The organism is Gemmatimonadaceae bacterium (assembly GCA_036273715.1).
Classification (GTDB): Bacteria; Gemmatimonadota; Gemmatimonadetes; order Gemmatimonadales; family Gemmatimonadaceae; genus JADGGM01.
Map to the genome: position 1 here is coordinate 115,343 of DASUHB010000064.1, position 56,820 is coordinate 172,162.

At 66.6% G+C, this 56,820-nt stretch carries 60 protein-coding genes (2 of these 60 only partly in view); 34 read left to right on the forward strand and 26 right to left on the reverse strand.

The window, feature by feature from the left end; genetic code table 11:
- From VFW04_14205 to VFW04_14230, 6 genes are all read left to right on the forward strand, one after another.
- A protein-coding gene (locus tag VFW04_14205) for an APC family permease (protein HEX5180485.1) crosses the window boundary here: on the forward strand, positions 1–645 show its 3' portion. Its footprint begins 708 nt before the window's first position; 645 of the gene's 1,353 nt are visible here — the last part of the coding sequence; the start codon falls outside the window, past its left edge; its stop codon occupies positions 643–645.
- 22 nt (positions 646–667) lie between these two features.
- Complete coding sequence (locus VFW04_14210; protein HEX5180486.1) at positions 668–1,516, forward strand: sialidase family protein; 849 nt, start codon at positions 668–670, stop codon at positions 1,514–1,516.
- Positions 1,517–1,532: 16 nt separating this feature from the next.
- On the forward strand, positions 1,533–2,210 hold the full coding sequence (locus VFW04_14215; protein HEX5180487.1) for a response regulator: 678 nt from the start codon (positions 1,533–1,535) through the stop codon (positions 2,208–2,210).
- Complete coding sequence (locus VFW04_14220) at positions 2,211–3,140, forward strand: deoxyribonuclease IV (protein ID HEX5180488.1); 930 nt, start codon at positions 2,211–2,213, stop codon at positions 3,138–3,140. It begins immediately after the preceding gene.
- A 185-nt stretch (positions 3,141–3,325) separates the two neighbouring features.
- Positions 3,326–5,056, forward strand: a complete 1,731-nt coding sequence (locus VFW04_14225) for a HAMP domain-containing sensor histidine kinase (protein HEX5180489.1) — start codon at positions 3,326–3,328, stop codon at positions 5,054–5,056.
- A gap of 37 nt (positions 5,057–5,093) precedes the next feature.
- Positions 5,094–5,792 carry a response regulator transcription factor gene (locus VFW04_14230; protein ID HEX5180490.1) on the forward strand — a complete coding sequence of 233 codons (699 nt, stop codon included), beginning with the start codon at positions 5,094–5,096 and terminating at the stop codon, positions 5,790–5,792.
- Positions 5,793–5,980: 188 nt separating this feature from the next.
- Here VFW04_14230 and VFW04_14235 read toward each other — a convergent pair whose 3' ends face one another.
- Positions 5,981–6,106 carry a hypothetical protein gene (locus VFW04_14235; GenBank protein HEX5180491.1) on the reverse strand — a complete coding sequence of 42 codons (126 nt, stop codon included), beginning with the start codon at positions 6,104–6,106 and terminating at the stop codon, positions 5,981–5,983.
- A 26-nt stretch (positions 6,107–6,132) separates the two neighbouring features.
- Here VFW04_14235 and VFW04_14240 point away from each other — a divergent pair, with 26 nt between their 5' ends.
- Together VFW04_14240 and lepB are read left to right on the forward strand one after the other, a co-directional pair.
- A complete protein-coding gene (locus VFW04_14240) occupies positions 6,133–6,732 on the forward strand; it encodes an SWIB/MDM2 domain-containing protein (GenBank protein HEX5180492.1) in 600 nt (199 codons plus the stop codon).
- Between the two features lie 144 nt (positions 6,733–6,876).
- Positions 6,877–7,722 (forward strand): signal peptidase I, encoded by an 846-nt coding sequence (gene lepB / locus VFW04_14245; protein ID HEX5180493.1) that lies wholly within the window; start codon positions 6,877–6,879, stop codon positions 7,720–7,722.
- Positions 7,723–7,783: 61 nt separating this feature from the next.
- Here lepB and VFW04_14250 read toward each other — a convergent pair whose 3' ends face one another.
- Entirely contained in the window at positions 7,784–7,999 is a 216-nt protein-coding gene (locus tag VFW04_14250; protein HEX5180494.1) for a hypothetical protein, read from the reverse strand.
- A gap of 225 nt (positions 8,000–8,224) precedes the next feature.
- Here VFW04_14250 and VFW04_14255 point away from each other — a divergent pair, with 225 nt between their 5' ends.
- From VFW04_14255 to pqqE, 9 genes are all read left to right on the forward strand, one after another.
- Positions 8,225–11,284 carry an ATP-binding protein gene (locus tag VFW04_14255; protein ID HEX5180495.1) on the forward strand — a complete coding sequence of 1,020 codons (3,060 nt, stop codon included), beginning with the start codon at positions 8,225–8,227 and terminating at the stop codon, positions 11,282–11,284.
- A gap of 21 nt (positions 11,285–11,305) precedes the next feature.
- Positions 11,306–11,578 carry a hypothetical protein gene (locus VFW04_14260; GenBank protein ID HEX5180496.1) on the forward strand — a complete coding sequence of 91 codons (273 nt, stop codon included), beginning with the start codon at positions 11,306–11,308 and terminating at the stop codon, positions 11,576–11,578.
- Between the two features lie 40 nt (positions 11,579–11,618).
- The gene (locus tag VFW04_14265; GenBank protein ID HEX5180497.1) at positions 11,619–12,122 is read left to right on the forward strand and encodes a hypothetical protein; all 504 of its coding nucleotides are present in this window, start codon (positions 11,619–11,621) and stop codon (positions 12,120–12,122) included.
- A gap of 81 nt (positions 12,123–12,203) precedes the next feature.
- On the forward strand, positions 12,204–12,590 hold the full coding sequence (locus VFW04_14270) for a co-chaperone GroES family protein (GenBank protein HEX5180498.1): 387 nt from the start codon (positions 12,204–12,206) through the stop codon (positions 12,588–12,590).
- A gap of 34 nt (positions 12,591–12,624) precedes the next feature.
- Positions 12,625–13,041 carry a BrxA/BrxB family bacilliredoxin gene (locus VFW04_14275; GenBank protein ID HEX5180499.1) on the forward strand — a complete coding sequence of 139 codons (417 nt, stop codon included), beginning with the start codon at positions 12,625–12,627 and terminating at the stop codon, positions 13,039–13,041.
- Positions 13,042–13,097: 56 nt separating this feature from the next.
- Positions 13,098–13,502 carry a hypothetical protein gene (locus VFW04_14280; GenBank protein HEX5180500.1) on the forward strand — a complete coding sequence of 135 codons (405 nt, stop codon included), beginning with the start codon at positions 13,098–13,100 and terminating at the stop codon, positions 13,500–13,502.
- 76 nt (positions 13,503–13,578) lie between these two features.
- Complete coding sequence (locus VFW04_14285) at positions 13,579–15,156, forward strand: ATP-binding protein (protein HEX5180501.1); 1,578 nt, start codon at positions 13,579–13,581, stop codon at positions 15,154–15,156.
- Positions 15,153–16,499 (forward strand): sigma-54 dependent transcriptional regulator, encoded by a 1,347-nt coding sequence (locus VFW04_14290; GenBank protein ID HEX5180502.1) that lies wholly within the window; start codon positions 15,153–15,155, stop codon positions 16,497–16,499. The genes VFW04_14285 and VFW04_14290 overlap by 4 nt, the downstream gene beginning before the upstream one ends.
- 343 nt (positions 16,500–16,842) lie before the next feature.
- Entirely contained in the window at positions 16,843–17,955 is a 1,113-nt protein-coding gene (pqqE, locus tag VFW04_14295; GenBank protein HEX5180503.1) for a pyrroloquinoline quinone biosynthesis protein PqqE, read from the forward strand.
- Between the two features lie 97 nt (positions 17,956–18,052).
- On the opposite strand, the gene VFW04_14300 is transcribed toward pqqE, so the two are convergent.
- On the reverse strand, positions 18,053–19,336 hold the full coding sequence (locus VFW04_14300) for an ABC transporter permease (GenBank protein HEX5180504.1): 1,284 nt from the start codon (positions 19,334–19,336) through the stop codon (positions 18,053–18,055).
- Entirely contained in the window at positions 19,329–20,297 is a 969-nt protein-coding gene (locus tag VFW04_14305; protein ID HEX5180505.1) for an ATP-binding cassette domain-containing protein, read from the reverse strand. The genes VFW04_14300 and VFW04_14305 overlap by 8 nt, the downstream gene beginning before the upstream one ends.
- A gap of 150 nt (positions 20,298–20,447) precedes the next feature.
- Here VFW04_14305 and VFW04_14310 point away from each other — a divergent pair, with 150 nt between their 5' ends.
- The 9 genes from VFW04_14310 to VFW04_14350 all read left to right on the forward strand — a co-directional run bounded on the left by VFW04_14310 (position 20,448) and on the right by VFW04_14350 (position 27,920).
- Entirely contained in the window at positions 20,448–21,491 is a 1,044-nt protein-coding gene (locus VFW04_14310; protein HEX5180506.1) for a porin, read from the forward strand.
- A gap of 61 nt (positions 21,492–21,552) precedes the next feature.
- A complete protein-coding gene (locus VFW04_14315) occupies positions 21,553–21,870 on the forward strand; it encodes a LysR family transcriptional regulator (protein ID HEX5180507.1) in 318 nt (105 codons plus the stop codon).
- Between the two features lie 40 nt (positions 21,871–21,910).
- On the forward strand, positions 21,911–22,855 hold the full coding sequence (locus tag VFW04_14320) for an extracellular solute-binding protein (GenBank protein HEX5180508.1): 945 nt from the start codon (positions 21,911–21,913) through the stop codon (positions 22,853–22,855).
- Positions 22,855–23,685 carry an ABC transporter permease gene (locus tag VFW04_14325; GenBank protein HEX5180509.1) on the forward strand — a complete coding sequence of 277 codons (831 nt, stop codon included), beginning with the start codon at positions 22,855–22,857 and terminating at the stop codon, positions 23,683–23,685. Before VFW04_14320 ends, VFW04_14325 begins: the two co-directional genes overlap by 1 nt.
- Entirely contained in the window at positions 23,682–24,764 is a 1,083-nt protein-coding gene (locus VFW04_14330; GenBank protein ID HEX5180510.1) for an ABC transporter ATP-binding protein, read from the forward strand. The genes VFW04_14325 and VFW04_14330 overlap by 4 nt, the downstream gene beginning before the upstream one ends.
- A 99-nt stretch (positions 24,765–24,863) precedes the next feature.
- The gene (locus tag VFW04_14335; GenBank protein HEX5180511.1) at positions 24,864–25,688 is read left to right on the forward strand and encodes an alpha/beta hydrolase; all 825 of its coding nucleotides are present in this window, start codon (positions 24,864–24,866) and stop codon (positions 25,686–25,688) included.
- 58 nt (positions 25,689–25,746) lie between these two features.
- Entirely contained in the window at positions 25,747–26,331 is a 585-nt protein-coding gene (locus tag VFW04_14340; GenBank protein ID HEX5180512.1) for an isoprenylcysteine carboxylmethyltransferase family protein, read from the forward strand.
- A gap of 704 nt (positions 26,332–27,035) precedes the next feature.
- The gene (locus tag VFW04_14345; GenBank protein HEX5180513.1) at positions 27,036–27,251 is read left to right on the forward strand and encodes a cold shock domain-containing protein; all 216 of its coding nucleotides are present in this window, start codon (positions 27,036–27,038) and stop codon (positions 27,249–27,251) included.
- Between the two features lie 123 nt (positions 27,252–27,374).
- Positions 27,375–27,920, forward strand: a complete 546-nt coding sequence (locus VFW04_14350; GenBank protein ID HEX5180514.1) for a hypothetical protein — start codon at positions 27,375–27,377, stop codon at positions 27,918–27,920.
- A 72-nt stretch (positions 27,921–27,992) separates the two neighbouring features.
- Here the strand turns inward: VFW04_14350 and VFW04_14355 are convergent, their stop codons facing one another.
- The 10 genes from VFW04_14355 to VFW04_14400 form a co-directional block, all read right to left on the reverse strand.
- Positions 27,993–28,469 (reverse strand): hypothetical protein, encoded by a 477-nt coding sequence (locus tag VFW04_14355; protein HEX5180515.1) that lies wholly within the window; start codon positions 28,467–28,469, stop codon positions 27,993–27,995.
- A gap of 103 nt (positions 28,470–28,572) precedes the next feature.
- Complete coding sequence (locus VFW04_14360) at positions 28,573–29,541, reverse strand: alpha/beta hydrolase family protein (GenBank protein HEX5180516.1); 969 nt, start codon at positions 29,539–29,541, stop codon at positions 28,573–28,575.
- A 5-nt stretch (positions 29,542–29,546) separates the two neighbouring features.
- Entirely contained in the window at positions 29,547–30,026 is a 480-nt protein-coding gene (locus tag VFW04_14365) for an SUF system NifU family Fe-S cluster assembly protein (GenBank protein ID HEX5180517.1), read from the reverse strand.
- Positions 30,013–31,230 (reverse strand): cysteine desulfurase, encoded by a 1,218-nt coding sequence (locus VFW04_14370; GenBank protein ID HEX5180518.1) that lies wholly within the window; start codon positions 31,228–31,230, stop codon positions 30,013–30,015. Before VFW04_14370 ends, VFW04_14365 begins: the two co-directional genes overlap by 14 nt.
- The gene (locus VFW04_14375) at positions 31,230–31,568 is read right to left on the reverse strand and encodes a non-heme iron oxygenase ferredoxin subunit (protein ID HEX5180519.1); all 339 of its coding nucleotides are present in this window, start codon (positions 31,566–31,568) and stop codon (positions 31,230–31,232) included. The genes VFW04_14370 and VFW04_14375 overlap by 1 nt, the downstream gene beginning before the upstream one ends.
- Positions 31,565–32,902 carry a Fe-S cluster assembly protein SufD gene (gene sufD, locus VFW04_14380; protein HEX5180520.1) on the reverse strand — a complete coding sequence of 446 codons (1,338 nt, stop codon included), beginning with the start codon at positions 32,900–32,902 and terminating at the stop codon, positions 31,565–31,567. The genes VFW04_14375 and sufD overlap by 4 nt, the downstream gene beginning before the upstream one ends.
- A complete protein-coding gene (sufC, locus tag VFW04_14385; GenBank protein ID HEX5180521.1) occupies positions 32,899–33,660 on the reverse strand; it encodes a Fe-S cluster assembly ATPase SufC in 762 nt (253 codons plus the stop codon). Before sufC ends, sufD begins: the two co-directional genes overlap by 4 nt.
- A gap of 41 nt (positions 33,661–33,701) precedes the next feature.
- The gene (sufB, locus tag VFW04_14390) at positions 33,702–35,138 is read right to left on the reverse strand and encodes a Fe-S cluster assembly protein SufB (protein ID HEX5180522.1); all 1,437 of its coding nucleotides are present in this window, start codon (positions 35,136–35,138) and stop codon (positions 33,702–33,704) included.
- Positions 35,138–35,842: a helix-turn-helix domain-containing protein gene (locus tag VFW04_14395; protein HEX5180523.1), complete on the reverse strand. Its 705-nt coding sequence runs from the start codon at positions 35,840–35,842 to the stop codon at positions 35,138–35,140. The genes sufB and VFW04_14395 overlap by 1 nt, the downstream gene beginning before the upstream one ends.
- A gap of 104 nt (positions 35,843–35,946) precedes the next feature.
- A complete protein-coding gene (locus VFW04_14400) occupies positions 35,947–36,768 on the reverse strand; it encodes an FHA domain-containing protein (GenBank protein ID HEX5180524.1) in 822 nt (273 codons plus the stop codon).
- 386 nt (positions 36,769–37,154) lie between these two features.
- Here VFW04_14400 and VFW04_14405 point away from each other — a divergent pair, with 386 nt between their 5' ends.
- The 3 genes from VFW04_14405 (at position 37,155) to VFW04_14415 (ending at position 40,046) form a co-directional block, all read left to right on the forward strand.
- Positions 37,155–38,258 (forward strand): hypothetical protein, encoded by a 1,104-nt coding sequence (locus VFW04_14405; protein ID HEX5180525.1) that lies wholly within the window; start codon positions 37,155–37,157, stop codon positions 38,256–38,258.
- An 88-nt stretch (positions 38,259–38,346) separates the two neighbouring features.
- Positions 38,347–39,726: a phosphomethylpyrimidine synthase ThiC gene (gene thiC / locus VFW04_14410; GenBank protein ID HEX5180526.1), complete on the forward strand. Its 1,380-nt coding sequence runs from the start codon at positions 38,347–38,349 to the stop codon at positions 39,724–39,726.
- A 5-nt stretch (positions 39,727–39,731) separates the two neighbouring features.
- The gene (locus tag VFW04_14415) at positions 39,732–40,046 is read left to right on the forward strand and encodes a YhbY family RNA-binding protein (GenBank protein ID HEX5180527.1); all 315 of its coding nucleotides are present in this window, start codon (positions 39,732–39,734) and stop codon (positions 40,044–40,046) included.
- Here the strand turns inward: VFW04_14415 and VFW04_14420 are convergent.
- Positions 40,040–43,204: a hypothetical protein gene (locus VFW04_14420; protein HEX5180528.1), complete on the reverse strand. Its 3,165-nt coding sequence runs from the start codon at positions 43,202–43,204 to the stop codon at positions 40,040–40,042. The genes VFW04_14415 and VFW04_14420 overlap by 7 nt on opposite strands.
- 130 nt (positions 43,205–43,334) lie before the next feature.
- Between VFW04_14420 and VFW04_14425 the strand changes: the two genes are divergently transcribed.
- Complete coding sequence (locus VFW04_14425) at positions 43,335–43,775, forward strand: GNAT family N-acetyltransferase (GenBank protein HEX5180529.1); 441 nt, start codon at positions 43,335–43,337, stop codon at positions 43,773–43,775.
- 134 nt (positions 43,776–43,909) lie between these two features.
- A complete protein-coding gene (locus VFW04_14430) occupies positions 43,910–44,299 on the forward strand; it encodes a PepSY domain-containing protein (protein HEX5180530.1) in 390 nt (129 codons plus the stop codon).
- Between the two features lie 42 nt (positions 44,300–44,341).
- Here VFW04_14430 and VFW04_14435 read toward each other — a convergent pair whose 3' ends face one another.
- From VFW04_14435 to VFW04_14455, 5 genes are all read right to left on the reverse strand, one after another.
- Positions 44,342–45,001, reverse strand: coding sequence for an alpha/beta fold hydrolase (locus tag VFW04_14435; GenBank protein ID HEX5180531.1), 660 nt, complete (start codon positions 44,999–45,001; stop codon positions 44,342–44,344).
- A 19-nt stretch (positions 45,002–45,020) separates the two neighbouring features.
- The gene (locus VFW04_14440; GenBank protein ID HEX5180532.1) at positions 45,021–45,275 is read right to left on the reverse strand and encodes a hypothetical protein; all 255 of its coding nucleotides are present in this window, start codon (positions 45,273–45,275) and stop codon (positions 45,021–45,023) included.
- Positions 45,272–47,014: a non-homologous end-joining DNA ligase gene (ligD, locus tag VFW04_14445; GenBank protein ID HEX5180533.1), complete on the reverse strand. Its 1,743-nt coding sequence runs from the start codon at positions 47,012–47,014 to the stop codon at positions 45,272–45,274. The genes VFW04_14440 and ligD overlap by 4 nt, the downstream gene beginning before the upstream one ends.
- A gap of 2 nt (positions 47,015–47,016) precedes the next feature.
- Positions 47,017–47,877 carry a Ku protein gene (locus tag VFW04_14450; GenBank protein ID HEX5180534.1) on the reverse strand — a complete coding sequence of 287 codons (861 nt, stop codon included), beginning with the start codon at positions 47,875–47,877 and terminating at the stop codon, positions 47,017–47,019.
- A gap of 78 nt (positions 47,878–47,955) precedes the next feature.
- Entirely contained in the window at positions 47,956–48,555 is a 600-nt protein-coding gene (locus tag VFW04_14455) for a DinB family protein (GenBank protein HEX5180535.1), read from the reverse strand.
- Between the two features lie 113 nt (positions 48,556–48,668).
- Here VFW04_14455 and VFW04_14460 point away from each other — a divergent pair, with 113 nt between their 5' ends.
- Entirely contained in the window at positions 48,669–48,968 is a 300-nt protein-coding gene (locus VFW04_14460) for a hypothetical protein (GenBank protein ID HEX5180536.1), read from the forward strand.
- Here the strand turns inward: VFW04_14460 and VFW04_14465 are convergent.
- The 6 genes from VFW04_14465 to VFW04_14490 form a co-directional block, all read right to left on the reverse strand.
- Complete coding sequence (locus tag VFW04_14465; GenBank protein ID HEX5180537.1) at positions 48,965–49,606, reverse strand: hypothetical protein; 642 nt, start codon at positions 49,604–49,606, stop codon at positions 48,965–48,967. The genes VFW04_14460 and VFW04_14465 overlap by 4 nt on opposite strands.
- A 22-nt stretch (positions 49,607–49,628) precedes the next feature.
- A complete protein-coding gene (locus VFW04_14470; GenBank protein ID HEX5180538.1) occupies positions 49,629–49,916 on the reverse strand; it encodes a hypothetical protein in 288 nt (95 codons plus the stop codon).
- 31 nt (positions 49,917–49,947) lie between these two features.
- Positions 49,948–50,193, reverse strand: coding sequence for a hypothetical protein (locus tag VFW04_14475; protein ID HEX5180539.1), 246 nt, complete (start codon positions 50,191–50,193; stop codon positions 49,948–49,950).
- Between the two features lie 292 nt (positions 50,194–50,485).
- A complete protein-coding gene (locus VFW04_14480) occupies positions 50,486–50,953 on the reverse strand; it encodes an HNH endonuclease (protein HEX5180540.1) in 468 nt (155 codons plus the stop codon).
- Between the two features lie 139 nt (positions 50,954–51,092).
- Positions 51,093–52,529, reverse strand: coding sequence for an amidohydrolase family protein (locus VFW04_14485; protein HEX5180541.1), 1,437 nt, complete (start codon positions 52,527–52,529; stop codon positions 51,093–51,095).
- A gap of 44 nt (positions 52,530–52,573) precedes the next feature.
- Positions 52,574–53,230: a YceI family protein gene (locus VFW04_14490; GenBank protein ID HEX5180542.1), complete on the reverse strand. Its 657-nt coding sequence runs from the start codon at positions 53,228–53,230 to the stop codon at positions 52,574–52,576.
- Positions 53,231–53,573: 343 nt separating this feature from the next.
- Between VFW04_14490 and VFW04_14495 the strand changes: the two genes are divergently transcribed.
- Complete coding sequence (locus tag VFW04_14495) at positions 53,574–54,515, forward strand: cyanophycinase (protein ID HEX5180543.1); 942 nt, start codon at positions 53,574–53,576, stop codon at positions 54,513–54,515.
- An 80-nt stretch (positions 54,516–54,595) separates the two neighbouring features.
- Positions 54,596–56,820, forward strand: the 5' portion of a protein-coding gene (locus VFW04_14500; GenBank protein HEX5180544.1) for a TonB-dependent receptor. It continues 832 nt past the right edge of the window; the window shows 2,225 of its 3,057 coding nt (coding positions 1–2,225); it begins with the start codon at positions 54,596–54,598; its stop codon lies off the right edge, out of view.

Genomic DNA, 56,820 nt, shown 5'->3' on the forward strand with positions numbered 1-56,820 from the left:
ATGCTCGGCGGCGTGGTGTCGGTAATCGCGGTCTACGTGCTTCTCAACCTCGGGTTTGCGTACGTGCTCTCGCTGTCCGGGATGGCGAACCAGTCGTTGGTTGCCTCGTCGGCGGCGCGGGCGCTCTTCGGGCCGGGCGGCTACACGGTAGTCAACTGCCTAACGGTGCTGTTGTTGATCAGCAGCGTGAACGCCCTGCTGCTGATGTCGTCGCGCGTGCCGGTCGCCATGAGCCAGGATGGACTGTTTCCGGCGGCCGCGTCGCGCGTGTCGAGAAGCGGAACTCCGACGGTGTCGCTCGCGGCGAGCGCGGCCGTATCCCTCGGGTTCATCGCGAGCGGAGTGTTCAAGACCGTGACCGCGATCGCCGCGTTCTACTTCGTGGCGAACTACATTGTCTCGTTCTCGGCGATGTTCCTGCTCAGGCGACGCGAGCCGGATCGGCCGCGGCCGTACCGCGCCTGGGGCTACCCATGGACCACCGGCTTGGCCCTGATTGGCTCGGCGGCCTTTCTCATCGGCGCCGTGGTGGGCGACACCACGTTGAGCCTCTACGCGTTGGCGTTGTTGGCGGTGAGTTATCCGATCTACCGGGTGGGGCTTCGCATGGGCGCGCCAATCGATGAGCCGTCCGCTGGCGCATAGCTGCGCCGGTTAGATTGTCGGCGTGCGCCCGCAATCGAGACTGTCCCGCATTCGCATCGACGGACTGCGCCGAGCCGCGCTGCTGGGCGTGTCGGCAGTGCTGGTCGGTTCGTGCGATCGTCCGCCGCTCACGTGGCGTGAGACCATGCGGAAGCCTAACGCGCCGAGCGCGGGTTGGCGGCTGCTGGTCGACGGACGCGGGACGCCCGCGCTGGATGCGGCGCCGACCGCGCCGTTCGTGGCGCCCACGGGCGCGTGTCCGAACTCGATCGTGTTCGCATCGGCGGGCGGCGGCAACTGGTTCACCGCGTGGTGGCAGCCGCGCGCCGACAGCAGTGCGCGGCTCATGGTGTCGCGCTCGACGAACGCCGGGCAATCCTGGACCGCGCCCGTCGCCGCCGAGTCGCGCGACACGGCGCCGCTGGGCTGCGCCCGGCCTAACCCGGCGCTCGCCGCCGACTCGGCGGCCGGTGTGGTGCACCTCGCGTACTTCATCGCGCTCAGCCGCGGCTCGGGCGTCTGGTACGCGCAGTCGCGCGATCAGGGCGCGACGTGGCCCGATCCCGTGGGCGTGTTCTACGGCGACGATCCGGCGCACGCAGATGTCGCGGCGCGGCACGACACCGTGATCGTCGCGTACGAGTATCCGAACGACGATGACGGCCGGGTGGGCGTCGCGCTGTCGTACGACGCGGGGCACGAGTTCACCGTCCGCATGCCCGTGTCGCCGGGGACCGAGCGGGCGAGCGATCCGCGGGTGGCGTTAGGCGGCGGTGTGGTGGCGGTCGGTTGGACGTCGGGCGAGGTGACGGGCGGACGCAGCGCCGCGTTCACGGTGGTCGACGTCGCTCCGTTAGGCGGCGGCAAATGACGCACGGGAGGCGCTGATGCGCGTGGTCCTGGCCGACGACGATCTGGTGTTGCAACGGCTGCTGCGCACCGCGCTCGAGCGCCGCGGCCACGAGGTGACGGTCGCGTCCGACGGCGACACGGCGTGGCGCGCCATCGAGCGCGAGCCGCCGCCGCTGGCGGTGCTCGACTGGAACATGCCGGTGGTCGATGGGCTCGAGGTGTGCCGCCGCGCCCGCGCGGGCGAAGCGACCCGTGACACGTTCCTGCTCGTCGTCACCGGACGCGATGCGCCCGAAGATGTCGAAGCGGCGCTCGAAGCCGGCGCCGACGACTACCTGATGAAGCCCCTCGATCCGGCCGGACTCATGGCGCGGTTGGCCATCGCCGAGCGGCGCATCGTGCTCGATGGCGAGCGGCGCGACGCCGTGACGAAGCTCGCGCGCGCGCAATGGCTGGCCGGGATCGGCGAGACCGCGATCGCGGTGCAGCACGAAGTGAACAACCCCCTCACCGCGCTCATGATCGAAGCGCAGGCCATCGCGCACCTCGGCGGCGCCAACGCCGAGCTGCGCGCCCTCGGCGAATCGATCCACGCCCAGAGCGAGCGCATCGCGACCATCGTGCGGCGTCTCGGGCAGCTGCATGATCCGCGCAGCGTCGAGTATCTGCGCGGCGGGTCGCGGATGATCGATCTGTCGTCGGACGGTTCCTGAATGCCTAACGGAGCGGCCCGCGGCGCCGGGCGGCGCTACATCGTCGGCGCGCACGCGTCCGATGCCGGCGGCATCCACACCGCCGTGCTCCGGGCGGCCGCCGGCGGCATGGACGCGCTGCAGCTGTTCACCGCGATTCCCACGTATTACGGCGACAAGTCGTCCATTCGCGCCGAGCGCGTCGAACGGTTCCGTACCGCCCTCGCGTCGACCAGGATCGACCCGGGCAACATCGTCGTTCACGCCGCCTACGTACTCAACACGGCGACCGCCGACGAGCAGAAGTGGGGCCGATCCGCCGCCGGTCTCGCCAAGGAGCTGGAACGGTCCAGTGCGCTCGGCGTGGGCGCCGTATGCTTCCATCCCGGCGCTGCGTTGGGCGGCGACCCGGAGGCGGCCATGGCGCGCGTCGCCCGCGCGATGTCGCAGGCCCTCGAAAAAGTGTCGGGGTCGACGCGCCTGCTGGTCGAGAACACCGCGGGTGCAGGTCTCACGGTTGGACGGACGGCGCACGAGGTCGGATCCATTCTGGCGGACATTCCCGCCGTGCTGCGCAAGCGCGCGGGCTATGGACTCGACACATGCCATCTGTTTGCGGCCGGCCACGACATCGTGTCGTCCGCCGATGCGCTGCGGGCTACGCTGGATGCATTCGAAGACGCATGCGGCGAGCCGCCGTCGTTCTTTCACCTGAACGACAGCGAGGGCGCACAGGGATCGAATCGCGATCGGCATGCGCTGCTGGGCCAGGGCAAGATTGGGATCGAACCGTTTCGATGGCTGCTGGAGGATCGGCGCGCGAGGGGCGTCCCGCTCATCCTCGAGACCCCGCATCGCGAGGGCTCCGACGCCGATGACAATCTCGCACCGGATCCGAACGACGTCGAAATGTTGCAGCTCTTGCGCGGCATGATGCTGTCCAATGCCTGACGGGAGCGCGAAACTGCGTTTTATCGCTCGTCGTATGTAAACCAAGTGGGGCGCGCCGGCGTCCAAATGAAGTCCGGACCACGTCCGACCTTCGTCAGGCTGAACCCGGCCGTGCGTTGCGCTGTACATAGTCGAAGTTCCGCCGCTTCGAGACAGCGCGTGTGTTTCGTAACACGAGGGATAGCATGGCCAAGAGTTCGCCGCGCCCGCCGTCGAGTGCATCTGCGGCTCCGCTCGTTGCCGTCCTGCTGCTGACGCTTGGCGTCGCTGGCGCGATCACGTGGGTCGCCTGGCTCTCGACCAGCTCGCATCGCGCGGCGGCCCAGGACGCGATGCGCGACTACGCGGAATTTGCGGCTGCGAACTTCACCGACGCGGCGGGCAAGGCGCTCTACGGCGGCTCCATGGCCATCCTGTCGTCCGTCGGCGCCGGCTCGGCAACGATGGAAGCGGACCATGTGTATCCGCTCACGGTGCTCGAGCACGCCGCGGGCAAGATGCGCGATTGGGGTTGGATGTACGTCCCGACGCCGCGCTACGTGTTCAGCTACGACCTGTCCACGCACAAGGTGCAGGTGGGCGGCGAGAACGCGCCGGGACAAGTCGAGCAGGCGCGGTTGCTGGATTCGCTGTCGGCCAACTTCGACACCGTCAGCAACGTGACCAGCGGCGCCGACCCGCGTGCACGGTCGCTGTACGTGATGATCGACAGCACGACGAACGACACCGGCATCTACCTGATGGTGTTGATGCGCGGCGTGCACGGCGCGCCGAACATGGTCTACGGGTTTTCGACCATGTTCCGCAACTATGCGCAAACCGTTCTGCCCCAGCTCGCCAAGGCCACGCCGCTCGTCCCGCGGTCGCTGACGCACGGTCTGCCTAACGATTCACTGCTGACGATCACCGTGCGCGATGCCGGCGGTCGCACGGTCTATGAATCGTCGACGGCGGGTCTGACGGCGTTCGGCGCAACGCACCAGCTGTGGTCGTTTGCCGAAGGGCCGACGGTCCAGATTGCCGTTCGGAAGCAAGCCGCCGACAGGTTGTTGCGCGGCGGCATCCCGCGGAATCGGGTGCCGCTCCTGGTGGCGCTGCTCCTGTGCACGGGCGCACTGGTGGTCGTCGCGTTCCACCTCGCCCGGCGGGCCGAGGAACTCGCGCATCTCCGTGCGGATTTCACCTCGAGCATGTCCCACGAGCTGCGGACGCCACTCGCTCAGATCGTGTTGTTCGCCGAATCGCTGTCGTTCGGCCGGGTGACGACGGAGCACGGTCGCAGCGATGCGCTGCGGGTGATCCTCCGGGAGGCGCGGCGACTGGGGCATCTCGTCGACAACGTGCTGCTCTTCTCGCGGACGGAACGCCGCGCCACGCACGTGTCGGCGCAGGCGAGGCCGCTGGCGCCGTTGGTGCGCGAGATCGTCGAGTCGTTCGAGCCGTTGGCGAAAGTGCGTCAGTCGTCGCTGCGATTGTCGTTAGACGAGAACGTGGTGGCGCCGGTGGACGAGGGCGCGCTGCGTCAGATTCTGCTCAATCTGTTGGACAACGCCGTGAAGTACGGTCCGGACGGCCAGACGGTGGCCGTGAGCCTCAGCCTGGAGCGCGGGCGGGCGGTGCTGTGTGTGGATGACGAAGGTGACGGGGTGCCGGAGTCCGAGAGTAAACGAATCTGGGATCCGTTCGTACGGCTTCACAGTGGCGAGTATTCCGTGTCTACCGGGAGCGGCATCGGGCTCTCGGTCGTGCAACAGTTAGTCACGCTGCATGGAGGAACCTGTCGCGTCGATGAGGCGCCGACGGGCGGCGCGCGATTCGTCGTCGAGTTGCCCGGCGCCCGTATGGGAGGGGGAGGGGGAGGAGCAGGGAGCATACCGTCCGAAGGAGGAACGCATGATCTCGCTGCCGCACGATAGTACGGTCCAAGGAGTCGCTACGAGCCAGGGAGTTCGCATGCATCGCATCCTGATCGTGGAAGACAATGCCGATCTGGCCTCCGGTCTCCGTACCAATCTCGAGCTTGAAGGATACGACGTATCGATCGCCGGCGACGGAGTGAAAGGTTTGTCGCAAGCGCGCGCGGTACATCCCGATCTCATCATGCTCGACCTCATGCTGCCGAAGCTCGATGGGTATCGGCTGCTTCGCCTGCTGAGGCAGGATGGCTTTGGCGGGCCGGTGCTGGTGCTCACGGCGCGCGGCGATGAGGCCGACAAAGTGCGCGGTTTCCGCTGGGGCGCTGACGACTACGTCACGAAGCCGTTCAGCCTGATGGAGCTCTTGGCGCGCGTCGAGGCGCTGCTGCGCCGCAGCGCGGCGTCGCCGATGCCGGTCCCGACGAAGGTGCCGCCGCCGCCCGTTCGATTCGGCGAAGTGGAGGTGCGGCCGGCGACGCACGAAGTGCTGCGCTCCGGCGAGCCGGTGCCGCTCAGGCCCAAGGAGTTCGACCTGATCATGGCGCTGATTCAGCGCAACGGTCAGGTGGCGTCGCGGCTCGAGCTGCTGCACGAGGTGTGGGGATACGATGCGGAGATCGTGAGCCGCACCGTTGACACGCACATGGCGGAGCTGCGCCGGAAACTGGAGCGCGATCCCGGATCGCCGCGCCATCTCCTAACGGTGCGGAAGACGGGGTATCGGCTCCAACCTTAAAGGCGGACAAGGGATGACAAGGCCGGACAACAGCGAAAGGCGGACACGGCGCGAACACGGCCGGACAGGAGCTGAGGACGGACAAGGCACGAACGCAGTCGCGGGCGAGGAAAGTTCACCGATTCGCGATCTGATTCCAGAGTATTTATTCCGCCGGCTTGCGCGTTTCGCGCGGCCGGCGGAGTCATTTAGATCGGCGCCGTCGCGGCGTCGATGAGCGCTTGGCGGTTTGCGAGCGTCGAGTGGCGCGCGGCAATGACTCGTTCATCCGGCGTTGGGCAGTGCTGCAGAAGCGCATCGCGGAGTCGGCTCATCGCGGACGATGCACATCGTGCGGCGCATGGAATCTGCGCTCGGCATGCTGGTGAGCTTGGTGGCGGATTCATGGGTCGCGCACGATGTGTCGGCACTGGCGGGCGTCGCCATCGCGGAAATTTCGAATGGAGATGCTCGCGTACAGAGGGAAAAATCGCGTGCGTCCCTATTGCGTTGCTGTAGGACCTTCTTAGTTTGTGGCGCGACGGACCCCTTTTCCCTCTATGACGTGATCCTTTCAACCAATCGGGAGAGACCATCGATGGCCACCAAAAAGAAACGCGGCGCGAAGAAGGGCACGAAGCGCACAGCGAAGAAAGCGGCCAGGAAGGGTGGACGGAAGGCAGCACGCAAGGCAGCGCCGCGGAAGAAGCGTGCGCCCAACCCGGCGTTCATGCGTCCGATGCAGCCCGATGATGCGCTCGCAGCGGTGGTCGGCAGCGGTGGCATGCCTCGCACCGAGATCACGAAGAAGCTGTGGGCTTACATCAAGAAGAACAATCTTCAGGATGCCAAGAACAAGCGCATGATCAACGCCGACGACAAACTCGGCCGCGTCTTCAACGGAAAGAAGCAGGTGTCGATGTTCGAGATGACCAAGCTCGCCAGCAAGCACATGAAGTAACTCTCACTCGACGGCGGTTCACGCGTCGAGCAGACGAAGGGGGCGTACCGTGGCGGCACGCCCCCATCGTACATCCAGGGGTCCGGGTCTTGGTTTTCTTCTGGTCGCGGCCCAGAATACGCATGCGATCGCGAGGCCCGGACGATGAGTTCGTCCGCGCTCGTGCAGCTCTCACGCCGACACCACATGGCAGTGGCCGCGAAGAACAAGAACCGGAAAACCACACCGGCCGCGACGAAGCGGCGCAACGTCGTCGCCGAAGCGCGCGGACCGCGCAAGTCCGGGCGCGATGCGCTCGCCGAGTGGAGCAAGACGATCATCGGCGCTGTGGTGATTTTTCTCTTCATCACCACGTTCATCGTCGAAGCGTATCGCATCCCGTCGGAAAGCATGGAGCCGACGCTGCTCGTCGGCGACTTCCTGTTCGCCAACAAGATGATATTTGGCGCGCACGTTCCGTTCACGCACTACAACCTGCCGGGCTTTCGCGATCCGCATCGCGACGAAGTCGTCGTGTATCAGTCGCCGTCGCAGGACCGGTTGCCGGCGAGCATGCGCGTGAAGGATGAGCTCACCCCGACGGTCGTGAAGCGGTTGGTCGGCGTGGCTGGGGATACGTTGTACATGCGCGATGGCATGCTCTACGTCGACGGGATCGCGCAGCGGCAAGGGTTCGGCGTGGGCGACAAGCCGTACGACTATGTCGATGCGCCGGACTCGATTTTCAATTGGCAGATCCCGTTCGAGCTCAAGTCATCGCGCTTCGGGCCGGCGCCGGCGCATCCGTCGCACGACAACTGGGGTCCCTTCGTCGTGCCCGCAGGCCACTATTTCTCGTTGGGCGACAACCGGTACAACTCCGTCGACGCGCGCTACTACGGGTTCGTGCCGCGCGCGAACATTCGGGGCAAGCCGATGTTCATCTACATGTCGTTCGACTTCGAAGACCTGCGGGTGCGGTGGAGTCGCTTCGGGAAGATCATCAGATAGCGGAACCGCACGCCGGTACGCGCGGGACTCGACGCCAGACCGTTAGGCCGGCGAGGCCGGCTCAGCGCTCATCGTCCGCGAGGCGCTTCCACATTTGGTATTCCGGGCCCGCGTCCCATTCCGGCCACTTGGTGTCATCGACGTGCCAGTCGTCAGGTGCGGGATGGTGCAGCTCGCCGCGCCAGGCGTCCTGGTCGCCGAACGACATCTCTTCCGACCACTGAGGCTCCTGTCCTTCTTCGTCCTGCCAGTCGTGGTCTCGCCACGCCATCGACATGATTACGCTCCTGCTCCCGCCGATCGGGTCGCCGCGCAGCGCCGGTCCTGGTATCGGACGCCGGGCGACATTACGTGAGCGACGCCCGGCCGGCCTACACGCAACGAAACAGGCCTTCGGGCGTCATTTCCTCTGGCGGTTTCGTTTCGCGACACGCCCGACGCCCGCGCGCTTTCGCAGCACTTCTCTGGCTCTGACGCGCCTTCCAGTGATACCCCGCAGGGCATGAGTCGGTTTTCATTGATTTCATCTCAGCCGGTTGCCGTCGTGGTCGCCGCCGCGCTGGCGATCCTCGCGATCGCAGTGCTAGGACTGGGCCACGCGTCGGCGACGCCGGTCGTTGCCGACGTCGTGTTGTCGGCGGACTTCGCGGCCTGCATGGCGATGTTCGCGAATGCGCGCACCACATCGCGCGGCACGCGGCAGGCGCTGTTCACCGCGCTTGCGTTAGCCGCGGCATTCGGCTTGATCGGGCGCGCCTCGTGGACGATCGTCGAAGTGTGGACGGGGCACGCGCCGCGGCCGCCCTACGTCGAAGCGATCGCGGGCATCGCGGTGCAGATCTGCGCGATGGTCGGTTTCGCGATGGCGCTCACCCGCTACCGGCACCGCAACTGGATGCGGTTCGAGGCGATGGTCGACGCCTTACTGCTCATCGCGGCGGCGGTGATCGTGATCACGCAGGTATCGGCGTATCCCTCGGCGGGCGCGGCAGCGAACGCGGGGCCGGCGATGCGTCTCGCGGCGTTGAGCTGGAACGTGCTCGGCGTGGCGAATCTGATTCTCATCGTGCTGCTGCTGGTGTGGCGCGGCGAGGTGCTGGGCACGCGGCTGGCGGCCGGGCTCACGGGGGGCGCCGTTGCGTTAGGCGCGGCCAATTTCATCTACGGGCGCGAGGTGTTGTTGGGCGGCGTCGCGGTTCCGCGCGCGGTGGGCGTCCTGTGGTCGCTCGCCGTGCTCTGTATCGCGGTCACGATCCACGAGCCCCGGCGCGCAGCCGGCGCCGTCGACGAGTCGGTCGAGTCGCCGACCTACGCCAGCGACGCCGCGCGCGTGCGCGCCTTCTCCATCGTCGTGGCGATCCTCATCGCCACGTCGAGCGCATCGATGCTCGCGTTCCGCCGCGGCCACAGCATTGCGTTGGGCATCGCGCTCACGGCGTTCGGCGTGCTGCTGGCGATGCGCGCGGGTCACGCGCTGTGGACGCACCGCCGCACGACCATGGTCCTCGAGCACGCGGCCATCGCCGAGCGCGAGATCGCCTCGCTGCTCGAGCAGCGCGTCGACGCACGCACGGCCGAGCTCGCCGAAGCGCACCGGGTGATGCAGCGGATGTGGACGTTAGGCCAACAGATCGCGCTCGAGCTCACCCCCGAGCGCGTCCTCCGGCGGTTCATCGAGGCCGCCATGGATGTATTGCGCGTCGATGGCGGCGCCGTCGGCCTCGTCTCCGGCGACCGCGTGCAGGTCGCGATCACCGCCGGACTCGAGGGCGCGTCGTCGCTCGCCGGACGGAGCTTCCCGGTCTCGACATCCGCCATGGGTCGCGTGGTCCGGACCGCCGCCGCGTGGTGGACCGCGGACGCGCAGCAGTCGGCCGCGGAGGATGACCTGCCGCTCGCCGACGGCGCCCGCGCCGTCGTCGTGATCCCGCTGCAGCGGCGCGGCGAGTGCATCGGCGCGATCATGCTGGTCGCGCGCGCGCCGCGCTCGTTCACCGAGAGCGAGCTCTCGCACGTCGAAGCCATGGCCGACCTGCTCTCCGTCGCCCTCGCCAACGCCGACCTCCTCGAGACCCTCCGTAAGGCAGAGTGGCGGTTCCGCACGCTCTTCCGCGTCGCGCCGGACGCGGTGCTCACGTTGTTCGCGAGCGGCCGAATCGCCGAGGCGAACGACGCGGTGCGCGACATCCTTGGCTTGTATCCGGCGCAGGTCGTCGGGCGCACGCTCGAGGAGTTCGTGACCGAGGAAGAGATCGATCGCTTCCGCGCCGAGCTCAGCAAGGTGTTAGGCGGCGCGCCGACGCGCCTCGAGCTGCACCTGCGGCACGAGGCGGGCATCCGCGTGGTCGCGTTGGCGGCGCGACTGCTGCCCGAGACGGATCCACCGATGGTCCTCATCCTCGGACGCGACATGACGGCCGAACGCGAAATGCGCGCGCGGCTCGCGGAAACGGAGCGGCTCGCCGCGGTGGGCGAGCTCGTGGCCGGCGTCGCGCACGAGGTGAACAACCCGCTGTGCACGATCAGCGCGTTCGCCCAACTGTTGCAGCGCGACGGCGCCATCACCGCCGATCAACGCGAATCGGTGGACATCATCGCGTCCGAGACGATGCGCGCGAGCCAGGTGCTGCGCGACCTGTTGACGTTCGCGCGGCGCAGCGAATCGGATTCGGCGGCGATCCAGGTGAACGAGCTCATCGAGCGCACGATGCGGCTCAGGAGCTACGAGATGTCCTCGCTCGGCATTGCGACGGAGCAGACGCTGGCGAACGAGCTGCCGATGGTCCAGGGCGATCCCCGCCAGCTCCAACAGGTGCTGCTCAACCTGGTCACGAATGCGATCCAGGCCATGGAGCCGTTAGGCGGCGGCTCGCTCCGCGTCGCGACGCGCCGTCACGAGGATCGCGTCCTGATCGAAGTCGCCGACACGGGACCGGGCATACCGGCCGAAGCGCGCGCGCACGTATTCGAGCCGTTCTTCACCACGAAGCGCGATGGCACGGGGTTGGGGCTGAGCGTGAGCTACGGCATCGTGGCCGCGCACGGCGGCTCCATCTCCATTGCGCACACGGGTCCCGGCGGCACAATGTTCCGGGTGACGCTCCCGGCGACCGAAGACGTGGAAGTGCGAGAGGACGCCGCGCCGCCGGCGCGGGATGCGTCGGCATCGCCGTTGTCCGGCATTCATATGCTGTTCGTGGACGACGAGTTGGCGCTCCACCGCGGCATTCGCAGCTACGCACGCCGCCGCGGATTCCGCGTCATCACGGTGCCCGATGGTGCGGCCGCATTGGACGCGGCGCGACGGTCGCGATTCGATGTCGTGGTCTGCGATCTCCGCATGAGCGGAATCGATGGCCCCGCCTTCTACGAGGTGCTGCGACGGGAGCATCCGGCGCTGGCGCTGCGGACGCTCTTCATCACCGGGGACCTCGTGAGCGCGAGCAGCCGGGCGTTCCTCGAGTCCGCGGGCCAACCGGTGCTGGCCAAGCCGTTCGATCTGGATCGGCTCGAAGTGTCGGTCGCGTCGCTGCTGCGAGACGCGCCGGCGGCCGCCGTCTAACGGAATCACATCCGAGGACCGATGGAGCCACGGTTCGCGCTGCTGCTGGCCTTTCTGATACTGGGTGCGCTGGGCTGCGCGGTGTTCATCGTCGTGCGGCTCAGGCGGCTATCCGCGCAGCGGGCCGACGCCGCGGTGCGCGCGGCGGCGACGATGGCCGAGCTCCATCTCATGACCAAGGAACTGAAGGAGCGGCAGGCGAACGAGCCCGCGGAAGACGATCATCGTTCTCCGGGCGAGCGGCTCCTCCGGCGGTATCCCGGCGTCTCCACCGGGGCGCGCCCGGCCGAATGAGCGCCGGCCGGATCGCGATACCCACCGCTCTCGCTTAGGCATGCCAGAATTCTTCCCGCGTCGCACCATCGAGTTTCGCGCCATCGAGCTGAAGTTGCCGCGGCGCGTGTCGCTGTCGCTCATCGGCATGGCCGCACTCACGGCCGTGATCGTCCGGCTGCTGCGGCTGCTCGTCCTGTCCAGCCACGCCTTGACCGTCTGGGAGATCCTGCCGGTCTTCGCCGTCGGCTACATCATTCTGTTAGGCATGGCGGCCGCCTACCTGGGCAACCATCCGGTGCACCAGTGGCTCTGGCGCGCGCCGCTGTTCGCGGCCGTCGAGACCGTCGCCGAGGCGGTGTTCAGCGCCGTGCTCATCGGCATGCACGTCGAGCGAATCGGGCAGGAGCGCGCCGAGTGGGCCAACTGGCTGCCGATGTCGCTCACCACACTGCTGCGGCGCGAGGTCGCGATCGTCGTCTTCGCGGTCGTACTGGCCGTCGTCGTCCAGGCCGTGCGCTCGTCGCTCATCGAAAAAGAACGGGGCGGCGAGAAGCACGTCTGACGCGCGTTCCCGTTGCGAGCAAACGAACGTTATCTTTCCCACGCGCGCGACGAGCGCACCATCTTTCCATCCCGCGATCCCGTGCCTCTCAAGCCTCGCAGCTCGAAGTCCCTCATCGTCGTCGGCGATCGCGTCCTTGTAGCGCTCGAAGAGGGCGAGGAACGCAGCAAGGTGGGCCTCTATCTTCCGCCGACCGCCGTCGACAACCAGGCGGTACAGGGTGGACGGATCACCGCGACTGGCCCCGGCCTCCCGATGCCGGATCCGGGCGAGCCTGGCGACGAGCCCTGGCGCAACGCCCGGCGTGAAACGCGATTCGTTCCCATGCAGGCACGCGTCGGCGATTACGCGCTATTCTTTCGTAAGGCCGGCGTCGAAATCACGTTCGAGGGCGATCGCTACCTCGTCGTTCCGCAGACCGCCATCCTGGCCCTCGTGCGCGACGGCGAGGCCGGGGATGATCTGTAGTCGTCGCTCGGCTTCACTTCAGACGCGAGACACCATGCCGTACGATGAACGGTTCGTCACCCCGATGCGCGAGGAGCTTACGCGGCTCGGCGTGCGAGAATTGCGCACCCCGGAAGAAGTGGACGAGACGCTGCGCGATGCGCGCGGCACGGCGCTGGTCGTCGTGAACTCGGTTTGCGGATGCGCGGCGCGCAACGCGCGGCCGGCCGTTGCGCTGGCGCTCGAGCACGAGCGCGTGCCCGCCACGTTGACCACCGTATTCGCCGGCCAGGACCTCGACGCAACCGCGCGCGCCCGCAGCTACTTCACGGGATACGATCCGTCCTCGCCGCAGATCGGCCTGCTCAAGGATGGCAAGCTGGTGTACATGCTGGAGCGGCACCAAATCGAGGGACGCAGCGCAGCGTCCATCGCGCAGGATCTCGTGGCGGCGTTCGACGAGCACTGCTAGTCGTTCAATCGCGTGCCACATAGCCGGCGGTCGATGCACGAAGCGCCTCGCCAGCCATGAATCGGTTAGTCCCCTATCTGGCTGCGCTTCAGTGGATCGGAGGCCTGGTGCTCGCGTTGAGCGCCTCCGGCCGCGCCCGCGAGTTTCGCCAGCAGGGGACCTGGCCGCGGGCGATGGCGAAGATCGCGCTCGGGCTGTTCGTGATTGCGGCAGTGATCGTGGCGCTTTCGGCGCCGGCGCTCGCACCGATCGTGGCCCGAGTGGTGCCGGCCTTCGACAATCCCTCGCCGTGGCGTCTCGCTGTCTTCCTGACGGCGTGTCAGGCGGGATGGATCCTAGTGCTGGTCTCGATGGGTTGGACCGGCCTGCTGGGCATCGTGAGCCGAAAGCGCCATGCTCGTGCGGAGCTCGACCGGCGTCGCGAACGCGCGCAGGGTCATACCGACCACGACACCCGCTGAATCGCGTCGCTCATCCGCGCGCGGCCGTCGTCGAGTAAGCTTCGGGACGCATCGCTTACCCCCTGGTGGATCGAACATGACCGTCCGCCGAAAGCTCCTCCTCGGATTCACGCTCATGGTCATTCCCGCGCTGCTCATCGGCGCGGAGGCCATTCGTACGAATGCGCAGGAGCGGCGGGCGCTGCAGGCGTTGGGCGAGAACATGGCGCGCACGCGCACCTACGCCGAGCTCGAGGATGCGATGTTCAACGAGTCGCAGGTGATCTGGCGCTATCTGAGCGGGATGGATCCCGCGGCGCGGCGCGACTTCGAGGTGAACCGGCAGGTCGTCACGTACTGGCAGGGTCGCTGGCGCGCGCTGCTGCGCCCGGGCGAATCGGATCTCGCGGACGGCGTCGACGCGATCCAGCGGCAGATGCTCCTGGTGGCCGACAGCGTCTTCACGCTGTACGACGCCGGCCGTCACGCCGATGCATTTCAACTGGCGCAGGGCGAGTTGCGCGACCGGCTGCAACCGGCGCTCCAGGAGGTCAACCGGGACGTGTATCGCCGCGCGCGCGAGTCCAGCGTGCGCGGGGCGTACGCGCGACTCGAGGACATCCTCACCGGCGAAGACCGTGTGCTCATCGGGATTCTGGTGCTTGCGTTAGGCTTGGGCACGTTTGCATCGTGGCTCATCGCGCGCGGGATCGCGTACCCGATCAGCGAATTGGGCAGAGCCATGGCGATCGTCGGCGGCGGCCGGCTCGATCATCCCATTGCCGTCGCCTCGAATGACGAAGTGGGCGAGCTGGCGGTCGCCTTCGCTCGCATGACGGAGAAGCTGCGCGAGTCGCGCGCCGACATGCTGCGGCTCAACACCGAGCTCGAGGCAAAGGTCGCGCAGTTGCAGCAAACGCAGCGGCAACTGGTTCACGCCGAGCGCTTGGCATCGATCGGCGAGATGTCGGCGGCCGTGGCGCACGGGCTGCGCAATCCGCTCGCGAGTCTGCGCGCGGCGGCACAGGTCGCGCTCAAGCGCACGAAGAACGAGGAGTCGCGCGAGCATCTGCAGGACATCATCTACGAGGCGGATCGCCTCGACAAACGCGTCACCCACCTGCTCGACTTCTCGCGCCCAGCGCCGTTTCATCCGCTGCCCGATACCGTGACGCGCATCGTCCAGGATGCGGTGGCGCCGTTCCGGAAGTTGGCGGCCGATCGCCGGGTCGACGTCCAAGTGCGCGTTGCGCCCGGGCTCCCCGACGTGCGCGTGGATCCGGTCCAGGTGGAGCAGGCGCTGGTGGAGGTGCTCTCGAATGCGCTGGACGCGATGCCGGAGGGCGGCGTACTGTGCGTCTCCGCGCACGCCGATGACGCGGGCACTGCGTTAGGCGGCGTGGCGATCGAGATCTCCGACACGGGCGTCGGCATTCCCGAGCAGGTGCTGCCATCGGTGTGCGAACCGTTCTTCACGACGCGGCAAGGAGGAACCGGACTCGGCCTCGCGACTGCCAAACGGTACACGGAGCAGAATGGCGGCCAGCTCGAGATCGAGAGCGGCGCCGGGCGTCCGGGCGGCGGCACCTTGGTCCGGATCCGTCTGCCCGCGGCGGGAGCGCAGGCGCCTCGCGCGGTGGTCGAGACACCGCCGGCGCCGGCGAGCATCACGTGAGCGGCCCCAGCGTCCTGGTGGTGGACGACGAGCGCACGCTCGCGCGCTCGATCAAAGCCTATTTGTCGGAGAGCGGCTACGACGCGGAGGTAGCCGGCGACGCCGAGCACGCGCTGAACCTGCTCGACAAGCTGAGGCCCGACGTCGTGTTCGCCGATCTGCGGTTGCCGGGCATGAGCGGGATCACGCTCATGCAGCGCATCCACGAATTCGACAAGGCGATTCCCGTCATTATCATGACGGCGTTCGGCACCATCGAGGGCGCCGTGGAAGCCGTCAAGTTAGGCGCGTTCGACTACCTCAAAAAGCCCGTCGATCTGGAGGAGCTGAAGCTGCTCGCCGACCGAGCGCGCGAAACGTCGCTGCTCAAGCACGAGCTGTCGTATCACCGCAAACGCGCCGCCGCCGATCTGCATTTCGCCCAACTCATCGGCGAGTCCCCGCCCATGCGTGCGGTGCTCGACCGCGCCCGGCAGATCGCGGCGCTCGAAGACACGCCGCCGGTGCTCATTACCGGCGAAACCGGTACGGGGAAGGGCCTGCTCGCGCGAACGATCCACGCGTCGGGCCGCCTCGCCGCCAAGCCGTTCATCGAGCTCACATGCACTGCACTGCCGGCCAACCTCATCGAAGCGGAGTTGTTCGGCTACGAGCGAGGCGCGTTCACCGACGCAAAGGAGTCGAAGATCGGGTTGTTCGAGGCGGCGGAAGGCGGGACGCTGTTTCTCGACGAGGTGGGCGACGTCGAGGTGTCGCTGCAGGGCAAGCTGCTGCGCGCCGTGGAAGAGGGAGTCGTTAGGCGGGTGGGCGGCCTGCGCGACCGCAAAGTAAACGTCCACATCATCGCCGCGACGAATCGCGACCTCGAGCGCGACGCGCAAACCGGCGCGTTCCGCAAGGATCTGTTCTTTCGCCTCGCGGTCATCGTGCTGCACCTGCCGCCGCTGCGTGACCGGGGACAAGACGTCAACCTCCTGGCCGATCGGTTCCTCTCGCGGTTCACGGCCAAGTACGGGAAGGACGTGCGCGGCATCGATCGCGATGCGCGAGCGGCAATGCTGGCGTACCCGTGGCCGGGCAACGTTCGCGAGCTGAGCCATGTGATCGAGCGCGCGGTACTCTGGAGCCAGGGCGACACGCTCGAGGCCAAGCATCTTTCGCTGATGAGCTCGGTCGACGCATCGAGCCCTTTGCCGGCAAATGGAGTCGAGCTGTCGCAGTTGGAGCGATCGCTCATCGAGCAGGCGCTGCGAGAAGCCGCCGGCAATCAAACAAAGGCCGCCCAGCGACTCGGTATCAGCCGTGATACGCTGCGCTATCGACTCAAGAAGTTCGGCCTCTAGGGAGCAGGAGTTCGACCGGCGCACTGGGTGAAATCACCCAACTTTGGGTGAAATCACGCGCTCGGTTCACTCGAGCGGACCGCGATCTCAGCGAGCTCTACAGCGTAAATTGCTGCCAATGAACGTGTTGGCGAATTCACGGGCGCGGCACATCGCGTGCTAGAAGGGTACTACGTCATGACAACAACGCTGGAGAGATACAATGTCCTGGACGAAGCCTGAATTCGAAGTGGTGGAAGTGACGATGGAAGTGACCGCCTACGTCGCTCGGCGTTAAAATCGCTGGGTTGATGGGAGGCAAGGGGCTCGCCGCGGCGGGCCCTTTTTCCTTGTATCCGATATCATGCAGACAGAACGCCGGCCGACCACGCTGCTCGCGGAACTGACGCACCGCTGTCCGTTGCATTGCCCGTACTGCTCCAATCCGCTCGATCTCGTGCTGTCCAAGGCTGAGCTCGGGACCGAGGACTGGAAGCGGGTGATCAGCGAAGCGCGGCAGCTGGGCGTGCTGCAGCTCGGTCTTTCCGGCGGCGAGCCGCTTTTGCGCCGCGACCTCGAGGAGATCGTCACCCACGCGCACGGCGAAGGCTTGTACAGCACGCTCGTGACCTCTGCGTTAGGCATGACGCACGAGCGCCTGGATCGGCTGGTGGACGCCGGCCTCGAACACGTGCAGATCTCCTTTCAGGACTCGGAACGGGACAGCGCCGAGCGCATTGCCGGAACGCGCAGTTGGGAGGCCAAGCACCGGGCCGCGGCGTGGGTCAAAGCACGCGACGTCGCGTTCTCGGTGAACGTGGTGCTGCACCGCGCGAATCTCGACCGGCTGGAGCAGATCATCGACATGGCCGCTGCGTTAGGCGCCGACCGCGTCGAGCTGGCCAACACGCAGTACTACGGGTGGGCCGTGGCCAATCGTGACGCGCTCATGCCCACGCGCGCGCAGGTTGAGCGCAGCGCCGAAATCGCCGACCGAAAGACCGCCGAGTACAAGGGGCGGATGCAGATCATCTACGTGCTGCCGGATTATTACAGTGAATTCCCGAAACCGTGTTACGGCGGGTGGGGTTCGCTGTACATCATGGTCGCGCCGAACGGCAACGTGCTGCCGTGTCACGCCGCGTCGCAGATCACATCGCTCACGTTCGACAACGTTCGCCATCGCAGCCTCGAATGGATCTGGGAGAACTCGAGCGCGTTCCAGGCCTTTCGTGGCGACGAGTGGATGCGCGAGCCGTGCCGGAGCTGCGCCCGCAAACACGTCGATTTCGGTGGATGCCGCTGCCAGGCGTTCGCCCTCACGGGCGACGCGCGCAACACCGACCCCGTGTGCACGCTCTCACCGAACCGCCCGATGATCGACGCGTTGCTCGATCGCCCCGACGCGCCCGACGGCGCGTACGTCTATCGCAAGATGCCCGGTCCGAAAGACCGCGTGCTGGAACCGGCATCGTGACAGGGCGTCGCGCCAAGCATCGGTGAGTTTTTGCCTACTTTGTAGGCAAAAACTCACCGATGGCGCCGCACCCCTAGGGTACAGCTGAACAGCCACGCTAGCGGCTCGCGCGAACCCAGCGAAGCAGCTCGCGGGGCGACGGACGCTTGCCGTACATGAGCAAGCCCGTGCGATAGATCCGCGCTGCAATCCACACCGCCAGCCAACATCCCCCCGCGAGCGTTGCCAGCGAAAGCGCCACCTTCCATGCCGGAATCGGCACGAGGCTCAAGCGCAGCGGCATGATGATCGGCGATGAAAACGGAATGAACGACAACGCTTCCGAAAGCGCGCTCTCGGGCGTGAAGCTCACCGGCTGAATGAACAGCGCCGTGATCACCAGCAGCAGCGTGACCGGCATCTGCACCTGCTGCGCGTCCTGCTCGCTGCTCGTCATCGAGCCGATCGCCGCGAACAAGGACGAGTAGACGATGTAGCCGAGGATGAAATACACGACCAGCAGCGCTGCCATCCCGGGCGCCACGTGCGGCAGCGAAAAGCTGCCCGCCTCGATGTGCAGCCGCGCCAATATCGGTGCGCGCTGCTGGATGAGAAACATCGTCGCCAGGCCGGAGATGAGCAGCTGCGCGCCGGCCACGCCGCCCACACCCAGAATTTTTCCAAACAGCAGCGTATCCGGCCTGACGCTCGACACCACGGTCTCGGCGACGCGGGTCTGCTTTTCTTCCATCACGCCGCGCATGACGATCTGGCCGTAGAAAAAGATCGTGATGTAGAGCAGAAACGCCACGATGAACGCGACGACGCTCCCGATCTCGCCGGATCCGCCGCGGCCGCGCGCCGTTAGGCGTTCGGTGGACATCTGGAGGTCCAGGGCCGTGAGTGCATCGACCTGGTGCGGGTCCATTCCCGCGGAACGAAGCCGGGTCGCGATCAACTCGTCGTGGACCAGGCGCTGAAGGCGCGACATGTCGATCGTCGATGTCGCGTTCGACCCCGCATAGCGCACGTCGGGCTTCGGCCACAAGAGCGGACCCACCACCAGGTAGCCTTTGCGCCGCCCGGCGATCACGTCACGGGTGGCTGTGGATTCCGCTGCTGCGATTGCCCCCGGAACCACGTCGACGTACTCGGCGGCGGTGTCGCCGGTGACGCCGCCGTCGAGGCGCGCCGCCAGACCGGCGCCGAACCCGCTGCCCGAGGCGTCGATGATCGTGACGCGCGCCATGTCCGGCGACGGCGCGGCGCGCGAGGTGAAGAAGATCGGAATGAAAATCGAGAGCCCGAGAAGGCCAGGCACGAGAATCGTGCTCACGATGAACCAGCGCGATCGGACGCGCTCCATGAATTCGCGCTGCGCGACGATCCAGAGCTTACGCATCGGCCCCTCCCATGGACTCTCCGTTAGACGAGAGCGCGGAGACGCGGTCCACGAACACGCGGTGCAGCGAAGGCTGGACGAGCTCGAATCGCTGGACGATCGCTCCGGCCTCGAGCAGCGCGCGCAGCAGCTGCTGCGGGTCCGCCTCCGGCGCCAGATCCAACTCCATCATCTGGTTCGAGTCGTCCACGCGCGCGACGAGCGTGCGATCCGCGAGCACGCGCGAGACGCCGTTGTGCGAGCCGCCCTCCAGCGCGAGCGCCACCTGCCGCACGCCGTGCGCTCGTCGAACGTCGGCCAGCGTGCCGTCCACGAGCTTTCTGCCGTTGGCGATGATGCACACCGCGTCGCAGAGTCGCTCGGCGCTTTCCATGAGGTGGGTGCTGAAGATCACGGTCTTGCCGGCGTGCTTGAGCTCGATGATGATGTCCTTGAGCGCCTGTGCGTTGATCGGATCGAGCGCGCTGAACGGTTCGTCGAGGATCATCACCACCGGGTCGTGCACCAGGGCGCCGATGAACTGCACCTTCTGCTGCATGCCGCGCGACAACTCTTCGACGCGTGCGTCGCCCCAGTCGCGCTCGGGCGTGATCAGCTGCAGGCGCTCGAGCCACGCGTCGATGCGTTTCGCGGCGTCGGCGGCCGGCACGCCCTTGAGCTGCGCCAGGAACAGCAGAACGCGCCGCACCGTCATGCGGCGATAGAGGCCGCGTTCCTCCGGCAGGTAGCCGACGCGGTCGACGACTCCGGGCTGCCCGTTAGGCGAACCCAGAATCCGGATCGAGCCGGTGTCCGGCTCGATGACATCGAGCACCATGCGGATGGTGGTGGTCTTGCCGGCCCCGTTGGGGCCGAGGAGACCGTAGACCATGCCGGCGGGAATCTGGAGTGAGAGGTCGCGGACGGCGACGTGGTTGGCGAAGCGTTTGGAGACGTGATCGATGTCGACAGCGACGGTCATGGCGCGTCCATGGGCGGGGGAAGGTCCCACAACAATACGGCCGCGGGGCCGCGGGGTTCCAGTCTGAACAGGGCCGCCCTTGCCGGGGCGGCCGGCGCGCTGCAGGTTGGTTGTTACCGTTTGGTAACAACGCCAGCTCCCGCCACCGCCATGCGATCCTCTCGTGCGCGGCACGCCGCGATCGTCGCCGCGTCCGTCTGCGCCGTCCTTCCCGCCGCCGCCGCGGCACAATATCCGCTCGTGGCAACGCCCGTGATCCCGTTAGGCAACCTGTCCCCCAGCATCAAGCTCGGCGGCTACGTGTCGGTGCGGGACACGAAGCATGGCGATTCCACGAGCTTCGCGGTCAACCGCGCGCGGCTCACGGCGATGATTGCGCCGCTCCCGTACCTGGCCGTCCGCGTGCAGGTCGATTTTTCGGGCAACCAAACCGAAACGGTTTCCTCCAGCAACACGGTGCACGGCTTCGAGCTCACCGATGCGTACGTCGAGTTCGCACAGGCGGTGGCGGATTCGGTGCGGTGGGGGCAATTCCACCCGGCGCTGATCGTTGGGCAATTCAAGCAGCCGTTCAGCCTCGAGTATTTGACGTCGTTCGCCTACCTGCGCACGGCGAACCGCGCGACAGCAATCGATCAGTTGACGCCGAAGCGTGACATCGGCGCGATGGGCCAGGTGCAATGGTCCCATTTCGTCACGGCGGATGCATCGGTGACCAACGGAGAAGGGGCCAACGCGCTGTCGAATCCCGACGGCCGCGAGCTGCTCATCGGGCGCGTGACCGTGACTCCGTTCACGTGGCTGGCGCTTGCCGCGAAGCTGGGCAACGAGGGGACGGACCACTTGAGGGGCTACGACGGGCGCATCATGTGGCGCGACCTGCTCATCGAAGGCGAAGGCATTCATCGATCGCGGCCGCTCGGCGGCGACCATCAGGACGCCGGCGGAGGGTATGTGTTGGCCGCCTACACGTTTCTGCCGTGGCTGCAACCTGTGTTCAAGCGCGAATGGTTCAACGACACGAGACAGTTGGACGACACGAACACGGACACGCGGGATGGGTGGTCGACCTTCGGCGTGAACCTGATCACGCCCAGGGAGAATCTCCGGTTTCTCACGGATTGGATCGTGAAGTCTCACCGTCCAGCGCGTGCCGTCAATGAAGTCGACTTCCAGCTCGTCGCCAATTTCTGAGCCCGGCGCGCGTCTGTGCCGCAACGCCGTTCGCTGGCGCGGCGGGGCACGTGCGCGCGCGGTGCTCATCGTGCTGCACGGCGGCGACAAGGTCATCGGGCCGCGATTCATCCAGCTGCTGGAGGAGATCCACGCCCGGGGGTCGATCCGCGCCGCCGCTTCAGCGTTAGGCATCGGCTACCGGCACGCGCTGGCGTGGATCACCCGCGCCGAGTCGCTCGTTGGGCAGGCGTTGGTGGAGCGGCACGCCGGCGGGTCGACCGGCGGCGGCGCGCGCCTAACGGAAACGGCGCTGCGGGTGGCGCGCGCCTACCGCCGCGTCAATGCGTCGATCCACCACCTGGTCGAGCGTGCCGAGCGCGAGATCCTCGACAGCTGAGTTTTCCTTTCGTTCACGGCAGGAGCGAGTCATTATGCGCGTGCGCTTCGTGCTTCCGGCCGTTCTCGCCGTGGCCGCATCCTGCGGCAGGAGAACGCCGGCCTCCGGCAGCGGCGCGATCGTGGTCTACACCGCGGCGAGCGTCGCCATTCCCATCCGCGCCGCGCTCGACACATTCGCCGCGCACCAGCACGTGGCCGTTCAGCAGGAAAACGGCGGCAGTCTCGACATCGCGCGCAAGCTCACCGAGCTGCACGAAATTCCCGACGTCGTCGTGCTTGCCGACTACGACGTCTTCCCGAAGCTGCTCATGCCGGGTCAGACGACGTGGTACGCCGAGTTTGCGCGCAACCGCATGGTGCTGGCGTTCACGAACACGTCGAAGTTCGCGTCGCAGGTAGACAGCCTGAACTGGCCGCAGATCCTGCAGCGGCCCGGCGTGCAAGTCGGGCGGGCGAACCCCGATCTCGATCCGAACGGCTATCGGACGCTGCTCACGATGCAACTCGCCGAGCGCTACTATGAGCAGCCCGGGTTGTACGACAAATTGATGAAGCTGTCACCGGCGAAAAACATGCGGCCCAGAGAGGCAGATTTGGTGGGCGTGTTGCAGGCCGGCGAGTTTGATTACATCTGGTCGTACGAATCGCTCGCGCGGGCGACCAAGCTGCGGTACGTCACGCTCCCTTCCGCGATCGACCTCGGTACGCCGGCGGACACCGACCTCTATGCGCAGGCAACGGTGAAGGTGGCGGGAAAGACCCCCAAGGATACGCTGACGATCAAGGGCGAGCCCATCGTGTATGCCCTGTCGATTCCGACACGCGCTCCGCATCCGGCGGCGGCGAGGGCGTTCGTGTCCTTCCTGTTGTCGCGCGAAGGGCGGAGTCTGTTGCGCGCGAACAAGCTCGAAGCGTTGGACACGCCGGTGATCATCGGTCGCGGAGCGCCCGCATCGGTGCGGGCGGCGGTAACGGCGCCGTGATGGAACCGGTCGCGCGGACGTCATTCGCTCCGCGCTCGTTCGCGGCGCACCGCACGGCGAGCATCCTCGCGGGCTTGTGCGGATCGATTTTTCTACTGTTTCTGGTTGCGCCGATCGCGCGGCTGGTTGCAGGTGGCGGCACGTCCGGTGTAGCGGAGCTCTTCACGGACGCCGAGCTCCGCGGTGCGCTGTGGCTCACCGCGGTGACGGCGACGGTGGCCATGGCCGCCGGTGCGTTAGGCGGCACGCCGCTGGCGTACCTGTTGGCGCGACGGGCCTTCCGGGGGAAAGCCGTCGTTGCCGCGGTGCTCGACCTGCCGCTGCTCATTCCGCATCCCGTGGCCGGCATCGCGCTCTTGTTGATCCTGGGGCGCGGCAGCGCCGTTGGGCGGGCGCTGCTGCACGCCGGCATCCAGGTGGCCGGCTCGCCGGTCGGCATCGTGTGCGCGATGGTGTTCGTGTCGGCGCCGCTTTATATCAGCGCCGCACGGGAGGCATTCGCTCGTGTCGATACGAGGTACGAGTCCGTGGCACGTACGTTGGGCGATCCCGCATGGCGGGCGTTCCGGCGGGTGACGCTGCCGCTCTCGATGCGCGGATTGATCGCCGCCTTAGTGGTGATGTGGGCGCGAGCTGTGAGCGAGTTCGGGGCGATCGTGATTCTCACCTACAATCCGAAAGTGGCGAGCGTGCTCGCGTACGATCGGTTCACCGGTTTCGGCCTAACGGAAGCGCTGCCCGTGGCCGCCGTGCTCTCGATCCTGGCGCTCGTCCCGTTGATCGCCCTGCGCGCACTGCGTCCCGATCGCGGCGCGGGAATGGACGGGTGATCGACGTTGCCGGGCTCGGCACGCAGGTCGGGACGTTCCGGTTGCAGGACGTGACGTTCACGGTACCGCACGGGCAGTACGGCGTCGTGATCGGACCGGCCGGCTCCGGCAAGACGACCTTGCTCGAGACGATCGCGGGCGTGATCGCGCCGCACGCCGGGCACATCGCGCTCGACGGACGCGACGTGACCGCCGCGCCGCCCGAGGATCGGCGGCTGGGCATCGTGTACCAACATGGCTACCTGTTTCCGCACCTGAGTGTGGAGCGCAACGTGGCCTACGGGGCCGCGGATCTCGCGTTCGCGACCGAGATCGCCGGCCGCGTGGGGGCACGGGCGTTGTACGACCGGCCCGTGCCGGCGCTGAGCGGAGGCGAGCGCCAGCTGGTGGCGCTCGCTCGCGCGTTAGCCGTTAGGCCATCGGTGCTGTTGCTCGACGAGCCGTTCAGCGCTCTGGATCCGCGATCGCGCACGATCGCGCGGCGGACCGTGCGCGCGCTGCACCGCGAGCTGGGCATCACGGTGCTCCAGGTGACGCACGATTTCACCGAGGCGGGGTTGCTGGGTGACGTGGCGGTCTTGCTCGACCACGGCCGGGTGCTGCAGGCCGGGCCGCCCGATGACGTGTTTCGGCGGCCCGCGTCTCCGTATGTCGCCGAGTTCCTCGGCGCCGAGAACGTGTTCGCGGGAACGGTTCGCGCGTTAGGCAACGGCGATCCGGAGGCCGCCGAGCTGCGAAACCAGCGCCCATCGCCGGACGGACACCGGTCGCTGGAATTCCGCGCCGGCCCCCTCACCATCTATGCGGTCGGCGATGCCGCTGATGGCGCAACCCACGCCGTGATTCGGGCGGAGGAAATCGTGTTGTCTCGGGAGCCGAGCCCGACCTCGGCGCGGAACCAGTTTGCCGGTACGATCGATGAGATCGCGACGTTGGGCGCGCTCACGCGGGTGTCGGTCGACGTCGGCGGTGCGGTGCTCGTCGCGGCGCTCACCACACGCTCGGCGCAAGAGCTCGGGTTGGCGCGCGGGGGCCGGATCTACGCGTCGTTCAAGGCGATGGCCGTGCATTTGTGCTGAGGCGTGTGCTATCCTGCACATGTGGCTCGCTCGCCGGCCGCACTGTCATTCGCCGACGGGTCAGCGTCCTCTCATCCGCACCGAAGACGACAACGGCACATGATACATCCGCACCGAATCGCCGTGCGGGACGGCGAAGAGCTCTACGCCAGCGCGCGGGGTGCAGGGCGACCCATCGTGTTCATCCACGGTTGGGCCACCCACTCCGACATCTGGCAGTATCAAACGTCGTCGCTCAGCGACGTCGCACGGTGTGTCGTGTACGACAAGCGAAGCCATGGGCGGAGCACTGACCCGGGACGCGGCTACGATTACGATGCGCTTGCCGACGACCTCGCCGCGGTCCTGGACGCGCTCGACGTGCACCAGGCGATCCTCGTTGGGCATTCGATGGGCGCGGCCGAGATTGCGCGCTACCTGCGGCGGCACGGCCAGGACCGCGTTGCGGCGCTCGTGCTGATTTCCTCGGCGCTGCCGTTCATTCTCAAAACCGATGACAATCCCGACGGAATCGACGCTGATGTGTTCGCCAAACGGCGCGACACCTGGACCACCGACATGCCGAAATTCCTGTCGGACAATGCGCGATTGATCGTGACGCCCAGGACCTCCGACGAGACGGTCGCCTGGATCGCACGCATGGGCGAGGCTGCATCACTGCCGGCCCTCATCGCCATGAACCACACGATCACCGAGACGGATCTGCGCCAGGACACGGCGGGCATTTCCGTGCCGACGCTCGTGATTCACGGCGATGCGGATCGGTCCGCGCCGCTCGCGCTGACAGGAATGCGCGTTGCAAAGATGATTGCCGGAAGCGAGCTACGCGTCTATGAAGGAGCGCCCCACGCGCTTCTCGTGACCCATCATCGCCAATTGAACAGCGACCTCCACGATTGCGTCCGGCGGTTGGACGCATCATGAGCGCCCGCGCTCGTGGCGACGACGTGGGTTCCGCGGCGGCCAAGCCGGCGCGGCTCGCATGAGCACGTTAGTCGTCATCATCGCAAGCTGGGCGGCGTTCATCCTCGTCTGGTTAGGCCTGTCGTTTTTCGTCAAACGCGACGTGCGAGGCGGACGATTCGCCAAGGCCTACCGGGTGCGCATGCTCGTCATCGCGATCCTCGTCGTGGTGATCGTCCGATCGCTCCGTCACCACGAGTCGGCCACGCATCACCTGGCGAACAGCCTGGTGTTCTTCTCGCCTTCGTTACTGCTGGCGTGGATCGGCGCGGGGCTCACGGCGCTCGGCATCGCCGTGGCGATTTGGGCGCGGTTGTATCTCGGCCGCAATTGGAGCGCGAGCCCGGCCATGAAGGAAGGACACGAGCTCGTCACCACTGGTCCGTACGCGTTCGTTCGCCACCCCATCTACTCGGGCATCATCCTCGCTACCCTGAGCACCGGGCTCACCGGCTCGGTCTTCGGGATAGTTCTCTTCGTCATCGTGACGACAATGTTCCTGTTCCGCGTCGGCACGGAAGAGCGCTATATGATGGAGTTGTTTCCCGGGACATATCCGGCCTATCGGGCGCGCACGAAGCGATTGGTGCCGCTCATCTGGTGACGCCCATGCCCGCATCGACCACGGCGCCGCCGCGCCTAACGAGCGAGACGCGCGCGCCAGCACGGCCGGGTGCCGGCGCCCTCCTGGAGATAGGATCACCAAGTTCAAGAGACCGTTGTAATTTCGAGCGCACGGTGTTAGCTTGATTAGTACGGCCGGTGCCCAGCGCACGGCCCTCAGGCATTTGGATTTGGGGCCCGCCAGATTGCGGGCCTTTTTTTTGTCGGGTTCTTCGGGAAGTTCCGGGAAACGTGGCCGGAAAGAGAATCGAACGAACGATAGAAGATGGATCGTGAGGCAGGCCGGACGGGCAGAGTGCTACGCTCATGAAGACGCGGACAAAGCAGGACACAACGGACAAAGCACCGAAAAAAAATCAACGCCTTGGTTTTGCTCGTGTTGTGTCCGCTGTGTTCGTGCTGTGTCCGCGTCTTCATGAGCGTAGATACAAGACATGAGGGAACGGCATCCCATCCACTGCTCAGGAGAAGAGAACGTCGGCGGTTTTATCCTTGACCCTGTGTCGGGGGATCCAGCACCGCCGCGCTTCCCGGAAATTCCCGAAGAAATTTGGTTCCAGGCGTTGCCGTCAGTTGACGGCGCCCCTTCGTGAGGGTTGTCACGAGCACGTTGTTGTCGGTTCGTGCAGCACCTGGTCGAAAGACCGCGCTCCGACCACAGCACAGATCAATTTCGAGGAGCACATCATGCGCACGACCGGCGTAGTAAAGTGGTTCAACGATGCAAAGGGCTTTGGCTTCGTCACGCCCGCCGACGGACAGAAAGATTGCTTCGTCCACCACTCGGCCATTCAAGGTGAAGGCTTCAAGTCGCTCTCCGAGGGGGAGACGGTGGAGTTCGACATCGTGCAGGGCCAGAAGGGCCCGGCGGCCGAGAACGTGACACGAGTGGCCCGCTAAAGTACGCGACGATCTCACGTTCACCGGACGCGCATCGCTCGCGGTGCGCGCTCCGGTTAGTCGGGCGCCGGTTGGCAGACGCGAGTCAGACCAGCCGGCGCTCGATCCACGTAAGGAGGTTCGATGATCGACAGCTTGAATTCGCGTCCGCTGGCCGAAAGCCCGCTGTGGGCCGATCGTCCGTCATTCCTCGCCTCGCACCGTGCGCTTGCGATCTGTAAGCACGAGCTCGAGATGCTTGCCGAGAACGTCGTGCGCGGCGTGGCGGCGCTCTCCGGCGCCGGAGTTGAGCAGAAATCGAAGGAACGTCTCTCGCCTGGGCGTTGCATCGTCCAGTTGGGGCCCGTCGCGCTCACCATTACGTGGTTGCGCAGCACCATAGACTCGGTGGCCGATGGTGATCTGCTCGTCATCGTCTGGCACGGTTCCGTGGCGCCGCGCGGAGAGCACCTGCCCGAGCGCATGACGTCGCCGCGCACGCTGGTGGCCGCGACCGCGCTCTGGGAGGAGGTGTTCGTGGCGGCCGGCAGGGATCAAGCGAGCTGGGTCTGGCAGCCGAAAGACGCGAGCGTTCCGGGGTATTCGTCATCGGAGCTCGCCTTGCAGTGCGTCGAGCGGTTGCGCGTGGCGTACGAGGAGTTTCGCGAGAAGGGAGAGGCGGTCGCCTAACGCGTGCGCCGGCTCAGGCGATCGGATCCCCCGCGGCCGGCAGCACGCCGCGGGCGCCGCGCAATCAGGACGTCACAACCGCGCGAGTACTTTCTTGGCCAGCGCTTCTTCCATCTGCTCGAGCTGCTGCGCGGTTTTGGCGGTCTTACCCATCGACACCGTCACACTGAACGCGCGATTGCCCTTCCGGACTTCGAGCTTCGCGTAGTTGCCGCCTCCGGTCCAATACGCCTCATCGCCGAGACCGCTCACCGGATGCGGGCCCATGTTTTTTTGTCCCTGAAACATGTAAACCTGCTGAACCATGAGATTCACGACAGGTTGATCGCTGAACGCGGACGTGTCCGGCGAAAACAAGCAAATGATCTTGCTTCCCAGGTACGGTCGTCCCGGCAGCGACTTCATGCCGACCACCGCGTTCACTTCGGCAACGGTGAGAAGCGAGCAGGGGTCGACCGATGACGCCTGCGCGGCGAGGCGCGGTGCGAGAAGGGCGGAAAAAAGTGCAAGGGAAGCGATCATCCTGACGCCACGCATCTCGACCTCCACGGGTTGGCCTGGGAGCGGAACGGGAGGCTGAGAGTATCTCGCCCAACGGGGACGGCCGTCAAGGGCCGCGGCGACATGCGGTGCTTCCGCGGGACGGGCGTCCTCAGTTGTCGCGCGCGGGGTGTTCGAACTCTCTGCCGATCCACGCCAGACTTTGCGCCACGTGCTCGCTCCAGTAAGTCCACGTGTGCGCGCCGGGGTACTCGTGGTACTCGTGGGGCACGTGCAAGGCTGTCAGTCCGGCGTCGAAGGCACGATTCTCATCGATCCACCGGTCCTCGGTCCCGACATCGAAGTACAATGCCGGCATCAGCTCCGGGTGGGCGTCGCGCAGCCGCTCCACGCGCGTGAGGGGATCGCGCGAGCGCCAGGCAGCGGTGTCTTTGCCTAACGCCTGCTCGAGCGATGGCCAGAGGTCGCCCATGGACTGCCGCAGCTGTTCCAGGTTCGACGCGTAGACGTCGTGCCCGGCGTACGGGTGCGGGCCGGCGTACATCAACTGCAGGGTGCCGGAGTGGCTCGCGGCGGCGCTCCACACCTCGGGGTACTCGAGAGCCAGGTCCACGGCGCCGAATCCGCCCATGCTCAAGCCGGCGATGGCGCGGTGCTGGCGATCGGGCATGGTGCGGTACGCCGAGTCGACGTGGTGCACGAGGTCGCGCGCCACGTAGTCATCGTAATGCGGCCACGGCACACAAAACGTCGAGGCCGGCTCCTTGCGCGTCGTATCGCGCTTGCAGGCGCCGTAGTCGCCCATGGAGTTCCAGGTCGTGTACCAGCTGTCATCGCCGTCGGGCATGACGACGATGAACTCCGGACCGCCGGCGGCGATCAGCGAGTCCATCGTGGCGTCGAGATGGCCTAACTTGACCCAGTTGGTCTCGTCGCCCGAATAGCCGTGCAGATAGTACGCGACCGGATAGCGCCGGCTCGTATCAGCGGCGTACGACGGCGGCAGGTACACGAGATAGTGCTTGCTGACGCCTAACGCGGACGACCACAGCGAATCGGTTCTGACCGTGCCGTGCGATGGCAGCAGCGTCGATGCGGCGAGCAGCAGCTCGAGCAGCATGGCGCTCAGGGCCGCGAGGCCAGCGCCTCGGCGAGCGTGTCCCACGCCAGGAGCGCACACGGGTGGCGCACCGGCAGCCGCGCCACGCCCGACAGCGCCCGCAAATCGCCGAGGGATTCGTCCGCCGCGCCTTCCTCGCCGTGCACCATGCGCGTGAATCGATCCAGGATCTCGGCGGCTTCGGCTCTGGTCTTGCCCTTGAGCCGCTGCGTGAGCATCGACGCTGATGCTTGTGAGATCGCGCATCCCTCGCCCGTGAAGCGCACGTCACGCAGCGTGTCCCCGTCGAATTGCAGCTGCAGATCGATCACGTCGCCGCAGAGCGGGTTCTTCTTGCGCAGCGAGACGTCGGGGTGCTCGAGCTTTCCGCGGTTGCGCGGACGCCGATAGTGATCGAGGATCAGCTCCTGGTACAGGGCGGAGATGTTCGCGCGGCGCGCGTCCTGTGCGTTGGGCCCGCGGCCCTGGTCGTCAGGCACCGACACGACTGAACATCTCCCGGGCCGCCATGACGCCGTTCACCAGTGCGTCGACGTCGGCATCGTCGTTGTACAGGTAAAACGAGGCGCGTGCGGTGGCGCTGACACCGAGCCGCCGCATGAGCGGCTGCGCGCAATGGTGGCCGGCACGAATGCAGACGTGATACGAATCCAAGATGGTCGCCAGATCGTGGGGGTGCACATCTCCTACGTTGAAGCTGAGCACACCGCTGCGATGCTCCGGCGCCGGGCCGTAGATGCGCACACCCTCGATCGCAGCCAGCCGCCGGTACGCCGAGCCGACGAGGCCGCGCTCGTGGGCCCGCACGGCGTCCATGCCGATGCGCTGCAGCAGGTCGGCTGCCGCGGCGAGTCCCACCGCGCCGGCTGCGTTAGGCGTGCCCGCCTCGAACTTGTGCGGCAGTCGGTTCCACGTGCTGCGGTCGTCTTCCACGAATTCGATCATGTCGCCGCCCGTCATGTACGGCGGCATCGCGTCGAGCAGATCGCGGCGCCCAACGAGCACGCCGATGCCCATCGGCCCGAGCATCTTGTGTCCGCTCGCGGCGAAGAAGTCCACGCCCAGGTCGTCGACGCATACCGAAAGGTGCGGCGCCGCCTGCGCACCGTCACACACCGCGATCGCTCCGACGCCATGCGCCAGATCCACGATCTCGCGGACCGGCGCGATCGTGCCCAACACGTTGGAGACGTACGGGAACGCAACGACGCTGGTGCGCGATCCGAGCAGCGCGCGCAGGCGATCGAGGTCGATCGAGCCATCGGGCTCGAGCTCGCAGATGCGCAGCCGTGCCTTCTTCTCGAGCGCCAGCTGCTGCCACGGGACGAAGTTCGCGTGGTGTTCGGCGGCCGTCACGACGATCTCGTCGCCGGCGCCGACGTTCGCGCGACCCCATGACGATGCCACGAGGTTGAGCGATTCCGTGGTGCCGCGCGTGAAGATCACGCAATCGCTGTCGCGCACGCCGAGGAACGCGGCGACGCGGGCGCGCGCATCGTGATACCGCTGCGTGGCGCGCACCGAGAGCTCGTACGCGCCCCGATGCGGATTCGCGTTGTCGTTCTCATAGAACGCCCGGATCGCATCCAGTACGACGCGCGGCTTCTGCGTCGTGGCGGCCGAATCCAGATAGACGAGCCGTGGCGACGCCGCGAGCAGCGGAAATTCGGATCGGGGCAGGGCGCGCATCACCGAATGCGGGCTCCAACCCAGATCGCATCCTGCTCGATGCGCACTTGGTACACCGGCAACGCGTCGATCGCCGGAAAGCGCTTCACGGCGCCCGTGCGGCAGTCGTACCGCGCGCCGTGCCACGCGCACTCGATGATGCCGCCCGGAAGCAGCGCGCCGTCGGACATCGCAAACTCCTGATGGGTGCACACATTGCCTAACGCATGAATCTCGCCGTCCGTGTTCACGAGGCACACCCGTTCGCCGGTCGAGAGCGTCACGCCCTTGAGCGTTCCAGGCGGCAGCTCGTCCACGTCGGCGACGCGCTCGAGCGCCGGTCGCGCGGCGGAGCTCACGATGCCGCGACCGCCCCCGCTCCCGCGAAACGGCGCAGCGTGAGCGCCTCGAGCTCGGCGCGGACTTCCGCCACGCCGACCGCCTCGATCACGCCCGCCGCGAACGCATAGGTGAGCAGCTTCCGCGCCTGCTCGGCGCCGATGCCGCGGCTCTTCATGTAGAAGAGCGCCATTTCATCCAGCCGCCCAACGGTGGCGCCGTGCGTGCACTTGACGTCGTCGGCGAAAATCTCGAGCTGCGGCTTGGTATCGATGCGCGCCTGCGCCGAGAGAAGCAGGTTGTTGTTCTCCTGCTTGCCGTCGGTTTTCTGCGCCTCCGGCCTAACGAACACCTGGCCGTTGAACACCCCGTGCGACGAGCCATCCAGGATACCCTTGTAGACTTCCCGGCTGAACGTGTTCGGGCTCGCGTGCTCGATGCGCGTCTGCTGATCGACGTGCTGTGCGCCGTCCAACAGGTAGAGGCCGTGCAGCGTCGCGCCGCTGCCTTCGCCGGCGAGCAGCGTATAAACGTTGGTGCGCGCGAGCTCGCCGCCCGCGGCATACGAGAACGACACGAGGTGGCTGTCGCGCCCCTGGTGCGCCTGCAGCGTACCCACGTGGAACGCGCGCTCGCTCTCGGTTTGCAGCTTCAAGTGCGCCAGCGTTGCACCCTCGCCGAGGACTGCTTCGGTGACCGCGTTCGTGAAATACCCGTTGGCGCCGCCCAACGACACATAGCTCTCGATCACCGTGGCCCTGGCATGATGCCCGGCGACGATGAGCGTCCTGACGTGCGATGCCGAGCCGGCCGCTTCCGGCGTCGACACGAAGACCAAATGGATGGGCGTCTCGAGCTCTACGTTGGGCGCGAGCTGGATCAGCGCGCCATCGCGCATGAACGCCGTGTTGAGCGCCGTGAACGCCGTCCGCTGGTAGTCCGCCACCTTGCCGACGTGCCGCTCGAGCACTTCCGGCTGCTCTCGCCAGGCCCGCGCGAGGTCGGTGACCGTGACGCCCGCGGGACGAGCCGCACCGCTCGACAATGCCGCGTCGTATCGCCCGTTCACGAACACCAGCCGGATCCAATCCGGCCGCGCGAAGGTGAACGGCTCGACGTCGGCCGCTGCGAGCCTAACGGAGCGCGCCGGACCTCCCGGCAGCGCCCGGAACGTGCCGTCGGCGATGGGCGCGACGCTCGTGAAGTGCCAATCTTCGTTCTTCGGCGTCGGGAAGCCGAGCGCCGCAAAGCGATCGATCGCTGCGCGCCTAAGCGGCAGCAGCCACGACGGTCCGCTCCCGCCGCCGTTCGCTGCGAAGTCCTCGAACTCGCGCAGCAACACCGGAGCGGTCACGCCACTGCCTCCGCCGGCGTTTCGATCCAATCGTAGCCCTTGTCCTCGAGCTCGAGCGCCAGCTCCTTGCCGCCGGACTTCACGATGCGTCCCGCGGACAACACGTGCACGAAGTCCGGCACGATGTGGTTGAGCAGCCGCTGGTAGTGCGTCACCACGATGGTCGCGTTGTCCGGGCGACGCAGCTTGTTCACGCCCTCGGCAACAATCCGTAAGGCGTCGATGTCGAGGCCCGAATCGGTCTCGTCGAGGATCGCGAGACGCGGCCGCAGCACGGCCATCTGGAGAATCTCGTTGCGCTTTTTCTCGCCGCCCGAAAACCCGGCGTTCACGCTGCGGTTGAGCATGGATGGCTCCATGTCCACCAACGCGAGATTCTTCTCCATGATGTCGAGGAACTCGAGCGGGTCGACCTCCTCCTGGCCGTGCGCCTTACGAATTTCGTTGTACGCCGAGCGCAGGAAGTACGCGTTGGACACGCCGGGAATCTCGACCGGATACTGGAACGCCATGAAGAGCCCGGCGTGAGCACGCTCTTCGGGCTGCATCGCGAGCAGATCGTTTCCATCGAGCGTCGCGCTGCCGCCGGTAACCTCGTACACCGGATTGCCGGCGAGCACCTGCGCGAGCGTGCTCTTGCCCGAGCCGTTCGGGCCCATGACCGCGTGCACTTCGCCCGCGTTCACGTGCAGCGTGATGCCCTTGAGGATGTCCGCGCCTCCGCCGACCCTGGCCTGCAAATTTCGAATATCGAGCACGATGTCCGTTCCCCGAGTGATGTGGCCGCGAACCGCGGCGCCTAACCGACGCTGCCTTCCAGCGTGATGCCCAGGAGCTGCTGCGCCTCGAGCGCAAACTCCATCGGCAGCTCCTTGAACACGTCCTTGCAGAACCCGGCGACGATCATCGATACCGCGTTCTCCTTGGAGATGCCGCGCTGCTGCAGATAGAAGATCTGGTCCTCGCCGATCTTCGACGTGGATGCCTCGTGCTCCACCTGCGCCGTGTCGTTACCGACTTCGATGTACGGAAACGTGTGCGCGCCGCAGCGGTTGCCGATGAGCATCGAGTCGCACTGCGTGTAATTGCGCGCGCCGGCTGCCTTGGGGCCGACGTATACGCGGCCGCGATAGCTGTTGTTGCCCTGGCCCGCCGAAATGCCCTTGGACACGATCGTCGAGCGTGTGTTGCGTCCCAGGTGCAGCATCTTGGTGCCGGTGTCCGCCTGTTGGTGGTGATTGACCACGGCCACCGAGTAGAACTCGCCCACCGAGTTGTCGCCCTGCAGAATGACACTCGGATACTTCCAGGTGATCGCCGATCCGGTTTCGACCTGTGTCCAGGAGATCTTCGAATTGGCGCCGGCGCATTTGCCGCGCTTGGTGACGAAGTTGAAGATCCCGCCGCGTCCTTCCTCGTCGCCGGCGTACCAGTTCTGCACGGTGGAGTACTTGACGGTGGCGTTTTCGTGCGCGACGAGCTCGACGACGGCCGCGTGCAGCTGATGTGTCGACCGCTTGGGCGCCGTGCAGCCTTCCAGATAGCTCACGTACGCGCCCTTGTCCGCGATGATCAGCGTGCGCTCGAACTGTCCCGTGTTCTCGGCGTTGATCCGGAAATACGTGGACAACTCCATGGGGCAGCGCACACCGGGTGGCACGTAGACGAACGAGCCGTCGGAGAACACCGCCGAGTTGAGCGACGCGTAGAAGTTGTCGCTGTACGGCACGACGGAGCCGAGGTACTTGCGCACGAGATCCGAATGCTCGCGCACGGCTTCGCCCAGCGAACAGAAGATGATGCCTAACTTGGCCAGCTGGTCGCGGTACGTGGTGCCCACGGAGACGCTGTCGAACACCGCGTCCACCGCCACTCCGGCCAGGATCTGCTGCTCCTTGAGCGGGATGCCGAGCTTGTCGTAGGTCTCGCGGAGCCTGGGGTCGACTTCGTCCAGGCTGCCTAACGGCTTGCGCGTCTTGGGCGCCGAATAGTACACCTGGTCCTGATAGCTGATCGGCTCGTAGCGGACGTTGCCCCAATGCGGCTCGCGCATCGTGGTCCAGCGGCGATACGCCTTGAGCCGCCACTCCAGCAGCCACTCCGGCTCCAGCTTCTTGGCGGAAATCGCTCGCACGGTGTCCTCGCCGAGGCCCGCCGCGATCGTGTCCGCGTCGATGTCGGTGACGAAGCCGAACTTGTATTCCCGATTGACCAGGTTCTCGATCGAGCTGCTCATCACGTCTCCTTGGTCCGAACGGCGCCGGGTTCCCGGAATCGCACGCTGTATTCGCAGGCGCCGCAGCCGTTCAGGATGTGCGACACGCGGTCCACCGATGCATCGAGTGTGCGCGACAGAAACCGACGCTCGGCGTCGCAGATCTCCGGAAATCGCTCGGCCACGGCCAGCAGGGCACAGTTGTGCGACACGACATCGGTCGAGTCGGGCGTTTGATGCCACTCAGTCATGAAGCCTTCGTGTGCCATGGCGCGACTCACGATCTCGAGGCGATGCTCCGCCGACGCCTGACTCAGCTCCGGTTCCAAGCGCTCGGCGATCGTCTCGAACTGCGACTCGAGCATCGAAACCGCGGCATCGCGGCCGTCGCGCTGGGCGACCTGATCGAGCAATTGCAGCAGCGTGCCCTGATAGCGCCGGGGGAACAGCGCCTCGCCCCGCTCCGTTAGGCGGTAGGCGAATGCCGGCGCGCCCACACCCCGCCGCTCGCGGTCGTACTCGACGAGCTGCTCCGACTCGAGCTCTTTGAGATGATGCCGCACGGCGTTGAGCGACACGTCCAGCCGCTGCGCCAGATCGGCCGCCGTCAGGCGGGGTGCCGCGGCGGGCGCTCGTTTGAGCTCGATGAGAATCGCTGCCCGCGTCCCCTTGGGGCCGCCGGCAGCGAGTTGTAGATCGTGGTGCAGCACGACGTCACTCCACACTCGGTCTTGCAATCCTAAGTGAAGTACTCGGGATTGTCAAGATAATGTGGCAATTTTGGTCTGAATTATAACCTATTGATGCCGCGTAGCTTAGCCGCTCTTTCCTAGCGCTTGAGCGCCATGATCGCGACGAGGAGCACGACGACGGCACACAGGCCGATCAGCCACGGGACGAGGGGATTGCGCGGGCGCTTTACGCCTTTCGTGTACTTGCGCGACTCGTTGGTCACCACGCGGTCCAGGAGCACGGTGTTCCGGCGGCTGAACGAGTCGTCGGCGTGATCCTCGAACTGGACGAGGCTGATGCCCGGGGGCAGAGGACGGCGCGTAAACGTGAACGTGGTGTCGCCAATGGTGATGCGGTCTCCCTCGACGAGCATGCGCGGCGTGCTTACGGGCGCCTCGTTGACGCGTGTGCCCGTGGAGCCCATCGAGTAGATCACGAACTGTCCGCCTTCCGACTTCACGTCGGAATGGAAGCGCGAGACGGTCGGGTCTTTAAGCACGATGCTGCAGCCGATCTCGCGTCCGATCTGGACGACGCGTTTCCGAAGGGCGTACGCGCGGCGCGACGACGAGTCGATCAAATAGGATGCTGCCGGCTCGCTGAGCGCTTCGGGGCGCGGCGAATCTTTGTCCTGGAGGAAGACGAAGCGCGCGGAACCTGCGGCGATCACGTCGCCGGAGCTGAGCGTTGCGCCCTCCGTCGGCGCCTGGGCGTCGTTGAGGACGACAATGTTTTGCGCCGAGGCGGGGACGACGCGCGCGCCGTCCGGTTGTGTCTGAACGCGAAAGTGACGCGCTGCGAGATCACGGCCCGTGAGGCGCCAGGTAGCTTGCGAGCCGCTGCCTATGATCAGCTCACCATTCAGCTCGCGCGGGTTGTCCTCGAGGTCGGGAACGCCTTCGAGCTCAAGAAACGGCATCGGCGAATCTCCAGTCGACAGTCTTCATATGCGGTGTTCGTTGCGTGATGTTCGACGTCCTGATATACCCACGAAGGATGGCGGAGCATCACGCGATTGCACACCGGCCACGTCACGGCGGCCCCATCAGGCGGGACAGCGGTGTCCGCGACCAAACCTCGCGTCAAAGCAACCTGGCCGCGGTAGACGGCTCAGGTGCCGCGCCAGTGCGGGCAGTCCGCATCGTATTAACGCTCGATCGGACGGCGTGGCAACATTGGCGGTGCGGCCGTTCAGGATAGTGGGGCGGTGGCGTTGAGGTTCGTGGTGTCCGCTCGCATTTTCCATGACAATCGAGCGTCAGCGCGCGCTCTTTTTGTCCTTTCTGCCGGACATCTGTGGCGGTCTTGAGCACATCCCGTTTTTCAATCCGCGTTCGCTACCAGTGCTCCCGCCTTCTGTTGTCGGGCTCGGTGGTGCTGCTCATCGCGTGCGGCGGCGGCGAAAAGAAACCGCCGGTGCATGGGACGGCCGATTCGGTTGCCGTCGACAGCACGACGTTCGCGGACACGCTGTCGTCCGACACGGGCGTCGATACGGCGGGCCAGAACGCGACGGCAACCGTGCACGTCGAAGATACGGCGCGCGTCCGCGGTGCGGGGATCGAGCAGATTGGACAACTGCCGCCGCTCGCCGACTCGATCGCCAACCAGATGACGTTCATGGCGACGTTTCAGTCGACGTTCGTGGCTGCATCTCGGGCGAAGCATCTTCTGTTAGACATCGGGCGCGTAGACGCCAAATTGAAAGGGAAGGCGCGTCTGGCGGCGTATCGTGCGGCGGTCGAGCAGCTCTCGCCGGTGAAAGTGGGCGACCATTTTCTGCTGCGCGGTCCGTGGGGCTCGAGCGATGCGAGCGTGACGGGCTTCGATCAGTGGCACGGCCGCATCGTGGCCACGCTCCAGGTGCCGCCTAACGTCGACAGTCTGGCGCGCGAGAAGCAGACGGTTGTGGCCGTGGCGGTGCGCGAGGACAGCGCGGCGGCGCCGACCGTGGACAGCTGTGCGCATCGGGGGCCGGTGGATTCGACGATGCTCGCGCGGGCCGCGGCCGTGCGCGATTCGCTCATGCTCCTCCTGCAAGGCGATACGGCGCACATGCCGCCCGACGTCCTCAAGGGGCGCAAGCTGACCTCGTCGCAGATTTACGGATGCTTCGGCGCGGCGCACGTGTTGCTGTTCGCGAACTACGCGGCCGACGTGAACCGGTACACGCGCGAATTCGCGGTGCTCATCGACACGACCGGCCGGGTGGTGCCGCTGCGCGTGGCCGACGTGCGCTTCCGCGTCCACGACGCGATTCGCGCGCTCGACGTGGATGGGGACGGCATCGACGACGTGTCCGCGATCGGGCGAGGGGAGCTGACGGGCGGAACGGTGCTGCTTCGGCTCGACCTGGCGAAGAAGCGACTGACGTACGTGATGAGCGGGTTTGCCTGGGAAGACTTTTAGGGCGCGCACGCCGAGGGAATCGACGCGCGTCGCTTCCCTCGGTTCATCGGCGATCTAAGTTCAATAAATCAGACGTCTGGAGACCGACATGAGTTCGTACAGCACGCAAATGGCCGCGGCGCGGAAGGGCGAGATCACCGATGCGATGCGGGTGGTAGCTCGGCGCGAGGGATTGGACGTCGAGACCGTGCGCAGCGAAGTTGCGCGCGGCCGGTTGATCATTCCGGCGAACGTTAGGCATCTGGCCGGCAGGCTCGAGCCGATGGCCATCGGGAAGGTCGCGGGCGTGAAGATCAATGCGAACATCGGCAATTCCGCCGTGACATCGTCGATCGAGGAAGAGCTCGAGAAGCTGCGTCTCGCCGTGCGCTACGGCGCAGACACCGTGATGGATCTGTCGACGGGCAAGGACATCGACCTGGTGCGCGAGGCGATCATCGGCGCGTCGACCGTCCCGATCGGGACGGTGCCCATCTATCAGTCCGTGCTGATGGGGAAGGAGCTCGAGGAGCTGACCGCGAACGATCTGCTCGACGTCATCGAGCACCAGGCGCAGCAGGGCGTGGACTACATGACGATCCACGCCGGGATCTTGCTCGAGCATCTGCCGCTGGTGTACGGCCGCGTGACGGGGATCGTGAGTCGCGGCGGCTCGTTGCACGCCGTGTGGATGATGCACCATCGCAAGCAGAACCCGTTGTACGAGCGGTACGACGACCTGCTCGAGATCCTCCGCGCCTACGACGTCACGATTTCGTTAGGCGACTCGCTGCGGCCCGGGTCGGTGCACGACGCGAGCGACCGGGCGCAGTTCGCCGAGCTCGAGACGCTGGGCGAATTGACCAAGCGCGCCTGGGCGCGCGACGTCCAGGTGATGGTGGAAGGGCCGGGCCACATCCCGATGCACCAGATCGAAATGAACGTGCGCAAGCAGAAGGAGATCTGTCTCGAGGCGCCGTTCTACACGCTCGGTCCGCTCGTGACGGACATCGCGCCCGGGTACGACCACATCACGAGCGCGATCGGCGCGGCGATGATCGGCTGGTACGGCGCCGACATGCTCTGCTACGTCACGCCCAAGGAGCACCTGGGGTTGCCCAACGCCGAGGACGTGCGCCAGGGCGTGATCGCCTACAAGATCGCCGCGCACGCGGCCGACATCGCGCGCGGCCGCGCCGGCGCACGCGACCGCGACGATGCGCTGTCTCGCGCGCGGTACGCGTTCGACTGGAACGAGCAGTTCCGGCTGTCGCTCGATCCGGAGCGGGCGCGAGAGTACCACGACGAGACGCTGCCGGCCGAGTACTTCAAGAGCGCCGAATTCTGCGCGATGTGCGGACCCAAGTTCTGCTCGATGCACCATTCGCGCACGATCGACGAAGGGATCGCGCAGCTGGCGCGGGAGCGCGGCCTAACTGACGACGCGCCGGCGGCGGTGGAGGAAGCGGCGGCCGCCGCGGGCCGCTGACCGCGGTGGCCCTTTCCTCCCGCGAGCGCGCCGCGCTGCGCGCGGAAGCCAACCATCTCGATCCGACGGTCTCCGTCGGGGCGGGCGGCATCACGCCCGCGATCGTGCAATCGCTCGAGGACGCCTTTCGCTCGCGGGAGCTGGTGAAAGTTCACGTTGGCCGGACCGCGAACCTCGCGGCGCGCGACGTGGCCACAGACCTCGCGGGCGCCGCGCACGCCGAGGTGGTGCAGGTGATCGGACACACTACCACGCTATTCCGCCTGAATCCCGAGCTGCGCGCCCGCCGGGCGAAACGCGCCGCTCGAGACGCTCAATGATGCGTCGTATCCGCCGGTAGGTTGAGCTGGCGGATCGAACCGCGCTGGAGCCGGCCCTCGAGCGCGGTCACTTGCTTGGTCTTGATCTGCTGCCACCGAGCGACTGCGGCGTCGACCCGGCGCTCCAGCTCCGGCACGGCCGCCGCGGCTTGCGTGGTCGGATCGGCATCGGCGCTTTCCAGCACGTCGAGCACCGCCAGCAGGTCGCCGTTCAGCCGCACCAGATCGTCTCCGTTAGGCGAGCCGGCACGGTGCTCGCCGGCGAGCGCGGCGAGGCTGTCATCGACGACGGACATCATCCTCGACTTGACGCCGGCGGTATCCGACTGGCTCTTCCGCAACGACGCCAGCCGCGCGCGCAGCGCGCGCACCTGCGCCAGCGCCGCGTATTCGCGGTGCATGGCGCTGGTGATGCGCAGGGCGAGCGCGAGCTGGTGCGCGAGGCCGGCCGGCGGCGTCGCCACGCGCGGGTCCAGGCGCACCTCCAGCGGTTCGCTCAGCGTGCGGCCGCCGACCGCGAGGCGCACGGTGTACCGGCCCGGAACCACAGTCGGGCCTAACGGATAGCGCGGGGTGTCGTGCACGATCGCGGAGATCGGGTAGTCGTGCTGCAAGGCATCCGGCGGCGGATAGTGCAGATTCCACACGAAGCGATGCATGCCGGGCTCCGCGGACAACGGCTGGAAGGGCTTCACCCAGTAGGCGGGCACGTTGAGCTCGGAGTCGGGCGGCGGCGCGACATCGGCGCTCGAGAACCGCCGCACCAGCGCGCCGTGCGCATCGAGTATCTCGAGCGTCACTGCGTTAGGCGATGAGCCCTGGCCGATCCAGTAGTCGATGATCGCGCCGTCGGGCGGATTCCTGCCCGCGGGCTCCTCCGGCGGCAAGGGCGTGTCGGTGTTCGCATCCCGCCGCACGCGATAGGCTGGCGCCGGCGTGAAGAGGAACGCGGGCGATGCGGCCACGCGGGCATCGAGCTGTCTCAGGCGCGCGATGTCGTCGAGGATCCAGAACGACCGGCCGTGCGTGGCGATGACGAGATCGTTGTCGTGCACGATGAGGTCGCGAATGGAGGTCGCCGGCATGCCTAACCGCAGCGACTGCCAGTGCGCGCCATCGTCGAAGGAGACGTAAACGGCGTGCTCCGTCCCGGCGTACAGGAGGCCGCGCCGCAGCGGATCCTCGCGCACGACGTTCACCGGCTCGTCGTCCGGAATGCCCGTGGTGATGGCGTGCCACGTCTTCCCGCCGTCGTGCGTGCGATAGATGTAGGGATGCAGGTCGTCCACCCGAAGCCGCGACACCGACGCGTACGCCGATGCGCTGTCGAAGTGCGAGGCGTCGATCTGCGTGACCTTGCTCCACGCTTCCATGCCCGGCGGCGTGACATTGCGCCAATGCGCGCCGCCATCGCGCGTCACCTGAATCAGACCGTCGTCGGTGCCGATCCAGATGAGATGCGCGTCGCGCGCCGACGGCGCGATCGAGTAGATCACGCCGCGGTGGGGGTGCTGCCCCGCCTGTTGGGCATAGACGCCGAGGCTGGCCGGCACGCCGGGATCGGAACGCGTCAGATCCGGGCTGATCACCGTCCAGCTGCGGCCTCCGTTAGTCGTCTTGAACAACACCTGCGCGGCGAAATAGAGCACGTGCGGATCGGCCGGCGAAAAGATGATCGGCGCCGTGCGGTCGAACCGGTACGCACCGGAGCGCAGTACCACCGGCCCGACGTCCTGCACCTGGCCCGTGGTCTCGTCGTAGCGCGTCACCTTTCCGCCGTAGATGATTCCCGGGTGCAGCGGGTCGGGAACGGCGTAGCCGTACTCCTCGACACCCACGGGATGCCAATCGCGGAACGTGATCTGGCCGTCGTTGCCGCGACTCGAGACGCCGGCCGACCCGCTTTCCTGCTGCCCGCCGTACACGCGATACGGGAAGCGATTGTCCGCGGCGACATGGAACATCTGCCCGGTGGGCTGGTTGTACCACGAGCTCCAGGTCTCGCCGCCGTTGACCGAGATGGTCGCGCCCTGGTCGCTGCCTAACAGAATGATCTTCGGGTTGTCGGGGTTGATCCAGATGCGGTGGTAGTCGTCGCCGCCGGGCGCGCCCTTGATCGCGGTGAAGGTGTGGCCGCCATCGGTCGAGCGGTACGTCGACGTATTCGCGACGTAGATCTCATCGGAGTTGGTCGGATCGACTTGGACTTCGGCGAAGTCGTCGCCGCGGCCGTACACGCGCTCTTCGCCGTTCACACGGGTCCACGTCGCGCCGGCGTCGTCGGAGCGGTACACGCCGCCTAACTTTGGCGGCGCCTGCACCATCGCGTACACCCGCCGGCCATCGCTCGGCGCCACGGCGATGCCGATGCGGCCGAGGCCCTGCGCCGGCGTCGGGAGCCCGGTGGAGAGCTGGGTCCACGTCGCGCCGCCGTCGACCGACTTGTACAATCCGCTGCCTTGCCCGGCGTACGCATTGTCGTACTCCCACGGCCCCTGCCGCGCGGCCCAGAGGACGGCGTACACCACCTGCGCGTTGGCCGGATCGAACGCCAGCGCCACCGCGCCCGTGTTCTCATCCTTGAACAGCACGCGTTCGAAGGTGGCGCCCCCGTCGGTCGAGCGATATACGCCGCGCTCTGCGTTAGGCCCGTACGGATGGCCGAGCACCGCGACGAAGAGGCGGTCGGCATCGCGTGGGTCCACCAGAATCGCCGCCGTCTGCTGGCCGCCGCGGAGGCCGGCCAGATGGGTCCACGTGCGGCCGCCGTCCGTCGACTTGTACATCCCGTCGCCGATCGACAGATCGGGCCGTTGCAACCCTTCGCCGCTGCCTACATAAATGATGGCGGGATCGGATGGCGCCACAGCCAGCGCGCCGATCGATCCGACGGGTTCCCGATCGAAGATCGGCGTCCACACACGGCCGTAGTCGGTGCTCTTCCAGACGCCGCCATCGGTCGCGGCGACGTAGAACACGTTCGGTTGTCCGCGGACGCCCGTCGAGGCCACGGTGCGGCCGCCGCGATGTGGGCCGATCATGCGCCATTGGAGGCCGGCGAACATCGTCGAATCGAATTGTTGGGCGTGCGCGATCGATGGAGCGCAGGCAACGACGAGCGATGCGCCGAGCAGTGCGACGCGGAAGCGCGATGGCATGGAGGATCGGGACGCGGTCACGGGATGGAGACGGGCGAGCAGAAAGCAGACAACGCGGGCACGTCGCGCGCAAGATCTACGCGGCGCGATGGGTCGGCGCCATCGTTGATCACCACCGACGGAGCAAATCATGAACGTACGTCCCGCTCGAACCGCGGATGCGTCCTCGATCAAGGCGCTGATCGATCTTTATGTGTCGGACGGCACGCTGCTGCCGCGCACGCTGGACTTCATTCGCGAGCACATCGCTGATTTTCTGGTCGCGACTGACGACGAGGTGGTCGTGGGCTGCGTGCACCTGGAGGAGTACGCGCCGAGTCTGGCAGAGATCCGCTCGTTGGCGGTGGATCCCGGTGCGCAGGGGCAGGGCATCGGCGCCGCGCTGGTTCGGACGGCCGAGGAGTTGGCGCAGCGGCGGGAGCTCGCGACGTTGTTCGCGGTGAGCAACAGCGAGCAATTCTTTCGCGGATTGGGCTACGCGCCGGAGCACGTGCCGGAGCTGGACCGCGAGCGCAGCGAAGTAAGCAAGTACAAGGGTGTGTATGCGCGGGCGGTGCCGCCGCGGCGGTGACGCGGCCGGCGATCGCGCGACCCGAAAATATATTGGACATCAATATATTTGCGATCGGGGGCACGGTTCTCGCAGCGAATCTGGGCGGCTTCCCCACCAACGGCAGGAGCCCGAGAGTCGCGGGAACAGCACCAGTGCGAGTGCGCAAGGCGCTCACGGCGCGTCGACTCGACTTCACATCTCTTCGTCCCGCGGCCGCGACGTGGCCGGAGTGCGGGACGGACAGGACCATGCAGGGCAACAGGATCATCTCGGCGATGGCGGCGCTCACGGTGGGCGCGGGCGCGGTGGTCGCGCTGAGCGGGTTTACGCGGCCGGTGGACCAATCGCAGGCCAAGACCATCGCGATCAAGGCGTGCGGCGGCGGGACGGTGAAATCGGAAAGCGATGGAGGGATGCGCAACGGCGACAAGGTGTACACGTTCGAGGTGAACGTGGCCAACAAGTCGTTCGTCGAGAAGGTGAACGTGGACGCCAAGACCGGCGAGGTGCTGGACGTGACGTACGCCGGACAGCAGGCCTGACGAGTACGGGAGCCCGCCGCCGGCCGGCGGCGGGCTTTGTCGTTAGGCGCCGGGGCCGCGCGCGAAGTGTCCGGTGGCGAGAAACGTGAACGCCTGCGAGAGCGCGCGCCGATTCGCCGGCAGCAACGCGTGGCCGCCGCGGACGACGAGGTGGTCGCGCATGCCGACGAGGCGTGTCGCGCTCACCGATACCAGCCCATCGTTGGGCGTGCCGATCCAGCGGCCGAAGAGCGCGGGGCGGCGCCGCTCGCCGGCGATGACGCCCAACTCGAACGTCGCTTCGGGCAACCGTCGCGGCACGCTGTCGGCGCCGGTGCCGAGCTCGACGCCGGCCGGCCCCATGATCCGGCGAAACGCACGCGTGTGTCCGAGGCGCTCGGCGATCTCGTTTCCTGCGTTAGGCGGGCCGAGCATCACCACCCGGCCGACGTTCGGCGGCGAGGCGCGCGCCAACAGCGCGCGTACGATGATGCCGCCCAACGAGTGGGTGAGAAAATGGATGCGTTCGTCTCCGGGAGCCGGCGGGAGCGCGTCCAGCACTCGGCGGAGCGACTCGGCGTGCACCATGATGCCGGCGCGCGCCGACGGATAGCCCCAGTTGAGCACGGCGTATCCCCGGCGGCGGGCCACGATCGCCGCCGGCCACATCGATGCCCGCGTGCGCTTGAGCCCGTGCACGAGCACGAGCAGATCGGAAGACAACGGCGGCCAGTGCGCGCGATCAGAACTCGCGGCGCTTCATCTCCTTGAAGATGCGGTCTGCTTCGCTGGTGTCATCGGGCGCAACGGGACGCGTCGCCTCGACGGTGGCGTCGTACGCCTTGGCGCGCGGCTTGTTCTGCGCGATCGATTTCGCGGCGTTCTTGCGGGCGAGCGCGAGGATTTTCTTGTCGTCCATGGGAGCGGGGAACGGGTGATTGAAATCTAGAGGCCGGCGGTCCTGTGGGAAGCGACGCGCCGCGGTCGTGCGCGTCACCGCATCTCTTCCTCGAGCTTCTCCACGCCAGGCGCCGGTTCCCGGGTCACGTCGCGGGCGTCCTTGTCGTCGCGCGTGCCCAGAAACACCGGTTGGCGCAACAGGCCGTCGTCCGTCCACTCGTTGAATTTCACCTCCACGACGACTTGCGGCCGCACCCAGTGCGCCGGTTCGTTCGGCTTGGGCGGATTGGCGAACGGCGACGTTTTGCGGCCCAACTTGACCAGTTGGGCGTGCACGTCGTGCAGGGACTGGTGGTCGAATCCGCCGCCGACGTGTCCGGCGTAGATGAGCCGGTCTCCGTCGTAGTAGCCGACGAGGAGTGCGCCTAGGTACTGCCGCGACCTGCGCGGCTCGGTGTAGCCGCCGACGACGAATTCCTGTTCGCGTTCGAGCTTGAGCTTGAGCCACGCGTTCGAACGCTGGCCCAACGCGTAGGGTGCGTCCATGCGTTTGGCCATGACGCCTTCCCAGCCCGACGCGCGGGCTTTGCGCAGCATTTCGCGTGCGCCGCCGGGCGCGGTGTCGCCTAACCGGAGGTGCGCATCGGTCCGGTTGCGGAGCCGCATCTCGAGACGCTTGCGACGTTCGGACCACGGCTCGCCGACGAGCACGTCGTCGCCATCGAGGAGCAGGTCGAAGGCCATGAGGGCGGCCGGCGCGTCTTTGACCAATCGAGCGATGTCCGCCGCACCCTGGACATGCACGCGCGACTGCAGTCCCTGGAAGCGGCCGGGCTTGCCGCGCACGAGCGAGACGATTTCGCCGTCGAGCACGAGGGGGCGGCGTGCGCGACGGGCCAATTTCTCGAGCGCGTCGACGATCTCTGGAAATTGCGCGCGCTTGTCGAGGCCGTTGCGCGTCATGAGACGCACCTGGTCGGCGGTCGCGTAGGCGAGCACGCGAATGCCATCATATTTGGGCTCGAAGGTCCATCCGTCGTCTTGCGGCACCTCGCTGCCGACGCGCGCGAGCATGGGTTCGAGCGCCGGAAGGTCGACGTCCGTCGCGCGGTTGCTGTGCCAGACGGCGCGCGGATCCGTCCCGCTGGTTTTGCGGCCTCGCCGGGCGCGTTTGCCGCTCGCGATCTCATCCATGGTGCGGCCCGTCGTGGCGGATGTGTCGACCTCGGCCGCGATGTCGGCGCCGGGCCGTGCGGCGTCGTCGCGATGCTTGATGAGCAGCCACTGCGGCTTGTCGGGCGAGCCGCGCTTGGTGCGGACGAGCACCCACGACCCGTGCAGCCGCTCGCCATCGAGCTCGAACTTGAGGTCGCCCTTGGCGTACGCGCGGCGCAGCGCATCTTCTGGGTTAGGCGAAGGCGGATCGCTGGTGTAGGTCCCGCGGTCCCAGATCATCACGGTGCCGCCGCCATATTCGCCCTGCGGAATGGTGCCCTCGAACGCGTTGTACTCGATCGGGTGGTCTTCGACCTGCATGGCGAGTCGCTTGACCGATGGGTCGAGGCTCGGGCCCTTGGGCACGGCCCAGCTTTTCATGACGCCGTCGAGCTCGAGGCGGAAGTCGAAGTGGAGGTGGCTCGCCGCGTGCTTCTGGATCACGAACTGCAGCGCGCGCGGCCCCGAGATCCGCGCTGGTGCCGCGCCGCCAGCGGGTTCCGGCGTGGTCTCGAAGTCGCGCTTGCGCCTGTACGTGCGGAGCTTGCCGGCGGTGCCGCGCGCCGCCGCCTTCTGCCTAACGCTGCGCTTGCGCGCGGTCTTCTTGCGCGTCGCCGGCATCGTCAGGCCGACCGCGCGGCGCGCTTTCTCGTCGTGCGCGTGCGGCGCGCCGCGGTCCGGCCGCGTCGTGCGCCGGTTCTGCCGTGCTTCCCGGCGCCCGCAAGGCTCTGCTGCAGGCGCTGCATCAGGTCGATCACCTTGTCGTCGCCCTTGGCCGTCTCGGGCTCCTCGAGCGATGCGTGCGTGCCTTTCATCTTCGACTTGATGATCTTCATCAGGTTGGCATGGTACTGATCGCGGTACCGCTCCGGTTGAAACGCCGCCTTGAGACCGTCGATCAGTTGCTGTGCCATGTTCAACTCGGCCTGACGCACCTCTTTTGTCGACGGGAAGGCGTAATCGCTCTCGTCGACGAGCTCATCGGCAAAGCGCATCAGCTCGAGCACGAGGGCGTTACCCACCGCTTTGAGTCCAGCGATGTGCTCGCGTTGATGGATCACGATCGTGCCTAACCCAATCGTCTGGGTCTTCCGGATCGCCTCCCGCATCACCGCGTAGGCCATCTCGCCGCCTTTGCCCGGGATGAGAAAGTAGGGCGTTTCGAAGTAGCGAGGATCGATCGACGACTCGGGCACGAATTCGCGGACGGCGACCGTGGACGATGCGGACAGCGCGGCGGTCTTGAAGTCCTCGTTGGTCAGCACGATGAACTTGCCCTTGCGGTATTCGTAGCCTTTGACGACGTCATTCCAGGGCACTTCGGTGCCGTCGGCGGTGCAGACCCGTTGATAATGGATCGGCGCCATGTCGTCGTCGTGAAGCATGTGAAACTGGATGCGGTCGTTGTCGCGAATCGCGCGTTTGAGCTCGACGGGGACCGTCACCAATCCGATGCTGAGCGTGCCTTTCCAGATCGTCGCCACCTGGGCCTCCGCTCGAGTCGACACACCATCAGTTCAGCAAGTCCGGTACCGGTCAGTCATGCGCCGGCGCCGGGCGTGCTAACTGTCTGGGCGCTCGGTGGGTGCCTGTTGGCCGGGACCGGGCAGCGCAGGGAACTCGCCGCCCGCAGCCTCCGCTTGCAGCAGGTGCCCGATGGTCCGATAGCGATAGATGACGGCCGCGTTGTTCTGGAACAGGCCGCCCGTGTCGGCACTGGGACCGTACGTCGAGTAGAGCGGCTGTCCCCAGAGTCGAAGGTAAACGGTGAGCTGTCCGCGGTGGTGCGAGGAATGAGTGAGGCGGCGTGTGAGCACCCAGGCGCGCGACCGCTGTGTGTCGAAGAACGTGGTGGTCGCCTCGAACCACTCGTCCGGCTTACGCTCGAGTTCTGTTAGGCGCACGGCGGACGCGGCGGCGTAGTGTTCGAGAAAGGACAGCCGGCTCTCCAGCGGGGGCAGCATCGGCAACGGGACGGTGATGCCGAGCATCGTCCGCATCCAGGTGTCCTCGCTCACGCACTGGTGGACCATGTGCTCGAGCGGCGTCCGGGCACGGGGTTCCGGGCGAAAGGACATGCGTGCGTCCGGAATCTGCGACCAGACGCTCAACGTCTTGATGCGCTCGGTCTTATACGTCTCGACGAGAAAGTCGTATCGCACTGGGCTCTCCTCGGAAAGCGGTGCCGGCGCCGGCGCGCCGGTCGTTACACGAGGAAGGTAGGCACCGGGCGGTCCGCGATGGTAGATTACGGTTCAACCCGATTGGAGATCCCATGCTGAAAGCGTTCGACTTCGCAGATAATGGCCGGACGTTCAGCTGCAGGGTCGAGGCACCGACCAGCACCAGAACAGAATCGTGGTGGTGGTTCCAGGTGTCCGGCGACGCCAACCGGTACGCGCCGTTTCAAGCCAAGTCCAGCGACACGCAGGAGTCGGTGAGGACGCGCATCGCGACCTACTACGCGGACTTGCTGTTCAAGCGGTCTCAGCCGGCGCAGCCGCGGCAGCACTGGGCGCACCGCAACCGGAATACCGCTGCCGCGCCACAGGAGGGCGGGGCTCCCGCTCGCTAGTCCTGGGTCGCGCCGGGATCGAGTCCGGCGCGTCGCGCGAGCGTCTTTTTCAGCCAATGCGGGGCGTTGAGCGCGTCGAGATCCGCTTGCGCCACGCGCCGGCTGGCGACGTTCCAATCGATCACGGGCGCTACGTCTTCGTCGCTGGCGGCGAGAGACGCGAGCGCCCGTTCGACGATCGGCTCACCATCGGGCACCGACATGCCTAACTCGACTTCGGCGCGGCGGCAGAACCGCTCGTGGCGCGCGGCAATTTCGCGCGTGAACGCCACGCCGCGCCGGTCCAATCGCGCGTGCATGGCCTCGTGCACGATGGTGGACGCGATCTGGGACGTCGAAAATTCGGGATTCACGCTGAACGTCAGCTCGACGAGACACGTGCGTTCGTCGGGGAAGTACGCACCGCGACAAGGATAGCGCCTCACCGCAATGCGCGCGAAGTCGCGCACCAGGTGTCGGAAATACCACGGCTGGTGTCGCTCGATGATGCCCAGCGCGTCGTCCAGGCGGGCGAAGATGTGCTCGGTGTCGATGTCAGGCCGTGTGTTTACGACGTCGACCGTGACGCCGCGCAGCGTGCGGGTGCGCGAAACCGAGCCGTAGAGCGACCGCGCGAGGCGGTCCTGCCAGCGCTCCATCGATCTCTCCGTTCGATCGCTGCTAACGATCGCTCTCTTGCGGCGTGAGAGCGGAGCCGATCTCCGCGCACGCTGCGACCAACGCGGTGCAGAGTCCTGCCACGAGCAGCACGACTCCAATGGACAATGCAGGCCGGGTGCGAAACACGAACCACAGCGGCTGCAAGGCGCCGGTTCGGTGACGCGGCAACGGCACGAGGAAGAACAGGCCGCGAGGGTGGCGGATGCGGTCCGCCGCGATGAGCGCGACGCTCGCCAGGAGTGAACCGACCGCGAACCGTTCCAGCCGTTGAATGCGTGCGAGCTTCACACCTTCGCCTTCGCGTCGCGCAACCCTTCAATCACAATGCTGCATCCGGCCCGGCATCGGTTTCACCGTCAGGTCCAGTGTCATGCCTGCACGACGACCGCTTGAACATGCGGACGAGCCACACGACCGCCACGATCGGCAGCACGATGAAAACGAGGAACTTGAAGGCCAGAATCGTGATGAGTCCGACGACCACCAGCAGCAGGATCGGGAAGCCAAGGATGGCGAGGCCGAGTAGCGGTCGCAGGGCGATCAGGCGGAGTATGGCGGCAATCATGTCGGAGTCCGATGGGCTTTCTCAATACTACGAGAGAAACCGGTCGGATGGTTTCCGATCGGATCCTTCTTTTTCCGGTTCTTCGGAAATTTCCGGGAAACAAGGGCAAGGTGCAGCGAAGGTTATGACCCTTGGATCGTGAGGCTGGGCCCGGCCGAGCAGAGTGATACGCTCATGAAGACGCGGACACGGCGCGGACACGATGGACACGACAGGACAAAAGAAAGTCTTTGCTTGTTATCCGGGCTGTGCCCGTTGTGTCCGGCTTTGTCGCGGCCCTGAGGAGCGCGCTTCAGTCCTTGTACGGATAGTCCGGGTCGGACAACCGCTCGGCGCGCGCAACACCTTCGGGTCCGGCGATCTGCCGGGCAAGGTCGAGCAGCATGGGACTGAGGTGCTCGCCAAAGCGGAGCAGGTTCACCGCGCGATCGCGGCGTGCGAGGAGGAACGCGAGGATCGGCTTGTCTGCCTTCTGCGCATTGCAGTCAGGACAGGCGAGAACGAGGTTGTCGCGGCGATCATAGGCAGTCTGGCCGCGGCGTGGCGTCACGTGATCGAGCGTGATCGCATCGGGATGAACGCGTCGTTCGCAGTACGTACATACGGCACCGTGGCGATCGAGCAGCCACTGACGCGTGTTCGTGTAAGCGGTACGACTTGTTGGCAGCGAGGTGTGCTGCTGGTGTGCTCGCGCGGGACTGCGGCGTCTGCGCGCGGATGGGCGGGTGCGACTCAGTGGTACAAGGGGCTTGAGGGTGATTAATGCAACATTCGACTACGCTGTAACATAGCGACAAGGTGTTGACGTGGGAAGCTCCGCCGGCGTCACGCGCGCCCAGGACCAATCCAGCGAGTTGGGCGTCATCAGCCGATCGACCGTGAACTACGGGCCGTCAGGGTTAGAACAGCCCGACTTTTCCCTTCACGGACGCGATGAGTTTTTGCGGATCGTATCCGATGCCGTCGCGGAACACCATCTCGACGTGCTCGACGTCGGCGATATTCGTCGACGGGTCTCCATCGATCACGAGGAGGTCCGCCTGCTTGCCCCGGGCGATCGAACCGACGTCTTTAGCGCGGCCGAGGTAGGTGGCGCCGTTCAACGTGCCAACCTTGATCGCCTCCAGTGGCGTCAAACCGCTTTCGACGAGCAGTTCGAGCTCGCGCTGGTTCGAGAACCCGGGGACGACGCCGCCACCGCCGGTCGGGTCAGTGCCCGACAGCAGCAGTCCGCCCGCGCGCATGAATGCGACTTCGAGGGCGCGTGCGTGCGCAAAGATCGCCTCGAAGCGCCGCGTCGTGTCGCGCTGCGTCGCGGCGTAGCGCTGTTCGAACTGCTCCCGCAGGATCGGGTCGAGCACGTCGAGCCCGCGCGGCATGGGCCGGCCCGGCGTGAACGTTTCGAACACCGTGAGCGTGCTCGTGATCGCGACGTGATGGTCCACGAGAAACTTGATGAGGTCGCGTACGCGCGCCGAGTCCGGGGTGAGGGTAGCGATGGTCGCGAGTCCCGTGTTCTGCCCCGGGCAGACATCCGGTTGCTTGTTCGGCACGAAATCCGTGGACACGAAGAATCCGTGCTCCAGGTTGTCGATGCCTAACGAAGCCGCTTCGCGGTATGTGACCGAGCACAAGTGGCCGGTCACCTTCAGTCCGCGCCGATGCGCTTCGGCGACCGCCGCACCGAGCTCGGCGCGGGTGATGTGCATGTACACCTTGAAGGACGTCGCGCCGGCGTCGGCCCAGAAGTCGACCATGCGGCGCGCATCGTCCGGTCCGGTGAGCTCGTGTATCTGATCGAGGCCTAACCCAGGCCCCTCGAGATACGGCGCCGTGGCGTCGATCCACGGTCCCGGCTTCTCACCGCGCGCGATCGAGCGCGCGAGCCCGATGTCGCCGTAGCCGTTCATGTTGCCGCCGGTACGCATCGACGTCACACCGCCGGCGAGATAGAGGCGCACGAAGCTCTCGGCGACGTTTCCGTAGACGCCGGGGCCGGTGGGATAGAACAGGTGCTCGTGCACCATCACCAGTCCGGGGATCACCGATTTGCCGGTGAGATCCAGGACGCGCGCGCCGGACGGCACGGCAACGGCGGCTGCCGCGCCGATCTGCGTGATGCGTCCGTCGCGCACGATTACCGTCTGGTCGGCGCGCGCCGGCGCACCCGTGCCGTCGATCACGCGCACGTGCGTGAGGGCGACGATGTTGGTGTCGATCGCGACGACTTCCCGGACCGCGGGCGACAGCGTCGGCCGCGCCCCTTGCGCGCGAACACGAACGGAAGCTGCCGCGGCGAGCATCAGTCCCGCGGCGGCCCAGCGTGCGAGCATCATGACGTGTCTTTCGTTAGGCGGCGGCGCCCGGCGCGCCTCCGCGGTCAGGACCCCGACGCCGGGACCAGATCGAAATCGTACACCAGGTGGATGCTGTCCGCCACGCTCAGCACCGAGCCGACCCTGGGCTTGTCGAGCTTGAAGTCGTCGAACGTGAAGCCGGTGGATGCCGTGCCGCGCACTTCGCCGTTTCGCAAGTATGCCGTCACCGCCCAGCTCGTGGGCCGCGTCACGCCGCGCACGGTGAGATCGCCAAGCAACGTGAACGTCACCTTGCCGGTATCCGGAATGGGCGACGGCAGACCCTGAAACTGCTTCGGCACCAGCGTCACCGTGGGATATTGATCGGTCTGCAGCGTGCGGTGTTGGATGTAGCCATCGCGCATCGACCGGTCGCTCTTCAGCTTCGTAATGTCGACGACGAACTTCGAGTCGGACCCGATCTGTCCTTGGTCGTCGACCGAGATGCCGCCGGAAACGCCATCCGTGACGCCGACGGCGTCGCTCGGGAAATTGATGCTCGCCAGCTGCTCGCGCACGAAGTAGCGCGCCGAGTTGTACTTCGGACCGACGACGAGGTGCACCGGCGCGTGTGTGCGAGGGACTGAACGCATGCGTGCGCCGAGCTCGCTCGAGCGCGCCGGCGGCGCGGCCAGGGTGATGATTGCCGTCCCGATGACCAGCCCCGCACTCACTGCCACTCCAAGTCTCCGCATTCCTTCTCCTCCAAACCGTGGGTCGGGCGGTCGCGGCCAGAATAGACGGCGTCGCCCGGCGTGATCTTACCACGCGGTACAGCACAGTACCAACTCGGTCGCTGATGTCGTGCCGGTGACATTCGAGACGGGGTGAGCGAATAGATTGGCGCGGTGGACTTGACGAGCTCGTCACAACCGATCACTGTTGCGCTCGATGCTTCCGCGCGAACGGCCGAGGCTCGCCGCGATCGCGCATCGGGGCGGGCGCCCTCGTCGGCGTCGGCATGGCTCCGCCCGTTAGACGCTCGGCCCTCCTGTCTCGCGTTCTCCCTCACGACGAGGTCTCATGCCTGAATACGCTGTCCGCCGCATCGCACGTCGCACATCCATCATTTTGCTCGGCGTCGCGGTCGCTGCGTGGGCACATGCGGCTGCCGGCGCCGTTCCGTCATCGGGGATCGGGAGCGCACCATCGCCCAAGGGAACGCTCTTCATCGTGGGCGGCGGCGAACAGCCGAAGGAGCTGGTGCAGGCGTTCGTTGATCTGGCCGGGGGAACGCGCGCCCGCATTGCGGTCGTGCCGACGGCAACCGAAGAGTCGGCGGAGGCCGGGAAGGAAAAGGTGGACGAGCTGCGCGGCTATGGCGCGCAGGCGTTCGTGATCGACGTCTCGCGCGCTGAAGCGCAGAGCGATTCGATCGTGAAATTGATCGGCACGGCCACCGGCATCTGGTTTGGCGGCGGCGACCAGGTCAAGCTGGCCGATTCGTTAGTCGGGACGGCGGCGTTGCGTGCGATGCTGGCGCGCTACGAGGCCGGCGCCGTGGTGGGCGGGACATCGGCGGGCGCGGCGGTGCTCAGCGACTCGATGATCACCGGCAACCAGAAGCGGCCCGACGCGGACAGCGTGGGCTACTACGGGGACGAGTTCCCGAACATCGCGCGCGGCGCGATCCAGATCAAGCCGGGCTTCGGGTTCATCCGCAACGCGATCGTGGACATGCATTTCATCCGCCGCGAGCGCGCGAACCGGCTTCTCGAGGTGGTGCTGGAACGGCCATCACTGTTAGGCGTGGGCATCGATGAGGGCACGGCGGTGCGCGTCGATCCCGACGGGAAGTGGACGGTGCTCGGCCGGAGTGCGGCCATCGTGCTCGACGCGCGGGACGCGCGCGTGACGGGCTCGGCGGCCCCGCGCCTCGGCGCGTCCGGCGTTCATCTCTCTCTGCTGCCCGCCGGCAGCACGTACGACCCGCGGACCGGACGCGCAACGCTTCCAACGTCCTGACCTGCGGCGCTCCCTTCGTTAGGCGGCGGGACCTCATCGGGCCCGCAGCTTCACCGTCACTCCCACGGGGAGGAACATCGATGAGGCGCTTTACCCCCAGCCGAGCAGTCGCCCTGCTGCTCGGCCTAACGTTGTTCGGCGCGCGTCCGGCCGTCGCCCGAGCGCAGCAGAACGCGGTCGTGCGCGGCACCGTCACCGATTCGGTGTCGGGCCAGCCAGTGACCGGCGCGCAGATCGCCGTGGCCGGCCAGGCGCGCGGCGTCACCAGCGATCGCGGCACGTATCTGGTCAATGCCGCGCCCGGGACGGTCACCGTGCGCGTGCAGCGCATCGGATTCTCGCCCGCCGAGCGGCAGGTCACGCTCGCCGCCGGCGACACGACCACAGTCAACTTCGCGCTGCACGGCGTCGCCGTCACGCTGGCGCAGGTGATGGTAATCGGATACGGAACCGAGAATCGCGCGCGCGTGACCGGCGCGGTGTCGACCGTGAACGGCAGCGATGTGCAGAACCAACCGGTGGCCGGCCTCGACGCTGCGCTGCAGGGCAAGGCGCCCGGCGTGCAGGTGATCCAGAACGCCGGCGATCCGGGCAACGGCATCACGGTGCGTGTCCGCGGTGCGGCGTCGATCTCGGCGTCGAACCAGCCGCTGTACGTCGTGGACGGCGTTCCGGTGCAGACGGGCGATTTCTCGCAGCTCGGGCCTAACGGGCAAGGCCTCACCGGCGTCACGGGACTCGATCCGAGCGAAATCGAGTCGATCACGGTGCTCAAGGATGCGGCGTCGGCGGCCATCTACGGGTCGCGCGCCTCGAATGGCGTGGTGCTCATCACGACCAAGCGCGGCAGCGCGGGCGCTGCGCACTTCTCGTTCGATGCTAACACGGGGTGGCAGCAGCCCGAGCGCTACCTGAGCCTCATGAACGCGAAGCAGTACGTCGCCTTCATGAACCAGGGTGCAGAGAACGACGGCGACAGCGACCCGTTCACGCCGGGGATCGATGACGCGCATTCCACCGATTGGCAGCGCGCCATTTTCCGGACGGCGCCGGTCGGCAACGTGCATCTCGGCCTGAGCGGCGGCAGCGATCGTCTCAAGTACTATCTCGGCGGTTCGTACTTCGGGCAAACCGGAATCGCGCTCGGGTCGTCGTACAGCCGCGTGTCCGGACGCGCCAACGTCGACTTCGATGCGACGCCCGATTTTTCCGTCAAGACGTCGCTGGCCTACTCGAAGGAGCTCGACCACCGCATCCCCGGCGACAACAGCCTGACGGGCGTCGTCACCAACGCGATCGGCGAGGCCTCGATCTATCCGGTGCGTGCGCCTAACGGCCAGTTCGCGGGCAACGACCAGAATCTGTACTACGCGAATCCGGTGGCGATCGCCGAGCTGAACAACCTGCCCACCACCACCGATCGGTTTCTGGGCAACGTCGAGGGCATCTACCACTTCATGCCGAGCTTGTCGCTCACGGGACGGGTCGGCGCGGATATCCTGACGATGAACGAACTGGAGTGGGACTCGCCGCTCGTCGATGGCACGTACGCGGCGCAAGCCCGCGGCGTCGCCAAGAGCGGCTACAGCACCGGCAACCAGTATGTGCTCGAAGGATTTCTCACCTACACTCACGAGAACGCCGAGGCCGCGAGTCTCAACATCGTGGGCGGCGGCAGCGTGGAGTACAACACCGATCAGCTGAACTTCGTGCGCGCGGAGGGCTTCAGCAGCGATCAGTTCCACTATGTGCGAAACGGAACGGTGATCACGAGCTTCGATGGCTTGCCGTTCAACAACAATCTCGTGTCGGCGTTCGCGCGGGCGAATTACTCGTACAAGGACCGGTACCTGCTGTCCGGCAGCATCCGCACGGACGGATCGTCGCGTTTCGGACCGAACAATCGGTACGCCGTGTTCCCGGCGATCGCCGGCGGTTGGGTGATCAGCGAGGAACCGTTCATGGGGAACTTCGATCAGAAGTTCGGCAGGCTGAAGCTGCGGGCGAGCTACGGCGTGACGGGCAACCAGGGGCTCACGGGCGATCAGGAGATCTCGGACTTCGCGTATCTCGGGTTGTATGGGACGTCGAACTATGGCGAGAATCCGGGCATCGCGCCGACAAATTTCGCGAACCCGAACCTCAAGTGGGAATCGACGCACGAGTTCGACGGCGGCATCGACTGGTATCCGTTCGGCGGCCGCCTAACGGTGATCGCGGACTACTATCACCGGCTGACGTCGAATCTGTTGGTGAACCGGCCGATCCCGGCCACGACCGGCTTCGCCACGTACTGGGACAACAT

What these genes read in the sequence shown, in the direction of transcription:
- VFW04_14215 (HEX5180487.1), top strand. Translation starts at nt 1,533, where the DNA reads ATGCGCGTGGTCCTGGCCGACGACGATCTGGTGTTGCAACGGCTGCTG.
- VFW04_14220 (HEX5180488.1), top strand. Translation starts at nt 2,211, where the DNA reads ATGCCTAACGGAGCGGCCCGCGGCGCCGGGCGGCGCTACATCGTCGGC.
- VFW04_14225 (HEX5180489.1), top strand. Translation starts at nt 3,326, where the DNA reads ATGGCCAAGAGTTCGCCGCGCCCGCCGTCGAGTGCATCTGCGGCTCCG.
- VFW04_14230 (HEX5180490.1), top strand. Translation starts at nt 5,094, where the DNA reads ATGCATCGCATCCTGATCGTGGAAGACAATGCCGATCTGGCCTCCGGT.
- VFW04_14235 (HEX5180491.1), bottom strand. Translation starts at nt 6,106, where the DNA reads ATGAGCCGACTCCGCGATGCGCTTCTGCAGCACTGCCCAACGCCGGAT.
- VFW04_14240 (HEX5180492.1), top strand. Translation starts at nt 6,133, where the DNA reads ATGGAATCTGCGCTCGGCATGCTGGTGAGCTTGGTGGCGGATTCATGG.
- lepB (HEX5180493.1), top strand. Translation starts at nt 6,877, where the DNA reads ATGAGTTCGTCCGCGCTCGTGCAGCTCTCACGCCGACACCACATGGCA.
- VFW04_14250 (HEX5180494.1), bottom strand. Translation starts at nt 7,999, where the DNA reads ATGTCGATGGCGTGGCGAGACCACGACTGGCAGGACGAAGAAGGACAG.
- VFW04_14255 (HEX5180495.1), top strand. Translation starts at nt 8,225, where the DNA reads ATGAGTCGGTTTTCATTGATTTCATCTCAGCCGGTTGCCGTCGTGGTC.
- VFW04_14260 (HEX5180496.1), top strand. Translation starts at nt 11,306, where the DNA reads ATGGAGCCACGGTTCGCGCTGCTGCTGGCCTTTCTGATACTGGGTGCG.
- VFW04_14265 (HEX5180497.1), top strand. Translation starts at nt 11,619, where the DNA reads ATGCCAGAATTCTTCCCGCGTCGCACCATCGAGTTTCGCGCCATCGAG.
- VFW04_14275 (HEX5180499.1), top strand. Translation starts at nt 12,625, where the DNA reads ATGCCGTACGATGAACGGTTCGTCACCCCGATGCGCGAGGAGCTTACG.
- VFW04_14280 (HEX5180500.1), top strand. Translation starts at nt 13,098, where the DNA reads ATGAATCGGTTAGTCCCCTATCTGGCTGCGCTTCAGTGGATCGGAGGC.
- VFW04_14285 (HEX5180501.1), top strand. Translation starts at nt 13,579, where the DNA reads ATGACCGTCCGCCGAAAGCTCCTCCTCGGATTCACGCTCATGGTCATT.
- pqqE (HEX5180503.1), top strand. Translation starts at nt 16,843, where the DNA reads ATGCAGACAGAACGCCGGCCGACCACGCTGCTCGCGGAACTGACGCAC.
- VFW04_14300 (HEX5180504.1), bottom strand. Translation starts at nt 19,336, where the DNA reads ATGCGTAAGCTCTGGATCGTCGCGCAGCGCGAATTCATGGAGCGCGTC.
- VFW04_14305 (HEX5180505.1), bottom strand. Translation starts at nt 20,297, where the DNA reads ATGACCGTCGCTGTCGACATCGATCACGTCTCCAAACGCTTCGCCAAC.
- VFW04_14310 (HEX5180506.1), top strand. Translation starts at nt 20,448, where the DNA reads ATGCGATCCTCTCGTGCGCGGCACGCCGCGATCGTCGCCGCGTCCGTC.
- VFW04_14325 (HEX5180509.1), top strand. Translation starts at nt 22,855, where the DNA reads ATGGAACCGGTCGCGCGGACGTCATTCGCTCCGCGCTCGTTCGCGGCG.
- VFW04_14335 (HEX5180511.1), top strand. Translation starts at nt 24,864, where the DNA reads ATGATACATCCGCACCGAATCGCCGTGCGGGACGGCGAAGAGCTCTAC.
- VFW04_14340 (HEX5180512.1), top strand. Translation starts at nt 25,747, where the DNA reads ATGAGCACGTTAGTCGTCATCATCGCAAGCTGGGCGGCGTTCATCCTC.
- VFW04_14350 (HEX5180514.1), top strand. Translation starts at nt 27,375, where the DNA reads ATGATCGACAGCTTGAATTCGCGTCCGCTGGCCGAAAGCCCGCTGTGG.
- VFW04_14360 (HEX5180516.1), bottom strand. Translation starts at nt 29,541, where the DNA reads ATGCTGCTCGAGCTGCTGCTCGCCGCATCGACGCTGCTGCCATCGCAC.
- VFW04_14370 (HEX5180518.1), bottom strand. Translation starts at nt 31,230, where the DNA reads ATGCGCGCCCTGCCCCGATCCGAATTTCCGCTGCTCGCGGCGTCGCCA.
- sufB (HEX5180522.1), bottom strand. Translation starts at nt 35,138, where the DNA reads ATGAGCAGCTCGATCGAGAACCTGGTCAATCGGGAATACAAGTTCGGC.
- VFW04_14400 (HEX5180524.1), bottom strand. Translation starts at nt 36,768, where the DNA reads ATGCCGTTTCTTGAGCTCGAAGGCGTTCCCGACCTCGAGGACAACCCG.
- thiC (HEX5180526.1), top strand. Translation starts at nt 38,347, where the DNA reads ATGAGTTCGTACAGCACGCAAATGGCCGCGGCGCGGAAGGGCGAGATC.
- VFW04_14420 (HEX5180528.1), bottom strand. Translation starts at nt 43,204, where the DNA reads ATGCCATCGCGCTTCCGCGTCGCACTGCTCGGCGCATCGCTCGTCGTT.
- VFW04_14425 (HEX5180529.1), top strand. Translation starts at nt 43,335, where the DNA reads ATGAACGTACGTCCCGCTCGAACCGCGGATGCGTCCTCGATCAAGGCG.
- ligD (HEX5180533.1), bottom strand. Translation starts at nt 47,014, where the DNA reads ATGCCGGCGACGCGCAAGAAGACCGCGCGCAAGCGCAGCGTTAGGCAG.
- VFW04_14460 (HEX5180536.1), top strand. Translation starts at nt 48,669, where the DNA reads ATGCTGAAAGCGTTCGACTTCGCAGATAATGGCCGGACGTTCAGCTGC.
- VFW04_14465 (HEX5180537.1), bottom strand. Translation starts at nt 49,606, where the DNA reads ATGGAGCGCTGGCAGGACCGCCTCGCGCGGTCGCTCTACGGCTCGGTT.
- VFW04_14475 (HEX5180539.1), bottom strand. Translation starts at nt 50,193, where the DNA reads ATGATTGCCGCCATACTCCGCCTGATCGCCCTGCGACCGCTACTCGGC.
- VFW04_14485 (HEX5180541.1), bottom strand. Translation starts at nt 52,529, where the DNA reads ATGATGCTCGCACGCTGGGCCGCCGCGGGACTGATGCTCGCCGCGGCA.
- VFW04_14495 (HEX5180543.1), top strand. Translation starts at nt 53,574, where the DNA reads ATGCCTGAATACGCTGTCCGCCGCATCGCACGTCGCACATCCATCATT.